This window comes from Mitsuokella jalaludinii (assembly GCF_928722185.1).
GTDB lineage: Bacteria > Bacillota > Negativicutes > Selenomonadales > Selenomonadaceae > Mitsuokella > Mitsuokella jalaludinii.
This window is the reverse complement of the sequence record NZ_CAKMXA010000001.1, coordinates 1,494,016-1,551,686: the sequence shown is the minus strand read 5'-3', so window position 1 is coordinate 1,551,686 and position 57,671 is coordinate 1,494,016. Positions and strand designations below refer to the sequence as shown.

Sequence of the window (57,671 nt, the reverse complement as noted above, 5' to 3'; positions counted from 1 at the left end):
ACGACCGCGTTTCTTCGGAGTCTTATCTGCTGGATTCCTCAAGGCATCACGCCATGCTAAACGACGCACCTCGTCAAGGGCTTCAGTAGCCCACTGTACAACGTGGAACGGGTCAATGCATCGCTTGGCTACCGGACAAAAATCGTTGATGCATGCCTGAATCCATTTGGCACCATCACCAGATACAAGCTGTATATTGGCCAGTTGTTCTTTGCTCAGCAGCTTGAAGAACTTGGTGAAAATGGTCTTGCCATGTCCTTCATGAGCCCAGATAACCTTACCTGTGTCATGATTGATGACCACCGTTATGTACTTGTGTCCCTTCTTGTAGCTGGTTTCGTCAACGCCTATGCGGACAAGTCCCACGAAGTGTGCGGCTGGATTTGCATCAAGTTCAGCCCGCATCCTGCTAATGATAGAGCCGATGGTATTCCAAGAAATCCTGAGCAAAGAGGCAACAGCGGTTTTCGTGCAGGACAAGGAGAGCCAAGTGGCCAGCTCCTCAAATTCCTTTGTAAAACGGGACTTATGCCTTGCCCAAGGAACAGATGCCGTAACGACCCCATGTTTGGGGCACATGACACGATGTATATCTGCTACAATATAGACTTTGTGGGTATTCCAGTCGCAAGCCCGCCAAGAACGGGTGCCACCGCGGCCATTGTCATAGTGGACAGATTTTCTGCCACATATGCCGCAACGGCATTGTTCGTCTTTGGTAGGATGTGCCTTGATGACAATTGTTCCATCTGGCAAAATTTTCATGTCATCTATAGCGGTATGCTTGACATTTAGGATTGATTTGAGTATCTTTTTGGTGAGCATACATTTCCCCCGTACGATGTGTTTTTTAGCCGAAAATATCGTACAGGAAAATGTATGCTTTTTCAATGGTCATAAGGGATGGGAAGAGTTAGTTCCCCACACATTCTGATGGAGTGCCAATTATTTTTGTGCGAGCATCGTATTGGCATCTTGACCGACTTTTGATTCAGCACGGTACTTCTGATAGAAGTAGAAGCCGACATAGAGGAAGCAGAAGAAGTTGACAATGAACGAGAACTGCATGGATCCAGTTATATCAGAGACATATCCCTGGATTGCCGGAACGATGGCACCACCGATGATGGACATGACCAAGACAGCGCCGGCCGTAGCCGTGTACTTTTTGTCGACCGTTTTGAGCGTCTCACCGTAAATGGTAGCCCAGCAGGGACCCATCAGGATGCTGATCGCGACAGCGGCATAGACCGCCGTGAAGCTTGGGATAAAGGAAACATAGAGTACCAGAAGGCAGCCGATGACGGAGTAGGCAACGAGTACTTTATTCGTGGAGAAACGTGCGAGAAGGAAGTTGGCGATGAATTTGCCGACAAAGAAGCAAGCGTAGCTGATGACCATGAAATTGGCGGCCATGCGCTCATTGATGGAGGCATCCATTGTCAGAGCCAGGCGGATGGTGAAGGACCAAACTGCTACTTGCATGCCGACATAAAGGAATTCTGCCGCGATACCTTTCTTGAATTTGTGGTTGCCAACAAGATAACGCAACGTTTCGCCGATGCTGGGATCTTCTGCCTTTGGTGCATCTTTAGGTGCAACTGGTTTGCAAGATGGGTATTTTGTCAAGGCAAAGAGAAGAAGAACAGCTAAGAGCACGATGATTAGGACACGATATGGTTCCAGGGTATTCATCAGCATGTCGAGACGGTAAGCATGAGCTTCTTCTGCCGTCATGCTGGCAATCTGCGCAGCCATGCTCTGTCCATCTTCAAAAATCAGATACTTGCCAAGCAGGATGCCTGCGGCCGCACCGATGGGGTAGAATGTCTGACTGATGTTCAGACGCAAGGTTGAATATTTCTCAGGTCCAAGCATGGTGCTGTAAGTATTCGAAGCAGTTTCTAGGAAGCCAAGGCCGATAGCGATGGCAAATACAGCTGCAAGGAACATCGTGTAAGTGGCCATGTGGGATGCAGGGAAGAAGAGTGAGCAGCCGACGATATAGAAAATCAAGCCGCATAGAATAGCTGTTTTATAGGTAGTCTTCTTGATGACCATCGACGCTGGAATGGAAATCAAGAAATATCCGCCATAGAAGGCACTCTGTACCAATGCACTGGCGAAGTCGCTTAAATCAAAGACACTCTTGAACTGCGTAATCAATACATCGTTCAAGCTTGCTGCTGCTCCCCACAAGGGGAACAGGCAGGAAAGAAGAATGAACTGAAAAATTGGGGTCTTGTTGAGATAGCCATTATCATATTGGATCCATTTTGCCATGTTCTCTTTCCTCCTATTCTGATTTCATGATGGATTCCGGGGATTAGCCCTGCATAATATCGACACCGTGGCTGGTGCCGATACGGTTGGCACCGGCGGCTACCATGGCTTCGGCTTCTTTGCGGTCGCGGACGCCGCCAGATGCCTTGACACCCATATCAGGACCGACGGTCTTGCGCATGAGCTTGACATCTTCAATTGTAGCGCCACCCTTGGAGAAGCCCGTCGAGGTCTTGACAAAGTCAGCGCCTGCCTTCTTGGCGAGTTCACAAGCCTTCACTTTCTCTGCATCCGTCAACAGGCAGGCTTCGATAATAACTTTCGTTGTTTTACCCTGTGCTGCCTCTACAACTGCACGAATGTCATTTTCTACATAATCATATTCTCCATCCTTAAGGAAGCCAATTGGGATGACCATATCAACTTCATCAGCACCGTCAGCGATAGCCTGTTTCGTCTCAAAGGCTTTGACAGAAGTCGGTGTAGCTCCTTCTGGGAAGCCGATGACCGTGACGACGTTGACATCAGAGTCAGCGAGTTCTTTGTGGGCATAGGAAACCCAGATTGGGCTGATGCAGACAGAAGCGAAGTGATACTGTTTTGCCTCAGAGAGAATCTTGTCGATATCTTTCTTTTGAGCATCTGGCTGGAGATATGTGTGATCAATGAATTTAGCGAGTTCCATTTTTATCCTCCTGTAAATCAATTGTTATTGTTCTGACATGATTTATCATACCACTTGTTAGAACAAATGTAAAGATGAAAATGAACAAAATTTACAAAGACATATTTCGCGATAATTTTGTCCGCAAGGTGCGGAGAGAGGTTTTCTTTAGCACAGACAAAAATCCCGGCGCATGAGCAGTACGCCGGGATTTTTGCTGTGTATTATATCTTAGGAGAGCTTTGCGCTTCTTGAAAGAAGCTGCTAACGAAAGCCTATAGATAATATAGCATACATGAGAATGAATATCAATAGTGTTTTAAAAAATTTTACGGGAGGAATGTCCTCGCCTGTCTGGATCGGGCACTGCTCCTGAACAGGCAAAAGGCTGCCGGACTTGCGGCAGCCTTTTGCTGTATATGAGGAAGAAGCAGGATGGGAGTGTGGTAAGCCAGGGAGCGGCGGCGCGTTACTTCTGCGAGTAGAAGCCGGATGGCTGTCCCGAGAGATTGACGAGGATGTTCTTCATCTGCGTGTAGTGCTCAAGGATGACTTTGTGCGTCTCGCGGCCGATGCCGGACTGCTTGTAGCCGCCGAACGGCGAGCCCTCAGGGATCTGGTTGTAGGTGTTGACCCAGACGCGGCCCGTCTCGATGGCGTTGGCGACACGGAATGCGCGGTTTATATCCTGTGTCCAGACCGCGCCGCCAAGGCCGTAATCGCTGTCATTGGCCATCTTGATCACTTCTTCTTCCGTCTTGAATTTGATGACGACGGCGACAGGTCCGAAGATCTCTTCGCGGGCAACGCGCATATCGTTCGTAGCATCGGTGATGAGTGTCGGCTTCATGAAGATGCCGTTCTTGAGCGCACCGTCAGTTGCCCGTTCACCGCCGCAGGCGATGGTCGCACCTTCTTTTTTCGCGAGTTCGACATAGGAGAGGACCTTATCGAGCTGCGCTTTATAGATCGTCGCGCCGAGCTGCGTGTCTTCCTTCCACGGCAGGCCGATCTTGACTTTGTTGAAGCGGTTGACGAGTTCGGCTACGAATTCGTCATAGATATCCTCCTGAACGAAAATGCGAGAACCAGCGCAGCAGACCTGTCCCTGATTGAAGAGGATGCCGAGCTGGGCACCATCATAAGCTTGTTCGAGGTTGCAGTCCGCGAAGAAGATGTTCGCGGATTTGCCGCCGAGCTCGAGCGTGGCCGGGATGAGTTTTTCGGCCGCAGCTTTGGCAACGGAAAGACCGACTTCCGTTGAGCCTGTGAATGCCAGTTTGCAGAAGCCCTTGTGGTCGAGCATGTACTGACCGGCTTTCGAGCCTGCGCCCGTGATGACGTTGAAGACACCTGGCGGCAGGATATCCTTGATGAGATCGGCAAAGTACAGCACGGAAAGAGAGGTTGTCTTTGACGGTTTCAGGACCGTGCAGCAGCCGCTTGCGAGTACCGGTGCGAGTTTCCACGCTGCCATGAGGAACGGGAAGTTCCACGGTACGATCTGGCCGACTACGCCAATCGGCTCACGCAGGATGATGCTCATGGTCGTATTGTCTAGCATCGTGGCGGAGCCTTCCTCGGCGAGAATGCAGCCGGCAAAGTAACGGAAATGAGCGGCGGAAAGCGGCACATCGATATTCTTTGTCTCGCGGATGGGCTTGCCGTTGTCGAGGGTCTCGATGAGCGCGAGTTCGTCTGTATGCGCATCGATGATGTCGGCAATCTTGTTGAGAAGGGTGGCACGCTCCTTGACCGTGGTCTTTTTCCACGTGGCAAAGGCTTTCCAGGCTGCGTCTACGGCAGCATCGACATCCTGCGACGTGGCTTCTGCACAGCTGGCAAGTTTGTCACCAGTCGCAGGGCAAAAAGAATCAAATGTCTTGCCATCGGCTGACGGACGCCAGGCTCCGTCGATGAAAAGGCCATACTGACTGTTCAATTTCGTAACTGGAATCATGCGAATCCCTCCTATATATCTGGATTGAAAAGTAAATCTTCTTTATGTAAAAGCCTTGGGCTTTACATGCACTACGACGCTTGTTTCTCGGCTCCGGCATCTTTTGCTTCCGGAGCATTCTTTATGGATTCAGGCAGGCCTTGCAATTCAGGACGTGTGATCAGGCGGCCAAGGCGTGTCCCGGAAAGATAATTGAAAATCCATTTAAACGTGACGGAGATATTGGCATGGAACCCCGCTTTCGTGAGCAGATGAATCCAGAGCCAGGCCGACCAGGCGAGAAAGCCGCGGCAGCGCAGGGGGCCTGCTTCCATGACGGCTTCACTGTTGCCGATGATGGCCATGACGCCCTTGCTCTTGTAATGGAGATGTTCCATCTCTTCCCCGCGTACATCGTGCAGGATGTTCTTGGCCGCGAGCTCTCCTTCCGCCAGTGCAACAGGCGCAAGGGTCGGCAGAGGACGCTGTTCGCCGGGCGGCGTGTAGCTTGAGCAGTCTCCGATGGCAAAGACATCCTGCATGCCCGGGACGCGGATCGTATCATCGATGAGCAGACGCTTGCCGCGGTCTTTTTCGCAGGCAAAGCTGCTGAGACAGTCCACAGGGCGTACACCTGCCGACCAGACAACTGTTTTCGTCTGGAGCGTGGAGCACGGCGCATCTTTTGGAGCATGCATCGGACGGTAGAAGAGCGTCTCTCCGTCATAGCCCGTCACGAGCATGGAGCACTGTACGTCAATGCGCTTTTTCTGCAGGACTTTGAGCGTCTCGGTACGGAGCTTTTCGGACATCATGCCGAGCACGCATGCGTCGGCGCCAATCAGATGGATGCTGACTTCGTCAAAGTCAATATAATGAAACTCTTTCTGCAGGACATCGTAAACGAGTTCGGATACACCACCGGCACCTTCCACACCAATCGGGCCTGCGCCGACAAAGACAAAGGTCAGCAGAGCCTTGCGCTTTTCCGGGTCTGTCTCAGCAGACGCTTCTTCAAAGACACTTAAAAGATGGCTGCGGATGCGGATTGCATCCTGCAGGGTCTTCAATGGGAATGCGTTGCGTTCTACTTCTTCATTGCCGAAGAAATTTGGCGTCGAGCCAAGAGCGATGATGAGATAGTCGTAGGGAACATCCCCGTGACTCGTCTTGACGATTTTTTCGTTTGGCTGGATGCCGCGGACTTCTGCTAAAAGGAAATCAACATTATTCGCTTTTTTGAAGAAACCGCGAATGGGGTAGACGACCTCATCCGTCGAGAGCATCGATGTCGCTACCTGATAAAGGAGCGGCTGGAAGACCTGGTAGTTGTTGTGATCGATGATCAGCACATCTACCGGCTGGTTGGCCAGTTTCTGCGCCGCTTTGATGCCGCCGATTCCCCCGCCGAGGATGACGACACGTGGCCGTTCTTTCATGTCCGATCCCGCCTTTCCGTTCAAGGATGAAGAGAATACGCTTGTGTAGAGGAAAACCCAAAAACATCTGTGTGACGTTCATCACATTTTGATATTCACTTCATTTCAATATCTATTATCATTTAAGTATATTATACACTTATTTTTCAGAAATATAAAATACTAAAAATTTATGATATATAGCATATTGATATTCTTTATCATGAATCATATTGTGTAGTGTATTTCGAGAAATCGTCACCTGCATCTATCCCTATATACTGTATTCGGTTTTCTATGTTATACTAGCTGCGTTGCTGCCTCTATGCCGGAAACGGAAAGGAGGTCTGCTTCATGAGCATGGACGTTTTCTTGATGTCCGTTCTTGCTGGTGTCGTATCGTGTGCCATTTGGTACGGCATTCAGAAATGGTTAGAGCGGTAGCAGCAATACGTTCTAGCCTCTATGCAGCCAGCTTAGTTTATCTGAGCTGGCTGTTTTATTGCGCAAAAAAAGACCCTAGGGGTGTGCCACCCTAGGGCCTTCGTCTACTTCCATAGACGTTTTCTTGATCATCTTTAGTATATCATACTACGGAATCAGATGCAATGTTCTAGAGAGATGTGTATGTGTCAAGCTTTTCTCGGTGAAAAATTTGCCCTTCAGTAAAGATGTGGTTTTAGCAGGCTTCCAAATCTGTAAATGGCTGATATTTATAGTAAAGGGCAGGGCATCAAGGGTTTTCCAGATTTCCGTCGTGGTAGAGGAAGTCAAGGTAGGGGATGGCGGGGAGATATTCCGTTCTGGCGGGGATCCAGCTGTCGGTGTAGAGGATATCGGCCTCTTCGAGGACTTTGCGCTGTGGGTCGTAGCGGACGGCGAAACTCGGGAAGAGCAGGTTGGCGAGGCCGTCCTCGGTATCGGCCAGCGAGCAGTAGAGCATGCCATCGATGCGCTTCATGTTGAGCTTATCGGTGTAGAGCGGCGGGTCGAGCAGAGGGATTGGGCCCCAGCCCGGCTGCTTGAGATGAGCGTACTCGGGCAGCTGCAGCTGCTTGCAGACCAGGCGGCGATAGTAGTCGTCAGTGGAATAGGTAGCAATCGGCAGCATGGTCGTGCGCGCGTTTTTGAACTTCAACTCGACGGTCTGGAACGGTTTCTCGGTGATCTTTGTGATCTTGTAGATGCGTTCGGTATTATCCGGATAGGAGGGCTCGACGTGGAACGCATAGAGCTGATCATCGTCCACGGCTCTTGTGAACCGGTTGTAGCGGATCAGGCCCGTCGCCTTGTCGTAGTTCACGCTGTCGACATCGTAGCCTACGTCACAGACCTTCTTGAGCAGGGAGCTGTTTTGGGCAAATTTCTGGAAGTAAGCCGTGCCGTATGGCAGCTCGCCTGCCTTGCCCTGGCTGTGCTTGAGGCCTTCGATGACGGCCTTGAGCTCCCTGTTCTCGCCCTCGATGTTGATCTGCTGGATGGCCTGGTTGAGGTCGACCTGGTCGAGCTGGATGTAGGCCGTCAGATGGCAGGTGACGAGCGTGTAGCCGTCGTTTGTCTTGCTCATCGCATACGACTCGTTCTGGACGGCGAGGATGTTGCCAGAGATGGATTGAATCTCATCTTCAGTAAGAACCTGATTGTGTGTCTTGGAATAACTCTGGACAAAGACGCCGGCCTTTTCGGTTGCCAGGCGCAGGGCGTCCTTGTGCGCTTCTTCGCGGGCCTTCTTGAGCCCTGCCTCCGAGATGTCATCCGTCAGATAGCTGCCCGTCACCTCGACAGTCTCGATATGGGCATTGCCGTGCCATTCGGCATAGGCAGGCGCTGCTGCTACGAGCACGGGCACCATGGCCAGTGCTCCAAATTTCTGAAAAACCATACAATCGCCTCATTTCTCATCGCGCAGGTTACGGCATGTGTTGCCGCAGTACACGCATATATTCTACTCCCTATTGTAGCGCAAGTGGGGGCAATGGTAAAAGACTTATTCGAATTTTGCATATCGCTCAGCTCTGGCTCATGGCGACAAAAATCCCGGCGCATAAAAGAGCCCCGGCCTGCTGGACCGGGGCTCGTGTTCTTCTCGTGAAATATCCGTGAAATATCAGTGATGGAACAGGCGGATGTGCGTCATGGCCATGGTCATGTTGTATTTGTCGGCCGTCTCGATGACGTTGTCGTCGCGGATGGAGCCGCCGGTCTGGGCGACGTAGGTCACGCCGCTCTTGTGGGCGCGCTCGATGTTGTCGCCGAACGGGAAGAAGGCGTCGGAGCCGAGGGAGACGCCAGTCTCTTTCTGGAGCCAGGCCTTCTTCTCTTCACGCGTGAAGACGGGCGGTTTCTCGGTGAAGACGCGCTTCCAGTCGTCCGTCTCCAGGAGGTCTTCCCACTCTTCGCCGATGTAGACATCGATGGCGTTGTCGCGGTCTGGGCGGCGGACTTCCGGCTTGAACGGCAGGTTGAGGACCTGCGGGCTCTGGCGCAGGAACCAGTTGTCGGCCTTCGTGCCGGCGAGGCGCGTGCAGTGGACGCGGCTCTGCTGGCCGGCGCCGATGCCGATGGCCTGGCCGTCCTTCGTGTAGCAGACGGAGTTGGACTGCGTGTACTTCAGCGTGATCAGGGCAATCAGTAGGTCGCGCTTTGCACTCTCTGGCAGGTCGTGGTTCTTCGTCACGATGTCCTTGAGGCAGTCTTCCGTGATGGCGACGTTGTTGCGCTTCTGCTCGAAGGTGATGCCGAAGACCTGCTTGCGCTCGAGCTCTTCCGGCTGATAGGAAGGATCCATCTGCAGGATCAGGTACGTGCCCTTGCGCTTCGATTTGAGGATCTCGAGTGCTTCCGGCGAATACGCGGGTGCGATGATGCCGTCGGAGACCTCGCGCTTGAGGAAGGAAGCCGTCTGGGCATCGCACTCATCCGAAAGGGCGACGAAATCGCCGTAGGAGCTCATGCGGTCGGCGCCGCGCGCGCGGATGTAAGCCGTGGCAATCGGGGAGAGCTCTACGCCTTCGACGAAGTAGACTTTCTCGAGGACGGGGGAGAGGGGAACGGCGACGGCAGCACCGGCCGGGCTGACGTGCTTGAAAGAAGCGGCAGCCGGAAGGCCGGTGGCTTCGCGCAGCTCGCGGACGAGCTGCCAGCTGTTCATCGCGTCGAGCAGGTTGATGTAGCCCGGGCGGCCGTTGAGGACGGTGAACGGCAGCTCAGCCTCATTCTCCATGAAGACGCGGGCTGGCTTCTGGTTCGGGTTGCATCCGTATTTGAGTTCCAGTTCTTTCATTTTGCGATTCCTTCCTTTTCACATACAAAAAAGCCGACACAAATCCAGGCTGTGCCCAGACGGTCGGCTCTTCTTCCCTGTGCTCCCTGTGGTCATCCACTTCCGTCAGTTGCACAGCATCTAGTTAAAATCTACCATTATGAGGGCATTTTGTCAAGGTCTGTCCTGGTCCGAAAAAATAACCGTCATCCCTGTTTTCTTCGGACTTTTTATGGTATGATTAAGGATGATAAATGTCATTCTATGATTTTGATTCAGTCAATTATGCTAGCAATTCTCAATTCAAGGGGGACTTCCATTATGTTGAAAAGTATTGCAGTCTTGACGAGCGGCGGCGACAGCCCAGGCATGAACGCAGCAGCTCGCGCTGTCGTCCGCACGGCTCTGTACGAGGGTGTCAAGGTATGGGGCATCCGCGGCGGCTATCACGGTCTGCTGGAAGAGGATATGTTTGAGATGAAGTCCAGGGACGTCAGTGATATCATCCAGCGCGGTGGTACGTTCCTCGGCACGGCACGCTGCAAACGCTGGAAGACGCCGGAAGGCCGCATGATGGGCTACAAGCACCTGACGGACCGCGGCATCGAGGGTCTCTGCGTCATCGGCGGTGACGGCTCCCTGCGCGGCGCTTCGCTGCTCTCGAAGGAGACGGGTATCCCTATCGTCGGCCTGCCGGGCACGATCGATAACGATGTCTGGGGCTCTGACTACACGATTGGCTGCGATACGGCTGCGAATACGATCATCGATGCAATCAACAAGCTGCGCGATACGGCTTCGGCCCATCGCCGCGTCATCGTCCTCGAGGTCATGGGCCGCAACTGCGGCTGGCTCGCTCTCGTCTCGGGCATCTCGGGCGGCGCGGAGTACATCCTCGTGCCGGAAGAGGAGTACAACCTCGATGAGATCTGCGACAACATGACGGAAGCCTACAAGAAGGGCAAGCGCTACATCCTCGTCGTCGTGGCAGAGGGTGCTGGCAGCGGCCAGGAGATTGGCCAGTACATCGCGGAGAAGACGCAGCTCGACACGCGCGTCTCGGTTCTTGGGCACATCCAGCGCGGTGGTTCGCCGTCGGTCATCGACCGCGTCCGCGCCAGCCAGCTCGGCGAGCAGGCTGCTCTCGCACTGATCTCGGGCCTGTCGGACATCGTCTTCGGCTACAGCAAGGGCCGTGTTGTCTCGATCGACCTGCACGATGCAGTCAACAACAAGAAGATCCTCGATCCGGACTACCTGCATCTCGCAAAGGTATTGTTCTGATCCGCATTTTTCCAAAACGGCAAAAGCCCGTTTCCTCATCGACGATGGGGAAACGGGCTTTTTTGATGCAGAGAATATGGCGACGGGTGAGCAGGGCTGCACAACGCTTCGCTGTGGCACGCTGCTGAATCGATTTTTTCCCTTTTAAGGCAGCCTGATGAAAGAGCTAAACGCGCTTCGCTTGGACGACGCTCTTTCGTCAGGATTCTGGTGGGGAAAAAATCGATTCTTGACGCAACCTGCCAACGCTGCGCTTTTGCGCAGCCCTGCTTGCCCGAAGGTGTTGTCTGGCAACCTTGCTCACTCAAGGGGACTACCGTGAACAATGGGGACCTTAGCATGCGAGCTTGGCTTGCCTAGTAGGCGGGGGCAGGTTTTTATCTTCAGGAGCGCAGCGAAGGTGCAGGAAGTAACTTCAGGAGGGGAAAGACATTTCGCCTGCAGGAGCGCAGCGATAGCCCGCAGGGCTGAGCCCTGATAATTTTGAGCATAGAGCTGCAATGTGAGACGCCGCGGCAGGCGGCGAGGTAACATTGAAAGGATATCGTACCATAGGGCTCATTTAGCGGAGCGACGAAGCCGAAATACAGTCCCCCTCCGCCGGTATATATTGCGAGGAACCCGTAATCTTTACTCTACACCAACGATCTGCTTGGCTAATTTCACCGCCTTGACGCCATCGGCTGCATAGGCGTCGGCACCGCAGCTGTCGGCGTAGTCCTGGGTGACGGCGGCGCCGCCGATCATGACTTTGGCGCGGGCGCCGGCCGCTTGGAGCTTGTCGATGACCTTGTCGATCTGCGGCATGGTCGTCGTCATCAGGGCGGCGAGGCCGACGACATCGGCATCCTGCTGGATGGCTGTCTCGACAATGGTGTCGGCCTCGACATCCTTGCCGAGATCGATGACCTTGAAGCCGGAGTTGGCGAGCAGAGCGCCGGTGATGTTCTTGCCGAGGTCGTGGACGTCGCCCTTGACGGTCGCGATGACGAAGGTGCCCTTATCGGCCTCTGCGCTCGCGGGGATGAGTTCCTTGAGCTTGTCGAAGGCTGCGCGCATTGTCTCGGCTGAGAGGAGTACCTGAGGCAGGAACATGCGGCCGGAGCCGAAGTCCTCGCCGATCTCGGTCATGGCGGCTGTCAGGCCCTTCTCGGTGATCTCGTTGCCCGTCTTGCCTTCCTGCAAGGCCTGGACGACGAGGCCGACGATGATGTCCTTCTCGCCCTCGATGACGGCCTGCTTGATGGCATCGAGGATCGGCAGGTCGGTCGTCTTCATGACGGCCGCCTTCTTCGGCACGGCGAGGTTTGACTCGTCCTGGCTGAAGGCGAGGCCGCAGGGGTCGTCGCCTAGAAGCGCGGCGCTGGCCTTGAGGGCTTTCTGCATCGACTCGTCGTACGGGTTCATGATCGGGGCGTCGAGGCCGGCCGCGAGGCACATGGTGAAGAAGGTGCTGTTGATCAGCGGGCGGTTTGGCAGGCCGAACGAGATGTTCGAGAGGCCCATCGTCGAGGGATAGCCGAGGTGCTGGCGGTAGAGCTGCAAGGTCTTGAGTACCTCGCGGCAGGCGTTCTTGTCGGCGGAGACGGTCATGACGAGGGCGTCAAGCAGGAAGTCGCCGTCATCGAGGCCGGCTTTCTTGGCGTTATCGATGATATAGGTAATCGCTTTCAGGCGCTCGGCGGCCGTCTTGGGTACGCCGTCTTCGGTGATCGGCAGGCAGAGGATGGCGGCACCGTACTTCTTGGCGAGCGGCAGGAAGTCGCGGATGCGGTCGTTTTCTGCGGAGACGGAGTTGATGAGGGCGCGGCCCGGATAGGCGCGCAGGCCGGCTTCGAGTGCGGCAGGATCGCTCGTGTCGATGGCGAGCGGGGCGTCGGTGAGCTGGGCAATCTCGGTCACGGCCTGGCTCATGGCCTTAACGGCGTCGATGCCGGCCACGCCCATGTTGACGTCGAGCAGCTCAGCGCCGGCCTTGACCTGATTGACGGCCTCTTTCTTGACGGAGAGCAGGGAGCCTTCGCGTATCTCGGCGGCGAGCTTCTTGCGGCCCGTCGGGTTGATGCGCTCGCCTATGAGGACGGTCGGCAGATCCTTGTCGATGCAGACGGACTTGCTGCGGCTGGCGAGCCAGAGGCGCTTCGGCAGTGGCTCGCGCACAGGCTCAGCCTTTCCTTCGAGCGCTTCGCGCAGCGCGCGGATGTGCGCTGGCGTCGTGCCGCAGCAGCCGCCGAGGTAGGTGGCGCCGGCGGCGAGGAGCTTCGGGCCCCAGCTGCCGAAGTCCTCTGGGCCCATCGGGAAGTGTGTCACGCCGTCGACGAGCTGCGGCATGCCGGCATTCGGCTGGACGCTGATGGGGCAGTCGCAGTTTTCGGCGAGCGTCTTGACGATGGGCACGAGCTGCTCCGGTCCGAGCGAGCAGTTGACGCCGATGATGTCGGCGCCCATGTGGGAGAGGATGATGGCGGCCGACTGCGGATCGGTGCCAGTGACTGTGCGGCCGTCGTCGCTGTAGGTCAGCTGGCAGATGACAGGGATCCCGGGTGCGATATCCTTGGCGGCGAGCAGCGCGGCGCGCATCTCCTGGATGTCGATGCAAGTCTCGATGATGAAGTAGTCGACGCCGGCCTTAGCGAGAGCGGAGGCCTGTTCGAGGAAGCAGGCATAGGCGTCCTCAAAGCCGAGGTCGCCGAGCGGGCTGATGAAGCGTCCCGTCGGGCCCATGGAGCCGGCGACCTTGGCGCGCGTGCCGGCTGCTTCCTTTGCAATCCGGACGGCCGCCATATTGAGCTCTGCCACGCGCTCTTCGAGGCCGTAGTGGTCGAGCTTGAGGCGGCTCGCGCCGAAGGTATTTGTCTCGATGATGGTCGCGCCGGCCTCGATGTATGCTTCGTGGATGTGCCGGACGACTTCTGGATGGTCAATGTTCATGAGTTCGGGGCAGCCGCCCGGTTCCAGGCCGCCGGCCTGCAGCATTGTGCCCATGGCACCGTCAAAGATATGGATCATAGCCAGTTCCTCCAGAGTTGTTTTTGATGATCGTGATGATGGATTGCAGATTCTATTGACATAGTAATGCAATATGAATTCTATGTCAATAATTTTTAACACGGCTCATTTTACTGGACCGCCTTGCGGGAGGGGCAGTCGAGCTTGTCGCAGGCGGCGCAGCCGTTAGGGGAGTGCGCCGCTTCTCCTGAGCCCTTGACTTCCTTATATAGGCCGATGATGGCCGTGACGCTCTTGCGCGGCACGAGCATCTTCGATTCAGACAGCGTGATGCCGATGCTCTCGCATTTCGTCACGCGAATGAGCTCGGGCTGCTGCTCGAGTGGCCAGTCGCCGTAGCCAGGGCTGAAGCGCCAGCGCATGCCGTAGCCCTGCGCGGCCATTTTCGGCTTGATGGCCTTTTCCATGCCGTCGGCCAGCTGCTCGACAGCCGTGGTCGCGGCCGCATCGAGCAGGACGCTGCTTGCATATTCGCCGTCGGCAAAGCGCTTCGTGACCATATCCTCGATGGCATCGCCGACGGTGACGGCGAGCAGGATGACCTTGTCGCAGCCGGCGAGGTGCTTGCCAATCTTCGTACCTTCGATATGGAAGGGCGGGTCGGCCTTCACGATCTGGCCCTCACAGTCGTAGTCGTAGAGCTGCCAGATGCCGCGCGGCTCGGCGAGCAGGCGCGCATCCTGGCAGGCGTCCTCAATGAGCCGCTCGTCGAAGTCCTTGGCGCGCATGAGCCCTGCGTAGCGTCGTGTCTCCTTGGGGTCAATCCGGAGCAGGGGGGCGTTGTAGACGGGCATAGGGATTCCTCCTCGTAAATTTTTTAAATGTTTCACGTGAAACAATAGCATTTTCGCGATTTCTATATTATGATATAGGGTATACAGCGCGGAGGAGCCGTGACGGATTGCAGAGGCTCCTGTCGCACAGATGTTACAATGTAACAATTATACTGATTCTGCGGCGTTTTTACAAGGAAAGTTGTGTACTTGTTTCTTATTGCGGGACAGAATGGTATGGGAAATCAAAGAAAGTGGTGAAATCCGTGGCAAAGGCAAAGATCATTGCAGTGGCCAATCAGAAGGGCGGCGTCGGCAAGACGACGACATCGGTGAATCTCGCAGCGTGTCTGGCGGCAAAGGAGCAGAAGGTCCTGCTCGTCGACTGTGACCCACAGGGCAACGCATCGAGCGGTTATGGCATCGACAAATCGGCGCTTGCGACGACCATCTATCAGGTCATCATCAACAGCACGCCCGTGCAGGAGGCTATCGTCAAGACGGAGTTCGGCGTCGATGTGCTGCCGGCCAATATCGAATTGGCCGGTGCTGAGGTCGAGCTCGTCGCGGCCATCTCGCGCGAGACGCGCCTCAAGCGCGCGCTCGAGCCGGTCGAGCAGGAGTACGACTACATCCTCATCGACTGCCCGCCGTCGCTCGGCCTCTTGACGCTCAACTCGCTGGCCGCGGCGGATTCCGTGCTCATGCCGATCCAGTGCGAGTTCTACGCGCTCGAGGGCGTCTCGCAGCTCATGAACACGATTGAGCTCGTGCGAACGAATCTCAATCCACATCTCGAGGTCGAGGGTGTGCTCATGACGATGTACGATGGGCGCACGCGCCTCGCGGAGCAGGTCGTCGCCGAGGTCCGCGAGAACTTCGGCGAGCTCGTCTACGAGACGATGATCCCGCGCACGGTGCGCCTCAGCGAGGCGCCGTCGTACGGCGAGCCCATCCTCTACTACGACAAGCGCTCCAAGGGCACGGATACCTACATGAAGCTGGCAGAAGAGGTGATGGCACATGGCAAGTAAGGGACACGGCGGTCTCGGCAAGGGCCTCGGCGCGCTCTTGAAGAACCGCGAGATCACGCCGGCCAAGGACCAGGTCCAGGAGATTGCGGCCAGCGAGATCCAGGCCAACCGCTATCAGCCGCGCCAGAGCTTCGATGAAGAGGCGCTCGAGGATCTCAGCGAGTCCATCCGCCAGTACGGCATCCTGCAACCTCTGATCGTCCGGCGCCTGCCTGGGAAGGGCTACGAGCTCATCGCCGGTGAGCGCCGCCTGCGGGCTGCCCGCAAAGCGGGGCTTGAAAAAGTACCGGCACTTGTGAGAGAATATAACGACGCAGAGATCAGCGAGATCGCCCTGATCGAGAACATCCAACGCGAGAACCTCAACATCATCGAAGAGGCAGAGGCATACGCCTTCCTCATGAAGAACTTCCAGCTCACGCAGGAGATGCTCGCCAAGAAGGTCGGCCGCAGCCGCCCGCACATCGCCAATTCCCTGCGCCTCCTGGAACTCGTCGAAGAGATCCAGGACAAGCTCGTCGCCGGTGACCTGCTCATGGGCCAGGCAAGACCGCTCCTCGCGCTCAAGGACAAGGCCCTGCAAGTAAGGGCTGCGGAGCATATCCTCGAAGAGCACCTGTCCTCGCGCCAGGCTGAAGAGCTCGTACGCCGCCTGCTCGATGACCCAGCCTATCTCGACGCACGCGAGAGCGGGGCAGAGGCTGAGCCGGAAGAGGTACAGGAAGCACCGCAGGATGCCTTCTATCAGGATGCCGCCGGCCGCCTCAACGAGTACCTCGGCACGAAAGTCCGCATCCGTCCCGGCAAGAAGAAGAGCCGCATCGAGATCGAGTTCTACTCCGAGGATGACCTCGAGCGCCTGCTCGAACTTCTCTCCTCGGGCCGCGCCGATCGCCATGCCAATCCGCCCGATCACTTCTCTGTTTGACCTTGACGTGACTGTTTCACGTGAAACATCGTCGCGTCTCCACGTATCTTATAAAGGAGTATTCAATAGACAATGGACATTCAGGAAATCACGAAATTTGCCCTAAATAACATCATCCCGATTCTCGCCGGGCTCGGCGTCATCGCCGTCATTCTGCTGGCGCTGCTCATCAACCTCTACATGAAGGTCAGCTACATGAAGAAGCGCTACCGCAAGATGATGACGGGGGCGGATGGCGCGAACCTTGAGCGCATGCTCATCGGCCATCTCAACGAGATCCAGGAGGTGTCGGATGAGAACGCCGCCATCAAGCGCGAGAACGAGCGACTCGACAATCTCTTGCAGCTCGCCATCACGCGCGTCGGCGTCGTGCGCTTCCGCGCCTTCGATGATATGGGCAGTGACCTGAGCTATGCCGTTGCACTCCTCGATTCCTACAACGACGGCGTCATCCTCACGAGCATCTTCGGCCGTGAGGATTCGCGCAGCTACGTCAAGCCGGTCGAGAAGGGCCAGTCGACGTACCAGCTGATGCCGGAAGAGCAGCAGGCTCTCGACGAGGCGATGCGCAAGGGCACAACCGCCTGAACCATGAAATAAGCTTTGAATTGCGGTAAATCCTATGCTATAATAGGCGTAAGATTTACCGCATCATTATTTTCCAGTGAATCATCAGTAAGGCAAGGCAGTTTTAATCCAGGGAGCGTATTATTTCCGTGGATTATTTTTTTGTTTGGAGGTTTCATCTTTGGCGAAGAAAGAAGAACAAGAACAGAACGGCACTCCGGCCCCGAAGGCAGGAGTGACCGACAAGACGATGGTGATGGCTCCTGTGGCTGACCCGTCGGATGCGCCTGACTCAAAGGGCGATGCTCCGGCAGCGAAAGAGGAGAAGCCCAAGACCAAGAAGAAGCAGACGATCTACACGATCAAGCTGATCCCCGATGACAACGGTGACACGAAGAGCATCCGCCTGCCGGCGCGCGTGCTCAAGTTCGGCATCGCTTCGGTGGCGGCCGGCGCGCTGCTCTTCGTCGGTGCCTTCAGCTACTCGGTCTACAGCACGTTTGCCAACCAGAATGGCGCTTCGGAGATCCGCGAACTGCGCGAGGTCAACAACATCCAGCAGGAACAGCTCCTGCAGCTCTCCAAGAAGGCCAATGCCCTGCAGGACGAGATCGACCAGCTCACGCAGCTCGAGTCCGACCTGCGCCGCATGTCGGGTGCAGGCCCAGCACAGGATGACGGCTCGGGCGACGGCAGCGGCCTGACGAATGACGGCACGAGCGGCAAGCACGACGGCCAGGGCGGCCCGTACGTGCAGCAGCCGAGTCTCGACAATGTCAGCGAAGCGCTCGACAATGTCGAGAAGGACATCGAGAAGCGCCGCGCCTCGCTCCTCGAGCTGCAGGAGCAGCTCAAGGCACAGCAGGAGTCACTGGGCACGCCGGGGATGGTTTCGCTGCCGGGCTCGCTCGTCGGCAGCACTGTCTCGGTCACGACGCCGACGGGCTGGCCGGCACGCGGTGAGGTCAGCTCGCCGTATGGCCTGCGCTGGAATGGCTCGGACTTCCACCCGGGCATCGACATCGCCAACGACATGGGCACGCCGATCGTCGCGACGGCTGACGGCACGGTCACGACGGCCGGCTGGAATGCGGGCGGCTACGGCAACATGGTCGACATCGACCACGGCAACGGCATCATGACGCGCTACGGCCACGCGATGCAGGTCGTCGTCAGCGCCGGCCAGCACGTGCGCCGCGGCCAGATCATCGCCTACATGGGCAGCACGGGCTTCTCGACGGGCCCGCACGTCCACTACGAGGTCCGCGTCAATGGCCAGACGGTCAACCCGGTCAGCTACCTCTGACAATAGCATGGCGGTCATGACGGGATGATAGGAGCGCTACAGAGGCGCATATTCCGTTCTTACTGACAGGAAATATGGGATGAATCCGCACAGAACGCATTCTTTCGCGTTCTGTGCGGATTTTTTATTTTTAGGAGTAATTTTCGATGATAATCGAGGTAAATGCTACAATAGATAGGGGTATTCATGTATACATGTTAAGTTATGGTTGACATGTCAAGTATACATTTTTATAATAGAAGTTACGTAACACCATATGCATTGTGCGAATACATTTGTGTATTGATTGTATCAGGATAGAAGGAGAGACCGCTATGTGTCGGATAGGTTCCATAAAGAGTAAAGTACCCATTCAGCCCTCCAAGGCACTGCATCTCATGCTTCCGCAGCAGGAAGGCCATGACAACTCAGGCTTCGCGATGGTCATGCAGGATCTGTACGGGATCTTTTCCAATTATAAAGACAAGCCGCTGTTATCGCTCGCCTGCACGCAGCGCGGTGCCCAGCTCGTCGAGGAGTACATGGATACCCACAACTTCGTGCAGCTGGCCGAGTGGATCCCGGTTCCGGACAAACAGCCGGGCCTCGACATCCAGGCTATGCCGTACTACATCTTCCGCAACTACGATTATCCGGAAGATGCAGAGCACATGACGAAAGAGCAGAAGGAAGACCTGCTGCTCGACACGCGCCTGGCTCTGCGCAAGATCCTTGAGAAGGAGGATGCCGGTTACGTCTACTCGTTCTGGCCGGATGTGCTGACGCTCAAGGAGATCGGCGATCCGCGCGACATCGCGACGTACTTCCACCTCTGGGATGACAACGGTTGCCTCGTCGCGAAGTCCATCGTCGCCCAGTGCCGCCAGAACACGAACTACGACATCGTCCGCTATGCGGCGCACCCGTTCTTCCTGCAGGGCTACACGCTCTGCGCGAACGGCGAGAACACCTTCTACACGAAGAACAAGGAGTTCCAGAAATCGCTGCACCGCGGCTACATCGGCTTTGAGTCCGATTCCCAGTGCTTCCTCAACACGCTTCACTACGTCCATCATGAGCTCAAGTGGCCGCTGACGTATTACAAGCACGTCATCACGCCGCTGCCGTTCGAGGAGATCGCAGAGCGCCCGGACAAGGATGTCCTGATCGCCATCCGCCAGAGCCTCGCCAACCTCGAGATCAACGGCCCGAACACGATCATCGGCGTCCTGCCGGACAAGAAGATGATCACCTGCTGTGATTCCAAGAAGCTGCGCCCGGTCGTCGTCGGACGCACGGATGACATGGTGGCCATCTCGTCCGAGGTTTGTGGTCTCAATGAGATCATGCCGGACCGTGACCAGACGAAGGATATCTACCCGAATGAACGCGAAATCGTTGTGATCGACAACGACCTGGAGGTACAGAGATGGAAGCAGTAAAGACTCAAGACGTGGGCGTCAATGATCTGCCCTGGATAATCGAATATCACCCCGAACGCTGCACGATGTGCGGCAGCTGCGTGGCATCCTGCTCCTTCAAGTCCATCAAGGTGGCAGTGCGCGGCCAGTCCCTGACGGTGTCGGAAAAGCCGGTGCCGGAGCCGAAGAAGATCCATCAGGTGCGCCCCGTCATCAAGCAGGTCGCGAGCCTCACGGATTTCTGCCGCGGTTGCGGCATCTGCGAGAAGGTCTGCCCGAATGATGCCATCCGCCCGGTGCGCAACCCGGACACGAGAAAGACCCTGCTCTCGAAGGATCACGGCCCCATCAAGCGCGGCGGCCGCACGAACCTCAATGCGCAGCGCACGCTCGACTCGATCGTCGTCGGCCGCATCTCGCAGATGACGGACCCGTCGCTCGATGCAGCGCGCCACACGTTCGACATCCGCTCGCCGTTCGGCCGCGTGCTCTCGGCCAAGGAACTGCCGTTTGCCATCAAGGACGGCAAGCTTGTCGAGACGAAGCACACGCCGCCTGTGCACTGGATCTACCCGCTGATCTTCTCCGACATGTCCATCGGCGCGCTGTCGACGCGCGCCTGGGAAGCCGTCGCACTCGCTGTCGGTTACCTCAACGAGAAGTGCGGCCTGCCGGTCCGCATGAGCTCCGGTGAGGGCGGCATGCCCGTGAAGCTCCTCGAATCGGACTACCTCAAGTACTTCATCATCCAGATCGCTTCCGGTCACTTCGGCTGGAACCGCATCATCAAGGCCATGCCGCACATGAAGACGGACCCGGCCGGCATCCTCATCAAGATCGGTCAGGGCGCAAAGCCGGGCGACGGCGGTCTGCTGCCGGAGGCAAAAGTCGCCGAGCACGTCCAGGCCATCCGCGGTGTCCCGAAGGCGACGCTCGCTTCGCCGCCGAACCATCAGGGCCTTTACTCCATCGAGGAATCCGTCCAGAAGATGCACCTCTCGATGAATGCGGCCTTCGGCTTCCGCGTGCCGGTCGCCATCAAGTGCGCGGCTTCGGCAACGTCGGTATCCGTCTACAACAACCTGCTGCGCGACCCGTACAAGATCTGCGGCGGCTTCTTCATCGATGGCATCCAGGGCGGCACGGGCGCAGCCAATGAGGTCTCGCTCGACCACACGGGCCATCCTGTCGTCTCGAAGATCCGCGACTGCTATCTCGCAGCCGTCAAGCAGGGCTTGCAGGGCCAGATCCCGCTCTACGGCGGCGGCGGCATCGGCATGACGGGCAACGCTGCAGCCGATGCCTTCAAGATGATGTGCCTCGGCGCCAACGGCGTCTTCGTCGGCAAGATCCTCATCCAGCTCCTGGGCTGCATCGGCAATGAGCAGGGCCGCTGCAATGCCTGCAACACGGGCAAGTGCCCGATGGGCATCTGCTCGCAGGACCCGCGCCTCGTCAAGCGCCTCGATATAGACCGCGGCGCCCAGAAGATCGTCGACTACGTGCTGGCCTTCGATTCTGAGCTCAAGAAGCTCATGGCACCGATCGGCAACAGCTCGCTGCCGATTGGCCGCAGCGACGCGCTCGTCTCCACGGACAAGGCCGTGGCAGACAAGCTTGGCATCCAGTACGTTTGCTGATAGCAGGAGGAGAGCTTAATGTTTAAGATAGATACCATGAAAGGGCATGAACGCATGTCCACCCAGGACCTGCTCCTGGCCATCGGCGAAGCCGTCAAGCAGGGCGAGACGGACTTTGAGATCAAGGCCTCCGGCCAGCACGACATCGGCGGCCCGCTCTGGCATCCGGAAGGCAAGAAGCTGCACTTCCACGTCTGGAACGCCGGCCAGCGCACGGGCTCGATGTGCCTGCCGGGCACGGAGATCGTCATCGAGGAGTCGACGTCGGCAGATGTCGGCTGGCTCAACGCCGGCGGCATCATCACCGTCAAGGGCGATGCCGGTGACACGGCCGGCCACTGCTCGTCGGGCGGCAAGATCTTCATCGGCGGCCGCGGCGGCACGCGCACGGGCTCGCTGATGAAGCACGACCCGCTCTACGAGGAGCCGGAGCTCTGGATCCTCAAGAATGTCGGCTCGTTCTCGTTCGAGTTCATGGGCGGCGGCAAGGCCGTCGTCTGCGGCTACGACAGCGCCGAGTTTGACTCGGTGCTCGGCGAGCGCGCCTGCGTCGGCATGGTCGGCGGCACGGTCTACGTGCGCGGCCCGATCGGTACGCATCCGGCTGACATCATCTGCTCGGCTCTCGACGAGGACGACATTGCCTTCCTCGCGGGCGGCATGGATGAATTCCTCGCGCACATCGAGCGCCCGGAGCTCAAGGCCGAGCTCACGGACTGGAGCCAGTGGCACAAGCTGCGCCCGCTGACGGCTGCTGAGCGCAAGCCGAAACCGGCGCCGGACCTCCATTCCTTCCGCTTGCACGAGTGGGTCAAGGGCGGCATCTTCTCGGATGTCGCACACGACGACTTCGCCGTCCACACGACGATCTCGCACGGCCTCTACCGCCTGCGTGTGCCGAGCTGGGACAATGCAGCGTACGCCGCACCGTGCGAGTTCAACTGCCCGACGGGCATCCCGACGCAGCTGCGCTACAAGTACATCCGCAACGGCGAGCTCGACAAGGCCATCCAGCTCGAACTCGACTACACGCCGTTCCCGGGCTGCGTCTGCGGCTCCGTCTGCCCGAACCCCTGCATGGATGCCTGCACGCGCGGCACGATCGATGAGCCGATCCAGATCGGCGACCTCGGCTACAGCTCCGCCTTTGCGAAGGTAGAGCCGCCGAAGGAGAAGACGGGCAAGAAGATCGGCATCATCGGCGGCGGCGTCGCCGGCCTCTCGACGGCCTGGCAGCTCGCCCGCAAGGGCCACGATGTCACGGTCTACGACGATGCAGATAGCATCGGCGGCAAGCTCGAGCAGGTCATCCCGCGCGGACGCCTCTCGCACGAGCTGCTCGAATTCGAGCTCAAGCGTATCGAGAGCGTCGGCGTCACGTTCGTCGAGGGCTGCAGGGTCGATCGTGAGAAGTTCGACAAGATCCGCGAAGCGAGCGACGCCGTCGTCGTCGCGACGGGCGGCACGAAGACCCGCTTCTTCCCGTGGGAGGGCGTCGAGCATCTGACGATGGGCCTCGAGTACCTCAAGTCCATCAACCGTGGCGAGCACCCGAAGACGGGCAAGAAGGTCGTCGTCATCGGCGCCGGCAACTCCGGCATGGATACGTGCCGCGGCGCCTACGAGATGGGCGCTGAGTCCGTCATCGCAGTCGATGTCCAGAAGCCGGCTGCCTTCGAGAAGGAAATCGCCTACTTCGAGGGCCTCGGCGGCAAAATCGTCTGGCCGTTCTTCACGAGCAAGATCACGCCGGAGGGCGTCTACGGCAATGACGGCCGTTTCATCGAAGCCGACCAGGTCATCGTTTCCATCGGTGAGGAGCCTGTTCTCGACTTCCTGCCGGAGGACGAGGGCATCGAGTACTTCCGCAAGAGCTGGCTCGTGCCGAAGAAAGACCTCTCCATCGCGGACGGCGTCTTCACGGCCGGCGATACGATCAAGCCGGGCCGTCTGACGGATGCCATCGGCAGCGGCCGCAAGGCTGCCTGGTACGTCGACCAGTACGTCATGGGCAAGGAGTACAAGGCATTCCCCGAGAAGAAGCAGGTCCCGGCAGAGCGCCTCTCGAAGGCATACTTCGAGAAGTGCCACCACTGCGAGCTCGGCGACCCGGTCAGCGACTACAAGCGCTGCGTGAGCTGCGGCACCTGCCGCGACTGCAAGATGTGCCTCGAGTCCTGCCCGGAGAAGGCCATCAACCGCATCGAGCACGAGGATGGCACTATCGAGTACACGAGCGACCCGAAGCGCTGCATCGGCTGCGGCATTTGCGCCGGCGTCTGCCCGTGCGGTGTCTGGACGATCAAGGACAATCCGGAAAAGATCCCGATGTACTCTACGGGCGCCAAAGCCTGAGAGTCTGCACATAAAAAAATCAGCCTTTCCGCTTTTCGGCGGGAAGGCTGATTTTTTGTTTCACGTGAAACAACGAGCTGCGTCAGTCGGCGCGATACGATGTTTCACGTGAAACACGCCCTGGTGTGTGATGGCGGTGATGATAGAGCGCTCTGGCGCTGAAGTCGCGCATCCTGGCGACCAGCAGGAAGAGGCCGAAGATCAGGGCTGTGATGTCGGCGGCCGGCACGGCGAGCCAGACGCCGCGCAGTCCGAAGAGGTGCGGCAGGGTCAGAAGGAAGATGACGATGCCGAGCAGGTTGCGCGCGAATGACATCAGGGCCGAGGTGCGGCCATCGGAGATGGCTGTGAAGAAGCCTGAGATGAAGAGGTTGAAGCCGCAGAGCAGGAACGAGAGTGAGAAGAGCAGGAAGCCCTGGTGCGTGAGCTCGTAGACGTGGCCGCCCTGCGGCAGGAACAGAGAGATTAGGGGTCCTGCGAGCAGGCGGGATAGCCCAAATGACAGCAGCGCCCCGCCCGCGATGGCCATCAGGCTGAGGCGCACGAGGCGGCGCAGCTCTCCGAAATCCCTGGCGCCGAAGCGGTAGGAGAAGACGGGAGCGACACCGTTCGTGAAGCCCATGTAGATGGCCGTCAGTAGCATCTCGGCGTAGAGGATGACGGAGATGGCGGCGACGCCGTCGGCACCGGCGTAGCGGAAGGTCAGGATGTTGAACAGGAAAGTCGTGATGCCGACGGAGAGCTGCGTGACGAGCTCCGAGCTGCCGTTGTACATGGCCTGGCCGAGCGCGCGCCACTCGAGCGGCGCCTTAGTGAAGCGGAGCGTCCGGCTGCTGCGCCAGAAGTAGGCGAGGCCGATGACGGCGGAGAGCAGGTCAGCGATGCCCGTCGCAAGGCCGGCGCCGAAGACGCCGAGACCGAGGTGGGCGAGGAAGAGGTAGTCGAGGCCGGCGTTCGTCAGCCCCGCCAGCACAGAGACGCGGAAGCCCTGCATCGGCCGGCCGTCGGCGATGAAGAATGCGTTGAAGAGGATCATCAGCGCGGCAAACGGGAAGAAGGGCAGCAGGGCGTAGAGATAGCTGCGGCAGTCCGCGAGCAGCTCTGGCGAAGCGCCGAGCAGGAAGAGCAGCCCATCTCCTGCGGCAACGGCGAGAATGGCCAGGGCCGAGGCGAGCGCGATGGCAGTCACGGTGATCAGTGTGAAGCGGCGGCGTGCAGCCGCCGTTTTCCCTTCGCCGAGATTCTTGGCGACGAGGGCCGAGCCGCCCGAGGCCAGCATGATCGCGAGGCCGAGCACGAGGTTGATGACGGGGTAGACGATGTTCGAGGCGGCCAGCGCATCGCTGCCGGCGAAGCGGCCGATGAAGATGCCGTCCGTCACCGTGTAGAGTGAGATGATGATCATCATGCCGATGGACGGCGCGGCGAAGCGCAGCAGGCTCCTGAGGGTGAAATGGCGGGCGAGCGGCGATGCCGGCTCTGCCCGCTTCGTTCGCGCAATCTGTGCAGCTTGTCTGTCTTTTGTCGTAGTCGTTGTCATATCTATCAAGATCCTTTCAGAAAAATGTCCTATACTCATGGTAGAGTATACAGTAACTGTAAAGTCAAGGGGGCATGAAGTATGGAAGGCGGTCTCAACTTCCAGACCGGGGAGTTCGCAAAGCTCTGCGGCGTCAACAAGAGGACGCTGCACTACTACGATGAGCAGGGCATCTTCTCGCCCGACCACGTCGGGGAGAACCACTACCGCTACTATTCGGCGCGCCAGCTCTACCCGTTCATTATGATACGGCTGCTGCGCCAGATGGGGCTGGAGCTCTCCGAGATCCAGGACTATATGCGCCACCGCAGCCCCGAGCGTCTGAGCCGCCTGCTGGCCGAGCAGGAAGACTGGCTCGACGCGGAGATCCAGAAGCTGCAGTACATGAAGGAGATCGTGCACAACCAGCGCCAGATGCTCGTGCTCGCCAAGGACATCTGCTGTGACACCATCCGCATCGAGCCGTGGCCAGAGGCCAATCTGATCTGCTCGGGACCGGTCCGGCAGATGATGTTCAAGGAGGACCACGCCGGTATCGAGCGCGCGCTCATGGCGCACATGCGCTACATCATGGAGCACGGTCTGAATTCCGGCCTCGTCTTCGGCGCCATGGTCAGGCGGGCGGATTTCCTCGAAGGCGATGGCCATCTCCTATCGCGCTTCTTCACCGTGACGACGCGCAGCGTGGCAACTGTGCCGCCGGATGTGCTGTTCGTCCGGCCGGCGGGGCGCTACCTCGTCACGTACTTCCGCGGCGACTACATGAAGACAGGCGCCGCCTACGACAGGCTCCGCGACTACCTGCAATCACATCCGGCCTTGCATGCCGGTGCCTATTCGTATGAGGAGAGCATCTTGGAGGACCTCAGCACGGCCGACCCGCGCGGCTACCTGACGCGCGTGGGCATACGGCTGCAGGACGACAGCAAGAGAGAGGAATGAGAACCATTATGGATTTGAAACAATTGCGTTATTTCATGGCGATCGTGGAGGAGCGGCAGATTACGGCTGCCGCGAGGCGGCTGCACATGGCCCAGCCGCCGCTGAGCAATCAGATGAAGCTGCTCGAGGAAGAACTCGGGCTCACGCTCTTTAGCCGCGGCCCGCATCACATCGAGCTGACGGATGCCGGCAGGCTCTTCGCCGCGCGCGCCGAGGAGCTCCTCGAGATGGCCGCGGCGACGAAGCGAGAGCTGCGGGATTTCAAGCAGGGGCTCAGCGGGACGCTGGCCCTCGGCACCGTCTCGTCCTCCGGCGGCATCTTGCTCCAGGAGGGCATGCGCGCCTTCCGGGAGACGTATCCGCGCGTCCAGTTTGAGATCCACGACGGCAATACGTATCAGCTCATCGAGCTGCTGGAAAAGGGGCTCATCGAGATCGCCATCGTGCGCACGCCGTTCAATGCCGCGCATTTCAACTGCAAATACCGGAAGCCGGAGCCCATGATCGTCGCGATGACGGAGGACCTCGACTGGGCCCCGGAGCGGGAATCGATCCGCGTGGAGGAAATGCCGGGAAGGCCGTTGATCCTCTACCGGCGCTTTGAGCAGCTGCTCATGGATACCTTTGCCGCACACGACGTTACGCCCGATGTCGTCTGCCGCAACGACGATGCGCGCACAACGATCCTCTGGGCCAACGCCGGCCTCGGCGTCGCCATCGCGCCGGCCGCTGCCGTGAACCTCGCGGCCCACAACCATCTGCACGTCAAGCGCATTGATGAACCGTCCCTGGAAACGCGACTGGCCGCCATCTGGCCGCGCAGCCGCTACCTCTCGGCTGTCGCCAAGCACTTCCTGCAATCTTTTTGACTGAGTCAATTAATTTAACGGAAATTCAACTTCTATTTAAAGGGAATACAAGACGGTTTGCCTATAATACAAGCATCAAACGAGATACAGACTCGCTCGCAAGAGAGGAGAGAGATCATCATGATGAAATGGAAAAAAGGCATGGCCGCCCTGATGGCCGGTATCATGAGCTTTGGCGTGCTGAGCACGACGTTGGCCGTCCCCGCAGAAGCAGCCTCGCATCACTACGAGGACTCGAATTGGCATTCGCGCCATGACCGCCAGGTCGAGAAGCAGCGCCATGAAGCACATGAGCGCTGGGAGCGCGAGCACCGCCGCACAGAGAAGTCCTCGAAGGGCCACTCGACAGGTGAAGTCACGACGGCCGCCATCCTCGGTGCCGTCGTCGGCGCTGTCATCGCCAAGAATACCTGATGCTTGTGTACCAGGAAATAAATTCGCTCCCGAGGCGTCCAGGAGAAGGAAAACGCCCCTGCTCTGGCGAAATCATTACGTTGAAATACGAGAATTAAAGACCGCTGTTCTGCAAAGAAAAGCGGTTTTCTTTTTGTCATGATAATCATGAAAGGATGGGGATATCTATGAACTTGAAGCAATACGTCTTGACAGCTCTGGCTGTCAGTGCCCTGACCATGCCTTGGACTCTGGGTGTGACGCAGGCTGCTGCTGCCGATGCTGCGGCACAGCCGGAAGCTGAGCCTGCTCCGCAGGCAGTGAGCAGCGCGGCGGCCACCACGGCCAAGACCGTCAAGGCAGACGCGCCAATCAAGGTAAAGCAGGCGAAGTACAGCCTGAAGTTCAATGCGAAGAACTACACGAAGGAGACGCTGAAGCTCGAGGGACAGGCGGTGGCATTCCGCGCCTACCGCGATGTCGTCTATACCGCAAAGCCGGCTTCCGTCGCCTCCGAGTCCATGAGCATCTTCATCCCCGAGGCGTATTTCCAGAAGGGCGGCACAGTCAATGGCTACACGGCGAAGACCGCGCCGATCTTCCTGCCCAATGGCGTCGGCGGCTACATGCCGGGCGAGAGCAAGGAGCCGAGCGCCAGTGACCGCATGAGCGGCGGGGCCAATGCCTCGCTCGTCGCTCTCTCGAAGGGCTACGTCGTGGCGGCCCCTGCTATTCGCGGCCGCACGACGGTCGGCGATGACGGCAAGACGTATGTCGGCAAGGCGCCGGCCTTCCTCGTCGACTACAAGGCGGCCGTGCGCTACCTGCGCTACAACCGCCATCGCCTGCCGGCCGGCAACACCGACAGGATCATCTCGGACGGCACGAGCGCGGGCGGCGCGCTCTCGGCTCTGCTCGGCGCCACGGGCAACAGCAAGGAGTACGATGCTGAGCTCCGGGCCGTCGGCGCGGCAAATGAGCGCGACGACATCTTCGCCGCGATGGCCTACTGCCCGATCACGAACCTCGACCATGCCGACATGGCCTACGAGTGGATGTTCAACGGCGTTAATACAGCATATCAGAGCAGCGTGCCGATGAGCCCGCTGCTGCCGCTGAAGGCAGGTTTCATGCCGGGAAGCCTCCAGGTGGGCGGCAAGACGGTGCCGCTCGGCCCGGGACCTGTCGTCCAGGGCGACAGCAGCGCTGTGACGGACCGCCCCGACAATGCGCCGACGGAGAGCAGCACCGCGACAGAGATGACGCAGGAGGAGCGCGTGGCCTCCGCACAGCTCAAGGCGCTGTTCCCCGCCTATGTCAACAGCCTGGGCCTCAAGGACCGTCAGGGGCGCGCGCTGACGCTCGACGAGGACGGCACGGGCAGCTTCGCCGACTACATCAAGTCGGTCTACGCCGCTTCGGCGCAGTCGGCGCTCGATGCGGGCGAAGACCTCTCAGCGCTCGACTGGCTAACCATCGAGAACGGCATGGTCAAAGATGTGGATCTTGCCAAGTATGCCGCCTGGGCGACGCGCCTCAAGGCAGCGCCGGCCTTCGACAAGTTCGACCGCAGCTCTGCCGAGAACGATGAATTCGGCACGACCGACAACACGCCACGCCACTTCACAGGCTTCTCGCTGACGCGCGATAAGGAAGCCGGTGCGACCATGGCGACGTGGGATGATGTCCGCCGCATGAACCCCATGTACTTCATCGGCCAGCAGGATGTCACCGTCGCACCGCACTGGCGCATCCGCCACGGGGCCAAGGACCGCGATACGAGCCTGGCCGTCCCCGCGCTGCTGGCCCTGAAGCTGCAGGACAGCGGCTATGACGTTGACTTCGCCTCGCCGTGGGGCAAGGGCCATGCCGGCGACTACGACCTCGCAGAGCTCTTCGACTGGGCCGACGGCCTATGCAAGGCAGCGGACACGCGCAAGAAATAACAGCATATGCCTCATGATTCGTGAACTCAATCAAGAGCATCTCGCTGACTGCGGGATGCTCTTTTTTTATTAGAAAATAAGCAGTAAACAAAAAATAAATGGTGTCCTTTCTTACAGCGAGCATTCATAGCTTCATGCTATAATAGAGTGTGACAGAATCGCAATGAAAAGAAAGAGAAGTGCATGGGTTGAGCGCGGCGCGCTTCTCGCTTATCAGGAAAGGTGAATCGTATCATGATGACATTGACGCAGATGCGTTATTTTTATGAGGTCTGCCAGTGGCAGAATATCACGAAGGCCGCCGAGCATCTCCACGTCTCGCAGCCGACGATCAGCGTGGCGATGCAGACGCTCGAGGCAGAGACGGGGCTGAACCTGTTTCACCGCGAAGGCCGGAAGCTCGTCGTGACGCCGGAGGGCAGTAAGTTACTTGTTAAGGTCAACCACATTTTAAGCCAGATGGACCAGCTCGAACTGGAGATCCAGGACATGGCGCACAACCGCAATCACATCCGCATGGCGTTGCCGCTGCAGATCGGCACGCGTTTCCTGCCGCGCATCCTCGGCGAGTTCCGTCGCACGCATCCGCAGATCAAGCTCGAGATCATCGAGTCGGGCGGCATCAGCGCTCTGCAGATGGTTGAGGACGAGAAACTCGACATCGCCCTGACGAACTACACGACAGGCTTCAGCCAGAAGCTCCATTACCAGAAACTCTACGACTGCGAATGCTGTTTCGTCACGTACCCGTCCCATCCGCTGGCCAAGCGCAAGGCCGTCTCGTTCGCCGATCTTGCCGATGAAGAGCTCGTTATGCTCGACAGCCACTACTTCATCTATCGCATCGTCCACGACCTCTATGCCCAGCACAGCTGCAAGCCGCACATCATCCACTTCTCGCCGTACCTCCACACGATCAAGAACCTCGTCGAGCGCGGTATCTGCTCGACGTTCCTCGCCCGCCAGGCAGTGCTCCCCGACGAGAACCTCGTCGCCGTCTCTCTCGAGAAGCCCTTCTACATCAATTCCGGCATCGTCACCAAGAAGGGCCGCCAGGTCTACGAGGACGAGCAGCAGCTCATTGATTATTTGAGAGAAATTACAAAAGATATGTAAATATACAATGCGAAGATAGAAAAAAGAAAATAAAAATTAATATTACCAAAAACTTGATTCAAGAGTTACCTTGCGATATAGTGTAGATAGATTCCATGCAACATTAATCCATACCTAGCCATACTGTTATATATACGGAACGCGAGTTTGTATTTGGTTGCATATCATTGGGAAAATGTTGCATTTATATAAGGAATACAGGAGAAGATTGGGATATCCTGTCGCTTATCGCATCGAACGCTTGATAGCAGGATGTGGAGATCCTTCAAGCGCGCTGAGCAGGCAGATATCACGTCCGTGTTTCTATGCCAGTATGTATAGGATGAATGAATATACATACACCCGGGGGTTATTTGGCTGCGTGTACAGAAGTACAAGGAAGGAACTCTATGAATCGTATTTATCAAGTTGTCTGGAGCCAGGTCAAGAATTGCTACGTCGTCGTCTCAGAGAGCGCAAGCTCCCACAGCAAGAAGAAGTCGGCTCACCTGGCACCGTCGACCACCAAGCGCACCATGCTGGCCATGAGCCTGGGCGCAGCCGTGCTGTTCGGATCGGCAGCTTCAGCATCTGCCGCAGCAGGCAAGGTCATTGGCGGCGGTGGTACAGAAAGTGGTGATACTTCATCTGCACAGGGTGAAGATGCTACAATCAGCGGCGGCTTTGTCAACCATGCAGAGGGGAATTATTCCAGTGTCAGCGGCGGCTCGAAAAACCATGCCAAAGGGACAAATTCCAGCGTCAGCGGTGGTACGGATAACCAGGCCTTTGGAGAAGACTCCAGCGTCAGCGGCGGTGGGCAGAACAAGGCTACTGGCAAGGGAGCCAGCGTTGCCGGCGGTGCACAGAATCAGGCTGGCGGTGATTTTGCCACAGTCAGCGGCGGTACCGGCAATAAAGCATTCGGCTATGGTTCGATCGTCATTGGCGGTACCGGCAATGTGGCGGGCAAGGTGGCCGTCGATGATAAGGGAAATTACCTGACCGATGCAAATGGCAACCAGTATCCGGCCGATCAGGGCAAAGATCCCTTTTTCCGCATCGGTCAGGATTCCGTCGCCATTGGCGGCGTCTCGTCTTCGGTGCAGGGCAACTATTCCGTCGGCATTGCCGGCGGCAGTACCAGTGCAAAGGCTGCCAGCGGTTTGGCCGCCGGCAAACAGGCTACGGTCACGATGGCCAATGGCGTGGCCATCGGCTATGAGTCCACGGCCTCTGTGATCGACGCATCTCGCACAGCGGATACAGAAGGGCGTATTGTATCGTTTGGTCATCAGGCAGGGGATGTTTACTATACCGTAGATTATCAGAACCATACGGTTACAGAAAACAAATATGACTCTGCTGCCTACAACCGTCTCGTCAATGTAGCTGATGGCATCGATGACCACGATGTCGTCGTCATGGAACAGCTCAAGAACGCCAAGGCAGAGGCAGTGGCAACGGCCAAGAACCAGATCAAGGTTAAGGGCGATGAAGTCAACGTTCATGCAGAAGAAACCACGGACAAGGCCGGCGTACAGACTACGACCATCAGCCTGAAGCCAAAGGTCACGCTGAAGGAGAGTACGGACACCACCGGCGCGAAACAGGTGGTGCTCGACGGCACGGCAGGCACCATTTCCGTCGGCCTCAGCACGGATGCAAAGAACTACATCTCGCTGAATGGGACGACGGGCGTGGCCAAGGTGGGCGCTGTCGAGATCGGCAATCAGAACTTCACCTATACGTATGACAAGCCTGACGGAATGAATGATAACGGTACGGTGAAACTCACGTCCACCCGGGCTACTGTAGAAGGATCCTTTGTGACGGGTCTCTCCAACAAGACCTGGACGCCGGGCAACTATGTGACCGGCCGGGCAGCTACGGAAGATCAGCTGGAACAGGCAGGCCGCCACTTCCTGAGCATCAAGACGGCCAATAAAGATGATGATGGCAATCCGATAACGCCGGTGAAAGAACGAGCACTGGCCAATTACTACAATGATGGTGCCACGGGCTCGGCTTCCATGGCCTTTGGCGTGGGCACCACGGCACAGGGGAATCTATCCCTGGCCATGGGCGTCAACAGCTCCGCTTCAGGCCTGAATTCTCTGGCCATCGGCTATGGCAATGAAGCAGCCGGCACGCAGTCGGTAGCTGTGGGCAACGGCACCAATGCCAGCGGCAATTACTCCGTTGCCATGGGCCTTGGCGCTGAGGCCGGTACGAAGAATACAGATGTAGAGTCTACCGACCATGGCGGTGCTGTAGCCGTTGGTTATGGTGCTGGCGCAGCAGAAACCGGTTCGGCCGCCTACGGCTATTCGGCTACGGCAAGTGCAGTAGAATCCTCGGCTTTTGGTACCAGTGCGCAGGCCAATAAAGAAGGCAGCATAGCCTTGGGTGCTCACTCTGTAGCCAACCGGGAAAAGGGATCTACCGGTTATTTAGCGCCGGATATGACAGATCCCGCCAATGCAGCCAAGGCAGCGACCTGGGTGTCCACTTCCGGTGCTGTTTCCCTGGGCGGAACTGACGCAGCTGAAGCCGGAGCGAACAAGACCATCAGCCGCCAGATCACGAATCTGGCCGCCGGTTCCGAGGACTCTGATGCTGTCAATGTGGCTCAGCTCAAAGCTTTGGCAAGCCAGGGTATGAACTTCCAGGGCAATGATACGACGACCTCTGTCCACCTGAACCAGGGCGGCACGCTCCTGCTCCAGGGCAGCGGTACCAAGAAGGATGAAGAATACTCCACGCAGAATGTGAAGGTCTTGACCGATGCAGCTAATCAGCGACTGTCCATTGCCCTGGACAAGAATCCGGACTTCGATTCGGTGACGGCAGGCACAGCGCTGACCGACGCAGATAACGGCAAAGCCGGTTCCATCAAGATCGTTGGAGCAGACAGCAAAAATAAAAATAAGGCCACGACCATCACGGCGGGCTATGCCGCTTCGCCGGAACTCGCCGGCGCCAATGGCACGGGCCGCATCAGCTATACCGACGGGGATGGCACAGCTCATACCGTGGCTACCCTCGGCGATGGCCTCAAGCTGGCCGGAGACGCGGGAAAGGGCAGCGTTGCTCTTGACAACACCCTCACCGTTTCCGGAGGCGCCACGAATCTGGCAGATGGCAGTAATATCGGCGTCACGGCCAACGGCTCCACCCTTTCCCTGAAACTGGCCAAGAACATCACCGGCCTCGATACGGTGACGGCCGGCGGCGTCAAGATGGGCACGCAGACGGATGGCAATGATACCACCAAGAGCGGGAACTACGTCACCGGTCTTGACAACAAGACATGGACCGTAGGGCAGACCCAGCCGGTCACGGGCCGTGCTGCTACAGAGAATCAGCTGAAGAGCGTCGCTGATGTAGTAAATAGCAACAAGACCCAGATTACGACCAATACGAATAATATCGCCAAAGGGCTGAATTTCTCTGCCAGCAACAAGGTGGATGGCGCCTATAAGACGGTCAACCGCGCTTTGGGCAGCACAGTGGCAGTCCGCGCCAATGATGCCCAGGACGGTCATACCTACAAGACGGACAACCTGACCACGGAGATCGACGACAACGGCATCATCACCGTGAAGATGGACACCAAGCTCACGGCGGATAAGGTGACCGTTGGCACAGGTGACAATGCCATCACCCTTGACGGAAGCAATGGCAATGTGACCACCGGATCGTCCACCCTGGGCGGCACGGGCCTGACCATCACAAATGGCCCCAGCGTCACCACCAGCGGCATCAGCGGTGGTAGCAAGCAGATCACTGAGGTCAAGAGCGGTGCATCCAGGTATGATGATTCCAATAATCCGATATATGGAACAGACACCAATGCCGCCAATATCGGCGATGTCAAGAATATTGCCGCAAAGACGGTCACCGTCAGCGGAGACGGTACAAATACGACAGTCGCTAAGACTACCAATGCAGACGACGGAACGGTGGACTACAAGGTTTCCCTGAATGACAGCGTGACACTGGGCAGCGATGCTGGAACACAGGTTTCCTTGAATGGCAAGACCGGTGTCATCAAGGCTGGCAATCAGGCGACTATCGACGGCAGTGCAGGAACGGCTTCCATTGGCAATCTCTCCTTGGGGACTGTTGCAGCGAATACCCTGACCTTAAACGGTAAAGATGGCAAAGACACCACCCAGAAGGCAGATGCAGGAACGTATGCAACGGGCTTGACCAATACGACTTGGGACGTCGCCAACCCGTCTTATGTCAGCGGTAGAGCTGCGACGGAAGACGAACTCCTGACTGTATCCAATACCGTTAACTCCGGCTGGAAGGCCCAAATTAACGGCAAGGATGTCAAGACTGTCACACCGACCGATAACACCTTGAACTTTGTGGCAGGGGATAATATTTCCCTTTCCAGCGGCAAGGATATCAAGATTGCCACTACACCGGATGTCAATTTCACAACGGTCAGCGTCGGTGGTACCAATACTAGCGGCACTTATACAGGCGGCATTTTCCTGGGAAATCAGGCTGGCGGTGGTGCTAATGGCAGTGCTGATTCCCCGATTATGAGTATTACAGGACTTAAAAATACAGCCTGGGTGAAGGACAACTTTATGTCCGGCCGTGCGGCTACAGAAGATCAGCTGAACGCAGTAGCCCAGCAGATTAAAGGCGAAGTCAACGCTGCTGATATTTATGGGTCAGTTGTAAAATGAACTTGAACAGTTAATCAAAAAATAAAAATCCATAGTGAAGCTTCATGTTAAAATGGTTTTGGAGAAATCATCAACAAAGGAGCAATCACTATGGATCACATCCATTCTAACACAATTGAGGACGTACGTACACCCGGTCGCCATCTTTCTTTAGAAGAACGTGGCATGATTCAGGCTCTGCATCGTCAGGGGCATTCCCTTCGCGACATCGCTGCCGCGGTAGGATGTGCTCATACGACTGTTTTCTATGAGCTTCGGCGTGGAACGCCGGAGCGAAAAAGCAAGCACGGTCGCGCCCCTCAGTATATGGCAAAACGCGGTCAGCAGTCTTACGCAAAGAATCGCAAAAACTCCAGGAAACCTTGTAAAATCGACCATGACGACTGCGAGCCATTCATCCAATGGATGGTAGAACGAGTCCGTCTGGAACGCTGGTCACTGGATGCTTGTGTTGGCTATGCCAGGCTGAATAAGCTGTTTACGCCGGAACAGATTCCCTGTACCAAGACGCTCTACAACATGCTTTGGTCTAACAAGCTTCCACTGTCGCTCTTCGAAGTGCCGCGGGCCTTGAGACACAAGCGCCACCGCAAATGGGTACGTAAAAACAAGCGTATGAAGGGGCGCTCCATTGAGGAACGTCCTGCCATCGTCAATGATGGCACGGAGATTGGCCACTGGGAAGTGGATACAGTCGTTGGTCAGCGCGCAGGCCGTGAGGCAGTAGTGTTTACCGCTGTTGAAAAGGTTACACGCAACTACATCGCCATCCGCATTCCTGGACGTACCTGTGCCGGCGTTGAAGCCGCTCTTGCACAGTTGCAGGAGCTGTATGGCACAGAACGCTTCAGCCAGATTTTTAAGACGATGACGGCCGATAACGGTCCTGAGTTTGAGACTCTGTCGCAGTTCGAGCATCTTGGCACCAAGGTGTACTTTACGCATCCGTACAGTTCGTGGGAACGGGCTCAGAATGAACGCCACAATGGCCTACTGAGGGATTTCATCCCAAAAGGCATGTCCATGGAGCGGTTCTCTGATGAGGATGTCCTGAACACGGCAGATACACTGAACCAGCGCCCACGTCGTGTTTTGGGCTACCATACACCGTCAGAACTATTTGATGCATTCCTCGATGAAGTTTATGCTATTGAGTGTGTTTCTTGATTATGAGTGTTCAAATTCAACTTGCAATTTACCACCCATTTGCGGTGGCGCTTGTGTCTCAAGGCCCGCGGCACTTCGAAGAGCGACAGTGGAAGCTTGTTAGACCAAAGCATGTTGTAGAGCGTCTTGGTACAGGGAATCTGTTCCGGCGTAAACAGCTTATTCAGCCTGGCATAGCCAACACAAGCATCCAGTGACCAGCGTTCCAGACGGACTCGTTCTACCATCCATTGGATGAATGGCTCGCAGTCGTCATGGTCGATTTTACAAGGTTTCCTGGAGTTTTTGCGATTCTTTGCGTAAGACTGCTGACCGCGTTTTGCCATATACTGAGGGGCGCGACCGTGCTTGCTTTTTCGCTCCGGCGTTCCACGCCGAAGCTCATAGAAAACAGTCGTATGAGCACATCCTACCGCGGCAGCGATGTCGCGAAGGGAATGCCCCTGACGATGCAGAGCCTGAATCATGCCACGTTCTTCTAAAGAAAGATGGCGACCGGGTGTACGTACGTCCTCAATTGTGTTAGAATGGATGTGATCCATAGTGATTGCTCCTTTGTTGATGATTTCTCCAAAACCATTTTAACATGAAGCTTCACTATGGATTTTTATTTTTTGATTAACTGTTCAAGTTCATTTTACAACTGACCACCGCAAATGGGTACGTAAAAACAAGCGTATGAAGGGGCGCTCCATTGAGGAACGTCCTGCCATCGTCAATGATGGCACGGAGATTGGCCACTGGGAAGTGGATACAGTCGTTGGTCAGCGCGCAGGCCGTGAGGCAGTAGTGTTTACCGCTGTTGAAAAGGTTACACGCAACTACATCGCCATCCGCATTCCTGGACGTACCTGTGCCGGCGTTGAAGCCGCTCTTGCACAGTTGCAGGAGCTGTATGGCACAGAACGCTTCAGCCAGATTTTTAAGACGATGACGGCCGATAACGGTCCTGAGTTTGAGACTCTGTCGCAGTTCGAGCATCTTGGCACCAAGGTGTACTTTACGCATCCGTACAGTTCGTGGGAACGGGCTCAGAATGAACGCCACAATGGCCTACTGAGGGATTTCATCCCAAAAGGCATGTCCATGGAGCGGTTCTCTGATGAGGATGTCCTGAACACGGCAGATACACTGAACCAGCGCCCACGTCGTGTTTTGGGCTACCATACACCGTCAGAACTATTTGATGCATTCCTCGATGAAGTTTATGCTATTGAGTGTGTTTCTTGATTATGAGTGTTCAAATTCAACTTGCAATTTACCGCTGATATTTATGTAGAGAGCGGATCTGTTTCTTATGATACAAAGGGCGATGGAACTGGTACATTGCAGCGTTCTAATAAGACTACAGGCAATCTGACTGGTCTCCACGATTACTATGTCACCGGCGGCAGTGTCAGTGCCGATGGTAAAACGCTGACACTAACGAAAAACGGCGGCGATGCCATTCCGGGGATTGACCTGACCAACGTCCTGGATCAGGACAGCCATCTGGTGGTTGCTGACGGTGGTGCATACACCGTAGACAGTGACGGCAAGGTAACACTCAAGGTAAAAAATAACGTAGCGGGAAGTACTCCTACGGATGTAGTGATTTCCGGCATCGCTAGCAATGCGGCTCTGCAGCAAGGCCTGAATTTCAGGGCCAATGCTGCTGAAAAAACGGATGGCAGTGCTACCTACAATGCCCAGTTGGGAGGAACTGTCAGCGTGTTGGGCGGTGCAGCACAAGAGAAGCACACCTATAACACGGATAACATCACCACTACCATGGACAACGGCACCATTACGGTGAAACTGGACGATAACCTGACTGCCACTAGCCTGACGGCAGGATCGAATACCGTTGATGGCAGTGTAAAAGTTACTGGTGCCAAGGGTGCCTATGTGGAGATGGACGGCAGTGACGGTTCCATTCATCTGGGTAACAACGGCGGCCGCTATTCGGCACTGTATCAGGACTATGGCGGCAAGGGCTTCCTGTCTTCTGAAACCTCACCCCGTCTGGAATATGCGGTGGACAATGACCCGAATACGCGCCATACCATTGCCACCCTCGACGATGGCATGAAATTTGCCGGTGATGATGCTAAGACCGATGCAACAAATGTGGTCAGCAGGGCGCTCAACAGCAAGTTGAATATTACGGGCGGGGCTGATACCAACGGCCTGACCAATGGTAACATCGGCGTGGTGAAGAACGATGCTGGTGACGGGCTGACCATCAAGCTGAACAAAGACCTGACGGATATGAGTACCATCAGCTTTGCGCCGACTGCAGGCACCACCGGCAGTGGCATCAAGATTGGCTCCCAGACCATTGCCAACAACGGTACCAGCCCCAACTCTGCGACTGGCGACTACATCACGGGCCTGACCAACACGCAGTGGTCGAAGGACGGCATCGTCAGCGGCCGGGCGGCTACGGAAGACCAGCTCCAGCAGGTGGCCAAGTCCATTGTCAATGGCTCGGCTACGGGCGGCGGCTTTGGCCTCAGCGCAGATAAGGCAGACAGCACGAATGCAACGGAGGTCAAGCAGGATCTCGGCAGTTCCATCAAGATTACTACTGGCGGTGACACCAACCTGTCCACGCAAGCAGATTCTGCCAACAAGGCCATTGTCGTTTCTCTGAATAAAGAATTGAACCTGACGAAGACGACCCTTACGGATGGGACAACTGGAGCCACTACGGTGGTAGATGGCAATGGTGTTGTCATTACGCCGAAGCAGGGGTCTGATGCGGACAAGGTAAAACTGACCACCGATGGCCTGTCCAACGGCGGCAAGCAGATTACCAATGTACAGAGCGGCCTGAATGGTACGACCATTGAAAATGCTGCTGGAGATGTGTTGAACCATGGGGCCACCATTGGCGACTTGCAGACTGTCAGCAATGGCGTGAAGACAGACCTGACAGCTACGGGTTTGAACTTTAAAGGCAATAATGAGGATACTACGGTTCATCGAAATCTGGGCGACACTTTGATCATTCAGGGAACCGGTGCGGATGGCCGCACCTATGATGGCGGCGCCAATGTGCAGGTCCTGGCTAATAAAGATACGGGTACCCTGACCGTTCAGTTGGATCGTGACCTCAATGCCCATACACTGACGTTGGGAAAAGCCAGCACCGGTACGGATAAAGCCGGAGAGGCAGGTACCCTGATTATCAACGGAACGAGCAACAATGGTTCAATCCAGCCTGTTTCCATCAGCACAGGCTATCAGGATACCAAGGATGATACGAAGACTGCCCTGAAGACCAACATGTCCCGCATCACGTATTCCGGCGATAGCCAGCATACCCATACCGTCGCTACGCTGGAAGATGGTTTGCAGCTCTCTGGTGATAATGGTGAAACAGCCAACACCACGCTCAATAAGAAAGTGACCATCAAAGGCGGTGTCACGAGGGATAAACTGGTGGATAATTCCACAGATCCCACGAAGAACAACAACATCGGCGTCATTGCCAGCCAGGATACGGATGGCAATACCACCCTTTCCCTGCAGCTGGCCAAGGATATCACCGGTCTCAATACGGTGACGGCCGGCACGGTGGTCATGGGCAAACAGACGGTCATCAGCGCGGGGAAGGTACAAAGCACCGGAAACTATGTCACCGGCCTTGAAAATACGACCTGGGACGGTACAGATTATGTTTCCGGCCGGGCGGCTACGGAAGACCAGCTGAAGAAAGTCAGCGATTCCATCCAGACTTCTGTAAACAGTGCCCAGTTTGGGATTACCGCCGGCGGCCTGGCTGATGGGGGAGATGTGACGGTCAAGAAGAATCTCGGTGAATCCATCCGCATCTATGGCGATGCTCCGGTAACTAATGAGAAAAACGATGGCTCCGGGGATTTCTGGGACCGCAGCAAGGCCAATATCCTGACCAAGGTGAAGAAGGATCATGATGGCAATGACTACGTCTCCGTAGAACTCCAGGATCACCTGGAAGTGGGTACCCACGTAGGGAAGAATACAGATGGCACGGCTGTTGCCGGTGTGGATGGCAGCATGCAGTTCAAGGGCGCTTCTGCCAAAGAGGTGAACATCACCGGCGATACTGGCATTGCCCTGAGCGACGGCGATGGCAACGCTAGGACAGTGACGGCTGCGCTCCATCAGAACGATGGCGTAGGCTATCTGGATCTTGTCGGTTCTGGGGGAGCGTTCACCAGCCTGTTTGCCCAGAATGGGGCACAGAATCTGTCTCAGGATAATACTTCTAAGACTCGTCTGACCTATAAGGACCAGAACGATAAGTCTCATGATGTGGCTACCATGGACGATGGTCTTGTCGTCGCTGGCGACAACGGACATGTGACGCGCCTGCTGAACAGCACGCTGAAGATGTCCGGTGGAGCTGATACCACGAAGCTCACCGACAAAAACATCGGCGTAGTAGCCAATAGCTCTGGTGATGGTCTTGATATCAAGTTGGCTAAGGATCTGACGGATATCGACAGCATCACTATGACGGGCGGCCTCAAGCTCAATAGCTCCAATGGCTCGTCGACCATCACGGGCCTGACGAATAAGAGTGTCGATTTGCCTGACTTCGGCAAAGCTGGCCGAGCTGCTACAGAAGAACAGCTGCAGCAGGTGAAGGGCAGTATCACTGACGTTAAACAGGGCGGCGGCTTCGGCCTGGCAGATGACAAGGGGACGGCTGTCAAGGCAGACCTCGGCAGTATCATTGGCATCCATGGGGATGGCAATATCACCACGGCTGTTTCCGACGATGGCAAGTCGCTTAACATCGGCCTGAAGAAAGATGTCGACCTCGGCAGCGATGGCTCCATCAAGGCTGGCGGTGTCACGATCGACAGCAAGGGTATTGACGCTGGTGGCAAGAACATCACCAATGTCAAGAGCGGTATTGTCAAGGGCGATGACAGCGACAACAAGAACGCTGCCAATATCGGCGATGTGAAGAACATTGTCGATGGCAAGATCGGTGATGTCAACGGCAAGATTGACAACATCACGAAGGATGTCTCAAACATCAAGACGGATGTGTCGAATATCAAGCAGACGAAGCGCACGTATCAGGGCGATGATGGCAAGACCGTCGATGTCGACTTTGGCGGCGCGCTGAGCCTGACGGGCGGCGCTACGGAAGTTGCTGAGGACAAGAACATCGGTGTCGTCAAGAATGGCGCGAATGGCCTGTCCCTGCGCCTGGCGAAGAACCTCGGCGGCCTTGACAGTGTCACGACGGGCAAGACCACGATGAATGACAGCGGCCTGACCATTGCGGGCAGTGATGGCAAAGCCGGTACGACCATCACCAATAGCGGCATTAAGATTGCCGCTAACGGCGACAATACCCATGCCGTGGAAGTCACGAACAGCAATGTCTCCATGGGCGGCCAGCAGATCCACGATGTGGCTCCTGGCACGGCTGACGGCGATGCGGTCAATGTCTCGCAGCTCAAGAAGAGCGTCGGGGCGCTCGGCGGGGCCATCGACAAGGTGGACCGCCGCGTCGACCGCGTCGGCGCCGGTGCGGCTGCTCTCGCGGCCCTGCATCCGCAGGATTTCGACCCGGATGACAAGTGGGACTTCGCGGTGGGCTACGGCAATTACCGTGGCGCGAATGCGGCGGCTGTCGGTGCGTTCTACCGTCCGAATGAGGACACGACGTTCTCGGTTGGCGGCACGGTCGGCGGCGGCGAGAACATGGTCAATGCCGGTGTCAGCTTCAAGTTCGGCCAGGGCAACCATGTCTCGAACAGCCGCGTGGCCATGGCCAAGGAGATCAAGGACCTGCGCAAAGAGGTCGAGAGCCTGCGCAGTGCCCTCGTCGATGTGGCGGCTGGCAAGCAGCTCGATCCGGCGAAGACGAAGCTCTTCCCGGACATGCCGAAGAATCACTGGGCCTACAAGGAGATCTCGGAGCTGGCTGGCAACGGCCTGCTCGACGGGTATCCGGATGGGGAGTTCAAGGGGGATCGCATGATGACCCGCTACGAATTCGCCCAGATTGTCTACAACCAGATGATGGCGGGCAGGGAGCTCAGCGACCGCCTCGTGCAGGAGTTCGAGCCAGAGCTCGAGCACATCCGCATCGATGTCATCGCGCGCCACAAGGATGGCACGCCGTCCATCGAGCGCGTCCGCGTCAACAAGCCTGCTGACAAGAACAGCAAGTAACGCGCAAATCACGACAAAAAAGCCGGAAGGTTTCTCGGATGAGAGACCTTCCGGCTTTTGCTGTATGCGATTATTTGGCGTTCTTCTTGGCGAGGAAGTCCTTGAGGATCTGGCGCTTGGCAATCTTGCCGGTCGAGGTGCGCGGCAGGGACGGGAGCTCGTGGAATTCGCGCGGAATCTTGTAGAGCGCGAGGTTGGCCTGCAGGAACTTCTTGAGCTCGCGGATGTTGATGGAGGCGCCGTCGTGCAGGCTGTAGAAGCAGGCACCGGCCTGGCCGCGCAGCTTGTCGTCGATGCCGACGACGGCGGCTTCGCTGATGCCCGGGAACTGGTAGATGAGCTCTTCGACTTCGCGCGGGTAGATGTTCTCGCCCATGCTGATGATCATGTCCTTGATGCGGTCGACGATGTAGATGTAGCCCTCTTCGTCGGCGCGGGCGACGTCGCCCGTGTGGAGCCAGCCGCCGCGCAGCGCGTTCTTCGTCGCGTCGGGCAGGTTCCAGTAGCCGAGCATGATGTTGTCGCCCTTGACGATGAGCTCGCCGGCCTCGCCCTTCGGCACTTCGTTGCCGTCGGAGTCGATGAGCTTCCAGGCGACGCCCGGCACGACGGGGCCGCAGGAGCCGACTTTCGGCTTTTCGGGCGGGTTCATCGTGACGACCGGCGACGTCTCGGAGAGGCCGTAGCCCTCGCAGATGTCGACGCCGAACTTGTTCATGAAGTCCTGCTCAATCTGCAGAGGCAGCGTCGTGCCGCCCGAGACGACGAGGCGCAGCGAGGCCATGTCTTCCTTGCTCGCGAGCTTCGTCAGCAGGCTGCAGATCGACGGCACGATGTAGAGGTCGTTGATCTTCTCCTCGCGGATGACGCTGATCGTCTCTTTCGGCGTGAAGGAGTCGAGGATGACGATCTCGGCGCCACAGTAGAGCGGGTAGAGCACGGAACAGGTCCAGCCGAAGCAGTGGTACATCGGCAGCACGCAGAGCACGTGGTGCTCGGCCTTGCAGTGCATGATGCTCATCTGACTGGCGTTGGTGACGAGATTGCGATGCGAGAGGACGGCGCCCTTCGGCGAGCCCGTCGTGCCGGACGTGTAGATGATGACGCAGGGGTTCTGCTCATCGAAGGTCGGCGGCAGGGACGGCGCAGCCGGGATGCTCGCGTCAATCTTGCCCATCTGGCGGATGTCGTGCTGTGTCACGCGCATGTCGCAGCGCAGGGCGGAGAGCGCGTCGACGAGGTTCAGCGGCTGGTACGTCAGGATGTGGCGCGAGCCGGAATCCTTGATGATGTAGGCAATCTCGCGGTTGCTGAGCTGGAAATTGATCGGCACGGCGATGGCGCCGAGCGAGGCGATCGCCATGTAGGCGTAGATGTAGTCCGCACTGTTGCGGGAGAAGATGCTGACGCGGTCGCCGACGCGGACTCCGGCAGCGTAGAGGCGGTTGCGGCAGGCTGCGACGTGCTCCTGCAGTTCGCGGTAGGTGATGCGGCGCTCGTGATCGACGATGGCGAGGGAATCAGGCTCCCCCTGGCAGATCAGTTCATGTACAAACATTCTATTCCCTATTCCTTCCTCAGGAGCAGAGATGCTCCTGTAGCACAGGACAATTCTTCTTCGTTACAGCCTTAATTTTATACCAGGTCATAATTTTTGTCAAAGCATAATGTACCGGCGGCGTGATTTTCGCCGCACTCATTCCTCGTCGTCGTGCGGATGCGCGAGGGCGCTGTGCTGGTAGCTGTAGCCGAAGTAGACGAGGCAGCCGAAGGTGCACCAGACGATGAAGCGAACCCAGGTCTCCCAGGGCAGGTGGTACATGAGGTAGCCGCAGGTCAGGACGGCGAGCGGCGCGATGAGCCAGACGAGCGGGCAGCGGAAGGTGCGCGGCACGTCCGGCTTCGTGATGCGCAGGACGAGGACGCCGATGGCCGCGACCAGGAACGCGGAGAGCGTGCCGATGTTGGCCATCTCGGCGATGACGCCGATGGGGACGAAGCCCGCGATGATCGAGACGAAGATGCCGCCCATGACGGTGACGATGTACGGCGTGTGGTAGCGCTTGTGGATCTTGCAGACGCGCGCCGGGACCATGCCGTCGCGGCTCATGGCGAAGAAGATGCGGGCCTGGCCGTAGAGCAGGACGAGCAGGACGGTCGTGATGCCGGCAATGGCACCGACACCGACGACGGCGGAGCCGAGGTTGTAGCCGATGTAGCGCAGGGCGAAGGCAACTGGCTCCGGGTTGTTGAGCTCGGTGTAGGGCACGATGCCCGTCAGCACGCCGGCGACGACGACGTAAAGGGCGGTGCAGATGACGAGCGAGCCGATGATGCCGATCGGCAGGTCGTGCGACGGGTTCTTGCATTCCTCGGCGCTCGTCGCGACGGCGTCGAAGCCGATGTAGGCGAAGAAGACGATGGCCGCACCGCCGAAGATGCCCGAAACGCCGAACGGCATGAAGGGCTCCCAGTTCATCGTGTCGACGTGTGGGATGGCGAGCAGCAGGAAGATGGCGATGGCCGTGAGCTTGACCCCGACGAGGATGCGGTTGAGCTTCGTGCTCTCCTGCGTGCCGCGGATTAGCAGGACGGAGAGCAGCAGCGTGATGAAGATGGCGGGGATGTTGATGATGCCGCCGTCTGCCGGCACGTGTGTCAGCGCGTGGCCGGGGTCGATGCCCGCCGAGAGCAGGAGACCCGTGACGTAGCCTGACCAGCCCGAGGCGACGGCGCTCGCGGTGACGGTATACTCGAGGATGAGGTTCCAGCCGACGATGAAGGCGATGAACTCGCCGAGCGATGCATACGTGTAGGTGTAGGCGCTGCCCGAAGCCGGCACGATGGAGGAGAATTCTGCGTAGGCGAGGCCGGCGAGCGCACAGGCGAGTCCGGAGATCATGAAGGAGATCGTGACGGCCGGGCCCGCGTACTTGGCGGCGGCGACGCCCGTCAGGACGAAGATGCCTGTGCCGATGACACAGCCGATGCCGAGCAGGATGAGGTCAAAGGCGCCGAGCGTCTTGGCCATGCCCGAATGAGCAGCCGTCTCGCGCATCTGCTCAATACTTTTGGTACGGAACAAGTTCATTTTTTACCATTCCCTTTTCTGTCTACAATGCATTAGCGCAGCATGATAAATAAGATTTACAACGTTACTATTATAAGTAAGGAAAAAGCCTCCGTCAATATGACAGAGGCTCTGTAAGGCAAAATACAGGGCAGAGGCGTCAGGCGCGGATCCACTCCTTGAATTTCTCCGGCGAGCTGTTGATGACGAGTTCTTCCGGGAAATCGGCCTCGCGGATGACTTCTTCCGAGAGCGCATGATTGCCGACATCGAGGTCGATGTGCGCATCGCTGCCCATGATGACGTGTGTGCCGTACTTCTTGCAGGCCTGCAGCATCTTCTTGGCGAGGTCCCGCGAGCCGGAGCGGCTGCCGCCCGGGCGGTAGGAGCTGTTGTTGCATTCGAGCAGGACGTGGCGCTCCTTGGCAGCCTTGGCAATCTTGTCGAAGTCGACCGGGAAGCGCGGATTGTCCGGATGGCCGATGATCTTGACCTGAGGCACCCACATGGCGCTCATGATGGCCGTCGTGTTGTCGAGTTCCGTACCCGGATTGATGCAGGGGTCGTGCAGGCTCGCGATGGCGTAGTCGACGGAGTGCAGTGCCTTCTCCTCAAGGTCGACCTTGCCCGTCGTGTTCAGGATGTTGAGCTCCACGCCCATGAGGAGTTCCACGCCGGCTTCCTTGCCGTAGACCTCGCGGTCAAAGATGCGCAGGTTCTCGAAGTAGAAGCGGTGCGTCGAGCCCGGCATGGCCGGTGCGTGGTCGGCGATGCCGACGAGTGCGAGCCCCTTCTTGCTGCCAGCTGCAATCATCTCGCGGATCGTGTTGTAGGCATGGCCGCTGGCCAGCGTGTGCATGTGGACGTCGAGTAAGTCTTTCATAAAATCAATCCCCCAAACAATTGATAGTATCCTGCCCCTCATTATACCACGATACTGTGTTTGGAGGGGGTCAGATGGGGGCAAATCGAGGTGCCAAAAATTTTTTCAAGAAATTTGGATTTACCTGTTGACATTTCGAGGGGACTCCTTTATAATAAATCTTGTCGTTAAGACATGGGGTTATAGCTCAGTTGGTTAGAGTGTCTCGTTGACATCGAGGAGGTCACAGATTCGAATTCTGTTAACCCCACCATTTATGAAAGATGAGGTTTCGTCGAACGGCGAAACCTTTTTTGTTCGCTCGCTTAGCTCAGTTGGCTAGAGCATCTCCGTCACATGGAGGGGGTCGGGGGTTCGAATCCCTCAGCGAGCACCATATTGACATCCAGGCCGTGCGCATTGCGCACGGCTTTTATTTTTGTCTCTACTTGTTTTTGGGGAATGATGCGCCTGTGCGGATCGGCTCTGCTTCCTATATTGTAGGAAACGGGCGGGTACATTGACACTGGGGCCTGCAAGATGATATGATAGATAAGGGAATATTGGTAACTTCTCCAAACTCAAAACGAGACTTTCCGGAGGCAAGACAGTCGGGAAGTCAATTTGAGTTTTTTCGTCGTGTTTTCACTTCCGCGGTGCAGAGACGCCGCCAGGAAATTGAGGAGGAAATCACTAAATGATCGAGCGTTATACTAAGCCGGAAATGGGCCATCTCTGGTCTATCGAGAACGAGTGGCAGCAGATCCTGAATGTCGAGATGGCTGCCTGCGATGCCATGGCCGAACTCGGAGAGATCCCGAAAGAGGCTGCCAAGAACATTCGCGCGAAAGCAAAATTCGATGTCAACCGCATCCATGAGATCGAGTCGGTCACGCACCACGACATCATCGCGTTCCTGACGAACGTCGCCGAGAATGTTGGTGATGACTCCAAGTACATCCACAAGGGCCTGACGTCCTCGGATGTCAAGGACACGGCATACTGCATGATGATGCGCGATGCCTGCACGATCATCCTCGATGACCTCAAGAAGTTCCGCGAGGTCCTGCGCCGCCGCGCGAAGGAATTCAAGCATACGCCGTGCATCGGCCGCACGCATGGCATCCATGCAGAGCCGATGACGTTCGGCCTCAAGCTCCTGCTCTGGAGCGCTGAGATCGAGCGCGACATTGAGCGCATGGAGCATGCCAAGAAGATCGTCTCGGTCTGCAAGCTCTCGGGCGCTGTCGGCACGTACTCGAACATCGACCCGAAGATCGAGCAGATGGTCGGCAAGAAGCTTGGCCTGACGCCGGTGCGCCTCGCCACGCAGGTCATCCAGCGCGACCGCCACGCTGAGTTCGTCACGTCGATCGCCATTTGCTCCTCGACGCTCGAGAAGATCGCGACGGAAGTCCGCAACCTGCAGCGCACGGATATCCGCGAGGCTGAGGAGTACTTCTCCCCAGGCCAGAAGGGTTCTTCCGCTATGCCGCACAAGCGCAACCCGATCAACTGCGAGCGCATCTCCGGCATGGCCCGCCTGAACCGCGGCAATGCCGTCGCAGCTCTCGAGGACATCACGCTCTGGCATGAGCGCGATATCTCCCACTCGTCCGTCGAGCGCGTCATCCTGCCGGATTCGTCGATCAACCTCGACTACTGCACGCAGAAGCTCACGGACATCATCGACAAGCTGCTCGTCTACCCGGACAAGATGCTCCATGACATGAACCGCACGGGCGGCCTGATCTACAGCCAGCGCATCCTGCTGTCGGTTGTCGACAAGGGTGTGCTGCGCGAGGATGCCTACAAGTGGGTACAGCGCAATGCCATGAAGCGCTGGATGGAAGGCCAGGACTTCCGCACGAGCGTCGAGCAGGACCCGGATATCACGAAGTACCTGACGAAGGAAGAGATCGATGACTGCTTCGACTACAAGTACTTCCTGCGCCATGTCGATATGATCTTCGAGCGCTTCGGCCTCTGAGCATACAACTAGTGAATGAAAGCCTCTTCTCCCTTCGGGGAGAAGGCTTTTCTATGTCTGTGGACATCGCACCGGATGATCCATCATAAAGGAGAGACTCATTATGTCAACAGTAGTAGTAACGGGCACCCAGTGGGGCGACGAGGGCAAGGGCAAGATCGTCGACTATCTCGCGCAGCAGGCTGAAACGGTCGTCCGCTTCCAGGGCGGCAGCAATGCCGGCCATACCGTCGTCGTCGATGGTGTAGACTATAAGCTGCGCCTGATGCCGTCGGGTATCCTCTTCAAGGGTTCGCACTGCGTCGTCGGCAATGGTGTCGCATTCAACCCGAAGGTCATGCTGCAGGAGATGGACAGCCTCGCAGAGCGCGGCATCGATCTCTCTGGCATCCGCATCAGCAACCGTGCGCAGCTCGTCCTGCCGTATCACTGCCTGATGGATCAGCTCGCCGATGATGCGCGCGGCAAGGGCAAGGTCGGCACGACGCACAACGGCATCGGCCCGTGCTATGTCGACCGCGACAACCGCATCGGCATCCGCGTCTGCGACTTCATCGACAAGGAGGAGTTCGCAAAGCGCCTCAAAGAGAACCTCGCGATCAAGAACCGCGAGCTCAAGCTGCTCTACGACCATGAGCCGCTCGACTATGATGAGATCCTCGCCGAGTACAACGGCTATGCAGACCGCCTGCGCCCGTACGTCTGCGACACGATTGCCCTGCTCGACGAGGAGATCAAGGCCGGCCGCAAAATCCTCTTTGAGGGTGCACAGGCCACGATGCTCGACATCGACTACGGCACGTATCCGTACGTCACGGCTTCGCACCCGATCTCGGGCGGCGTCGCCATCGGTGCCGGTGTAGCTCCGCAGAAGATCGACAAGGTCGTCGGCATCGTCAAGGCTTACTGCACGCGTGTAGGCGAGGGTCCGTTCCCGACGGAACAGCTCAACGCGACGGGCGAGAAGCTGCGTGAAGTCGGCCACGAGTACGGCGTCGTCACGGGCCGTCCGCGCCGCACGGGCTGGCTCGACGCCTGCGTCGTCCGCTATGCCGGCATCCTCTCGGGCATCGACTACATGGCCGTCACGCGCCTCGACATCCTCGACAGCTTCGACGAGATCAAGATGTGCGTCGCCTACAAGTACAAGGGCGAGATCCTCAACGAGATCCCGGCAAGCCTCAAGGTCCTCGCCGAAGTCGAGCCGGTCTACGAGACGTTCCCGGGCTGGAAGTGCGATATCACCAAGGTCCGCAAGTACGAAGACCTGCCAGAGAATGCCAAGAAGTACCTCACGCGCATGGCAGAGGTGACGGGCATCGGCCTCGGTATCGTCTCCGTCGGCCCGAACCGCGACGAGACGATCGTCATCGCCAACGACATCTTCTGATTGGCAATACTGTAGGATATAGAGCAAGGTGCAGCTGCGATTGGGCAGCTGCACCTTTTTTTTACAAAAGAGTCAGAAAACAACCTATAATCATTTAAGTCAACAAGAAATTAAAAACAATAAAAATAGATTGACAAACAGAGCGGCCGGTGCTATATTTAAATCATGAAATGTGCTCGAACACAAATGAGCCTAACCAATGAATTTTAAACAAAGGAGAGACAAGAAATGGTAACAAGCACAGGAAATGCACCGGAGAAGAAGATCTCCAGCGCATTCATTTATTTCTTTGGATCTTTCGGCGGCATTCTCTTCGGTTATGACATCGGCGTCATGACCGGCGCGCTGCCGTTCCTGCAGAATGACTGGAGCTTGCAGGGCAATGCCAGCATCATCGGTTGGATTACATCGGCAGTTATGTTTGGTGCAATTTTTGGCGGTGCAATGGCGGGACAGCTTTCGGACCGTCTCGGCCGCCGTAAGATGATCCTTATCTCGGCTATCATCTTCGTCATCGGCTCTATCCTCTCTGGTATTGCGCCGCATAATGGTGAGTATTACCTCATCGGCGTGCGCATCCTCCTGGGCCTCGCCGTCGGCGCGGCTTCCGCTCTCGTCCCGGCTTACATGTCGGAGATGGCACCGGCTCATCTGCGCGGCCGCCTTTCGGGCATCAACCAGACGATGATCGTCTCGGGCATGCTGCTCTCTTACGTCGTCGACTTCCTGCTCAAGGACCTGCCTGAGACGATGGCATGGCGCCTGATGCTCGGCCTTGCTGCTGTACCGGCCATCATCCTCTTCCTCGGCGTCCTGCGCCTGCCGGAATCCCCGCGTTTCCTCGTGAAGCATGGTCTCGTCGATGAGGCTCGCCGTGTGCTCGGGTACATTCGTAATACGAAAGATGAAGTTGAGGCAGAACTTGCTGATATCAAAAATATGACGGCTACGGAAGCCAATCTCAAAGAGCCGTCGCTTGCCACGCTGTTCTCAGATAAATACCGCTATCTCGTAACTGCCGGTGTCGGCGTTGCTGCATTCCAGCAGTTCCAGGGTGCTAATGCGATTTTCTACTATATCCCGTTGATTGTCGAGAAGGCAACGGGCCAGGCTGCAAGCTCCCAGCTCATGTGGCCGATCATCCAGGGTGTCTTGCTCGTCCTCGGTTCGCTGATTTTCCTCGTCATTGCTGATAAGTTCAACCGCCGCACGCTGCTGACGGTTGGCGGCACGATTATGGGCCTTTCATTCATCCTGCCGGCTGTTATCAACAGCATCATCCCAAATGCTGATCCGATGATGATTGTCTTCTTCCTCTGCATCTATGTTGCGTTTTACTCCTTTACGTGGGCTCCGCTCACCTGGGTTATCGTCGGCGAAATCTTCCCGCTGGCCATCCGTGGCCGTGCTGCAGGCCTTGCTTCGTCGTTCAACTGGATTGGCTCGTTCCTTGTCGGCCTGCTGTTCCCAATCATGACCGCGTCGCTCTCACAGGCAACGGTCTTTGCAATCTTCGGTGTTATCTGCATGCTTGGTGTATGCTTCATTCGCAATTGCGTTCCGGAGACGCGTGGCCATACGCTCGAAGAAATCGAAGCTGCTGGCACGAAGAAATCTGCAAATGCATCGGTGCACAATGCCTGATGGCAATCCAGTAATTGGATAGGGATATTGCAAAGGGAAGGTTTACCATGGATTTAAAGAAAAATGCCGAAGCAATTGAGGCGGGCCGCACAGCCCTGGGCCTCGAGCTCGGTTCGACGAACATAAAGATGGTTCTGGTCAATGAAGCGTGCGAGACGCTGGCTTCGACGAGCTACGGCTGGGAGAATCAGCTGGAGAACGGCATCTGGACGTACGACCTTGCAAAGGTCTGGCTCGGCATCGAGGACGCGTTTCACAGCCTGACGGCTGATGTGCAGAGCCGCTACCACGTGGAGATCAAGACAATCGGCTCGATTGGCGTCAGTGCCATGATGCACGGCTACCTGCCGTTCGACAAGACGGGCAAACAGCTCGCTCCGTTCCGGACCTGGCGCAATAACATCACGGGTGAGTCCGCTGCCAAGCTCACGGAGCTCTTCGGCTTTAACATCCCGCAGCGCTGGAGCATCGCGCATCTCTATCAGGCCATCCTCAATGGGGAAGAGCATGTCAAGGATATCGCGTTCCTGACGACGCTGGCCGGCTATGTGCACTGGCAGCTCAGCGGTGAGAAGGTGCTCGGCATCGGCGATGCCTCGGGCATGTTCCCGATTGACGAACAGACGGGCACGTACGACGCTGCGATGATGGAAGCGTTTGGCGGCCTCGACGAGGTCAAGCGCTATCCGTGGAAGCTCGCCGACATCCTGCCGAAGCCGCTGCGCGCCGGCAAGTCTGCCGGCCAGCTGACGAAGGAAGGCGCATGGCTGCTCGACCCGACGGGCAAGCTGCAGCCGGGCGCGCTGATGGCACCGCCTGAGGGCGATGCCGGCACTGGCATGGTCGCGACAAACGCCGTGCGCAAGCGCACGGGCAACATCTCGGTCGGCACGTCGGCCTTCTCGATGAATGTCCTCGATGCGCCGCTCAAGGCTGTGCACCGCGACATCGACATCGTGACGACGCCGGACGGCGCTCCCGTCGCGATGGTCCACACCAATAACTGCTCGAGCGATCTCAACGCCTGGGTCCAGCTCTTCGGCGAGTTCGCCGAGCTCATCGGCCATGGCCAGACGCCAGCGAAGCTCTACCGGACGCTGTTTGAAGTCTCGCAACGCGCAGACCGCGATGCCGGCGGCCTCCTCAACTACAGCTGCCTGTCCGGCGAGAACATCACGGATGTGGAGACGGGGCGCCCGCTCTTCGTGCGCGCGCCGCACAGTCACATGAATCTCGCGAACTTCATGCTCGCCCAGCTCTACGGCTGCTTCGCCCCGCTCAAGATCGGCATGGACATCCTCGTCAAGGAGGAGGGCGTGCAGACGGACGTCATGATTGCACAGGGCGGCCTGTTCAAGACGCCGGTCATCGGTCAGCAGGTCCTTGCGGACTGCCTTGGCCTGCCGATCACCGTCATGGAGACGGCAGGAGAGGGCGGCCCCTGGGGCATGGCCGTGCTCGCCGTCTTTGCCAAGTGGCACGGCGAGAAGGCGCTGGCGGATTTCCTCGACGACGAGGTCTTCCACACCCCCGAGAGCTCGACACTCTTGCCGACGGAAGAAGGCCGCCTCGGCTGCCAGAAGTTCATCGCAGCTTACCGCGCAGGTCTCACCGTCGAGCGCGAGGCGGGCAAGGCCGTCGCCGACCCGGCAGATGCGTGACCTATCGTGATATCGTGAAAGGATAATCCAGATATGTTAGAAGAACTCAAGCAGGAAGTCTATGAAGCCAACATGATGCTGCCGAAGCTCGGCATCGTCACGTTCACCTGGGGCAATGTCTCGGGCATCGACCGCGAGAAGAACCTCTTTGTCATCAAGCCTTCGGGTGTGCCGTACGAGGAACTCAAACCATCGGACATGGTCGTTGTCGACCTCGAGGGTCATGTCGTCGAGGGCGAGATGAACCCGTCGAGCGACACGATGACACACCTCGTGCTCTACAAGGCATTCCCGAACATCAAGGCCGTCGTCCACACGCATTCCAAGTGGGCCGTCTCGTTCGCTGAGGCTGGTGTGCCGATCGAAGCACTCGGCACGACGCATGCCGACACGTTCTACGGCGATGTCCCCGTGACAGATGCACTGACGAAGCAGGAGATCGAGGAAGCCTATGAGGAGAACACGGGCAAGGTCATCGTCCGCACGTTCGAGGAGTACGGCATCGACCCGGATGCTGTGCCGGCCGTCCTCGTCAAGCAGCACGGCCCGTTCACCTGGGGGCCAAGCCCCAAGAAGGCCGTTGAGAACGCTAAGATTCTCGAGGTTGTCGCCGAGATGAACTACCACGCACTGCAGCTCACGCGCGCTGATATCCGCGTGCCGCAGTTCCTGCTCGACAAGCATTACTACCGCAAGCACGGCGCGAACGCCTATTACGGCCAGAATAACGCCAAATCCAAGAGCGGTGCCACGCACAAGTAAGCAATCCCTCCTGCAGTACGCTGCAGGAGGTAACATACAAGTAGAAGGGAAGTAACATCATGTTGAAACTCACGCACGATTATAAATTCTGGTTTGTCGCAGGTTCTCAGTTCCTCTATGGCGAGGAGCAGCTCAAGAACGTCGCCCGCGATGCGGAAGATATCGTCAAGAAGCTCAATGCGAGCGGCAAGCTGCCGTACCCCATTGAGTTCAAGGGCGTCATGACGACGGCTGACGGCATCACGCAGTTCATGAAGGACGTCAACTACAACGACGATGTCGCAGGCGTCATCACCTGGATGCACACGTTCTCCCCGGCGAAGAACTGGATCCGCGGCACGAAGCTCCTGCAGAAGCCTCTGCTGCACCTCGCCACGCAGTACCTCAACAAGATCCCGTACGACACGATCGACTTCGATTACATGAACCTCAACCAGAGTGCGCATGGCGACCGTGAGTACGGCTACCTCAACGCCCGCCTCGGCCTCAACAACAAGATTGTCTACGGCTGGTGGGGCGATGAAGAAGTCCAGGATGAGGTCGCTTCGTGGGAAGACGTCGCCGTCGCCTACAACGAGAGCTTCCGCATCAAGGTCTGCCGCTTCGGCGATACGATGCGCAATGTAGCTGTCACGGAGGGCGATAAGGTCCAGGCGCAGATCCAGCTCGGCTGGACGGTCGACTACTGGCCGGTCGGCGATCTCGTCGAAGTCGTCGATGGTGTCAGCGAAGCCGACATCGACGCAGAGTACAAGAAACTGCAGGAACAGTACACGTTCAATCCGCAGGAGAACAGCCCGGAGAAGTTTGAGAGCTCGGTCCGCTATCAGCTGCGCGAGTACCTCGGCATCAAGAAGTTCCTCGATGACAAGGGCTACACGGCCTTCACGACGAACTTCGAGGACCTCAAGGGCCTCAAGCAGTTGCCGGGCCTCGCTGCTCAGCTCCTGATGCGCGATGGCTACGGATTCGGCGCAGAGGGCGACTGGAAGACGGCAGCCCTGACGCGCCTCCTCAAGATCATGGCCCACAATGACCGCACGGTCTTCATGGAAGACTACACGCTCGACCTGCGCAAGGGCCATGAGGCCATCCTTGGCGCACACATGCTCGAGGTCGACCCGACGATTGCCAGCGACAAACCGCGCGTCGAAGTCCATCCGCTCGACATCGGCGGCAAGGACGATCCGGCCCGCCTCGTCTTCACGGGCGCTGACGGCGACGGCATCGACTGCACGGTCGCGGACTTCCGCGATGGCTTCCGCCTCATCAGCTATCCGGTCGACTGCCGCAAGGCTGAGGCCGAGACGCCGCATCTGCCGGTTGCAAAGCAGCTCTGGACGCCGAAAGTCGGCCTCAAGAAGGGTGCGACGGAGTGGATCCATGCTGGCGGCGGCCACCACACGGTCCTCTCGTTCCGCATCACGGAAGAGCAGATCCATGACCTTGGCACGATGCTGGGCATGAACCTCGTCGAGATCTGCTGACACTCTGATTCCCCTTGTATCCATACACCTATATATAAAAGGCGCATCCCATTCCTTCTGGAACGGGATGCGCCTTTTGTTGTACGATTAACGATTATCTGTTCGGTCAGCCTTCGGCATTCTGCAGGATGCGGATCTCGTTGCGCATGATGTACTTGTCGCGCTCCGGCTCGATGCCGTTGACGAGGTAGTCGAAGACGATCAGCATGGCTCGCTGGCCCTGCTGATGCGGGTGCTGGTAGATGGCGGCCTGGATGACGCCCTTCTTCATCATCTCGATTGTCGTCGGGATGGTGTCGAAGACGATCATCGTGATGTCCTCGCGCCTCGAGGCGAGGACGGCGCGGGCGGCGCCGTAGGCACCGGCCGAGATGACAAAGAATGAGTTGAGTTCGGGATGGTCGAGCAGGAGCTGGCGCACCTTCTCGTAGGCGATCATGTCGTCGTCCTCGGTCTCCTCAACGCCGCAGAAGTGGAAATCGGGATGGCCCTGCATGGTTTCGAGAAAGCCGTCGAGGCGCTGGCGGTGGCCGAGCATCTGCAGCGAGCCGAGCAGGACGCCCGTATGGAGTGCCTGCGGGTGGATCATGCGCAGCAGGGCCGCGGCTGTCCGGCCTCCGTTGGGGTAGTCTGGTCCGACGTAGCAGTGGCGCTTGGACGTCTCGACGTCGTTGTTGAGCGTGACGACGAAGATATTGGCATCCACGCACTCGTCGATCTTCTCGACGATGCGCGGATGGTTGAGCGGGTCGATGATCAGCGCGTTGATTCCCTGTTCGCGGAGTTCATCGATCATGGCACACTGTTTGTCGATATCGAAGCCGCGCATGCTGCGCCAGATGACCTTGAGGCCGTAGGAGCCGTACTTGTCTGCGAGCCGGTGCATGGAGTGCAGGACGTCATCGAAGAAGTGGACGCCTTCAGAGAGCAGCAGGACGCCGACGACGGGGTGCTTCTTGCGAGCGGCGAGCGCCTTGCCCGCCGGGTTGGGATGGTAGTTGAGTTTGGCGGCCATTTCGAGGACGAGCCGCTCCTTTTCCGGCTTGACCTTGCCGCGGCCGTTGAGCACGCGGTCGACCGTGCCGCGCGAGACGCCGCAGAGTTCGGCAATCTGTTTGATGGTTACCATAGATATCGACTTCCTTGCTGTGATTTTGCTGTGATTGCGATAGTGATTTAAGATGATAATTCGATATGCGATGAACTTTTTCCTGCCAGTTTCCTGTCAGAGGCTTCTGTGGATTGATGCGCGGGGCGATTTCTGCTATACTATTCGCGATTGCAGAAATGGCAGAGTACAGTGACACGGTGACACAGTGAAAGGATGGACACGCGCGATGTACAAGATGATTGCCCTCGACCTCGATGGCACGCTGAATAACGACGAGAAGAAGATCACGGAGAAGACGAGAGAGGCACTACTCGCCGTCCAGCAGCACGGCGTGATGGTCGTGCTGGCCTCGGGCCGCCAGGCGCCGGGCCTCTCGCGCGAGGCAGACGCTCTCGACCTCAAGGACTACCACGGACTGCTGCTCTCGTACAACGGCGGACGCATCCAGGATGCGACGACGGGGGAGATCCTCTTCGACCAGGCCATCGAGCGCGCGACGGCGCTGCGCTTCCTGCGCCACCTCGAAGCCTATCCAGAGCTCTCGCCAATCGTCGACGACGGGGAATCGATCTTCACGACGGATGCAAACCGCCACAAGGTGCAGGATGAGAGCCGCAACAACAACCTCAAGATCGAGATCGTCGAGAACATCGCCGATGCCGTCGAGGCGCGCGGCTTCTCGCCCGTCAAGATCCTGACAGCGGCGCCGAACGAGATCCTCGTGCCGCGCCTCGCTGATATTCGCCGCGGCTTTGAGGATGAATTATCCTTCGTCCAGTCGGCACCGTGGTTCTACGAGGCGACGGTCAAGGGCGTCAGCAAGTCGAGTTCGCTCGCGCGCGTCTGTGAGCGCCTCGGCATTGAGCGCAGCGAGGTCATGGCCTTCGGCGACGCGCAGAACGACATGAGCATGCTCGATTTCGCGGGCCGCGGCGTCGCGATGGGCAATGCCTGCCCCGAGCTCAAGGAGATGGCCGATGAGATCACGCTGTCGAACAACGAGGAT

General features: G+C 57.5%; 38 protein-coding genes, 2 tRNA genes, 1 pseudogene and 1 riboswitch (2 of these 42 only partly in view). Of the genes and pseudogenes, 26 read left to right on the top strand and 15 right to left on the bottom strand.

All coding sequences use genetic code 11. The annotated features are described in order from the left end of the window. The 7 genes from QDI87_RS07245 to QDI87_RS07215 all read right to left on the bottom strand — a co-directional run. Nucleotides 1-825, bottom strand: partial view of an ISL3 family transposase gene (locus QDI87_RS07245; protein WP_072003553.1) — the 5' portion only. 468 nt of this gene lie to the left of the window's left edge; 825 of the gene's 1,293 nt are visible here — the first part of the coding sequence; the start codon lies at nt 823-825; its stop codon lies beyond the left edge, outside the window. A gap of 120 nt (nt 826-945) precedes the next feature. Further along, complete coding sequence (gene fucP, locus QDI87_RS07240) at nt 946-2,283, bottom strand: L-fucose:H+ symporter permease (protein WP_270842542.1); 1,338 nt, start codon at nt 2,281-2,283, stop codon at nt 946-948. 43 nt (nt 2,284-2,326) lie between these two features. After that, entirely contained in the window at nt 2,327-2,968 is a 642-nt protein-coding gene (gene deoC / locus QDI87_RS07235; RefSeq protein ID WP_278742731.1) for a deoxyribose-phosphate aldolase, read from the bottom strand. Nucleotides 2,969-3,416: 448 nt separating this feature from the next. Next, nucleotides 3,417-4,907, bottom strand: a complete 1,491-nt coding sequence (locus QDI87_RS07230) for an aldehyde dehydrogenase family protein (protein WP_036378491.1) — start codon at nt 4,905-4,907, stop codon at nt 3,417-3,419. A gap of 71 nt (nt 4,908-4,978) precedes the next feature. Then, nucleotides 4,979-6,325, bottom strand: coding sequence for an NAD(P)/FAD-dependent oxidoreductase (locus QDI87_RS07225; RefSeq protein WP_036378492.1), 1,347 nt, complete (start codon nt 6,323-6,325; stop codon nt 4,979-4,981). Nucleotides 6,326-7,037: 712 nt separating this feature from the next. Beyond that, nucleotides 7,038-8,186 (bottom strand): hypothetical protein, encoded by a 1,149-nt coding sequence (locus QDI87_RS07220; protein ID WP_278742729.1) that lies wholly within the window; start codon nt 8,184-8,186, stop codon nt 7,038-7,040. 225 nt (nt 8,187-8,411) lie between these two features. Continuing rightward, nucleotides 8,412-9,587: a phosphoribosylaminoimidazolecarboxamide formyltransferase gene (locus QDI87_RS07215; RefSeq protein WP_055160458.1), complete on the bottom strand. Its 1,176-nt coding sequence runs from the start codon at nt 9,585-9,587 to the stop codon at nt 8,412-8,414. Between the two features lie 46 nt (nt 9,588-9,633). Further along, nucleotides 9,634-9,710, bottom strand: a riboswitch (ZMP/ZTP riboswitch). Nucleotides 9,711-9,887: 177 nt separating this feature from the next. On the opposite strand from QDI87_RS07215, the gene pfkA reads away from it, so the two are divergent. After that, a complete protein-coding gene (gene pfkA, locus QDI87_RS07210) occupies nt 9,888-10,850 on the top strand; it encodes a 6-phosphofructokinase (RefSeq protein WP_036378495.1) in 963 nt (320 codons plus the stop codon). Nucleotides 10,851-11,480: 630 nt separating this feature from the next. Here pfkA and QDI87_RS07205 read toward each other — a convergent pair. Both QDI87_RS07205 and QDI87_RS07200 read right to left on the bottom strand, forming a co-directional pair. Further along, nucleotides 11,481-13,859 (bottom strand): homocysteine S-methyltransferase family protein, encoded by a 2,379-nt coding sequence (locus tag QDI87_RS07205; RefSeq protein ID WP_278742727.1) that lies wholly within the window; start codon nt 13,857-13,859, stop codon nt 11,481-11,483. Nucleotides 13,860-13,969: 110 nt separating this feature from the next. After that, nucleotides 13,970-14,653: a vitamin B12 dependent-methionine synthase activation domain-containing protein gene (locus QDI87_RS07200; RefSeq protein WP_036378497.1), complete on the bottom strand. Its 684-nt coding sequence runs from the start codon at nt 14,651-14,653 to the stop codon at nt 13,970-13,972. Between the two features lie 245 nt (nt 14,654-14,898). Here QDI87_RS07200 and QDI87_RS07195 point away from each other — a divergent pair, with 245 nt between their 5' ends. From QDI87_RS07195 to QDI87_RS07165, 7 genes are all read left to right on the top strand, one after another. Then, nucleotides 14,899-15,666, top strand: coding sequence for a ParA family protein (locus QDI87_RS07195; protein WP_172674663.1), 768 nt, complete (start codon nt 14,899-14,901; stop codon nt 15,664-15,666). Next, nucleotides 15,656-16,594 (top strand): ParB/RepB/Spo0J family partition protein, encoded by a 939-nt coding sequence (locus QDI87_RS07190; RefSeq protein ID WP_278742724.1) that lies wholly within the window; start codon nt 15,656-15,658, stop codon nt 16,592-16,594. Before QDI87_RS07195 ends, QDI87_RS07190 begins: the two co-directional genes overlap by 11 nt. Before the next feature lie 72 nt (nt 16,595-16,666). Beyond that, a complete protein-coding gene (locus tag QDI87_RS07185) occupies nt 16,667-17,182 on the top strand; it encodes a DUF4446 family protein (RefSeq protein WP_055160445.1) in 516 nt (171 codons plus the stop codon). 160 nt (nt 17,183-17,342) lie between these two features. Beyond that, a complete protein-coding gene (locus tag QDI87_RS07180; protein ID WP_278742722.1) occupies nt 17,343-18,467 on the top strand; it encodes a M23 family metallopeptidase in 1,125 nt (374 codons plus the stop codon). Between the two features lie 314 nt (nt 18,468-18,781). Beyond that, nucleotides 18,782-19,888, top strand: coding sequence for a glutamate synthase (locus QDI87_RS07175; protein WP_278742719.1), 1,107 nt, complete (start codon nt 18,782-18,784; stop codon nt 19,886-19,888). Then, on the top strand, nt 19,876-21,507 hold the full coding sequence (locus QDI87_RS07170; RefSeq protein WP_278742717.1) for a glutamate synthase-related protein: 1,632 nt from the start codon (nt 19,876-19,878) through the stop codon (nt 21,505-21,507). The genes QDI87_RS07175 and QDI87_RS07170 overlap by 13 nt, the downstream gene beginning before the upstream one ends. 18 nt (nt 21,508-21,525) lie before the next feature. Continuing rightward, nucleotides 21,526-23,862: an FAD-dependent oxidoreductase gene (locus QDI87_RS07165; RefSeq protein ID WP_278742715.1), complete on the top strand. Its 2,337-nt coding sequence runs from the start codon at nt 21,526-21,528 to the stop codon at nt 23,860-23,862. 82 nt (nt 23,863-23,944) lie between these two features. On the opposite strand, the gene QDI87_RS07160 is transcribed toward QDI87_RS07165, so the two are convergent. Then, complete coding sequence (locus QDI87_RS07160) at nt 23,945-25,402, bottom strand: MATE family efflux transporter (protein WP_278742712.1); 1,458 nt, start codon at nt 25,400-25,402, stop codon at nt 23,945-23,947. 81 nt (nt 25,403-25,483) lie between these two features. Here QDI87_RS07160 and QDI87_RS07155 point away from each other — a divergent pair, with 81 nt between their 5' ends. The 7 genes from QDI87_RS07155 (at nt 25,484) to QDI87_RS07125 (ending at nt 36,523) form a co-directional block, all read left to right on the top strand. Then, the gene (locus tag QDI87_RS07155; protein WP_278742710.1) at nt 25,484-26,344 is read left to right on the top strand and encodes a MerR family transcriptional regulator; all 861 of its coding nucleotides are present in this window, start codon (nt 25,484-25,486) and stop codon (nt 26,342-26,344) included. A gap of 8 nt (nt 26,345-26,352) precedes the next feature. Next, nucleotides 26,353-27,213 carry a LysR family transcriptional regulator gene (locus QDI87_RS07150; RefSeq protein WP_055160436.1) on the top strand — a complete coding sequence of 287 codons (861 nt, stop codon included), beginning with the start codon at nt 26,353-26,355 and terminating at the stop codon, nt 27,211-27,213. Between the two features lie 120 nt (nt 27,214-27,333). Beyond that, on the top strand, nt 27,334-27,627 hold the full coding sequence (locus QDI87_RS07145; protein ID WP_055160434.1) for a CbtA family protein: 294 nt from the start codon (nt 27,334-27,336) through the stop codon (nt 27,625-27,627). A 167-nt stretch (nt 27,628-27,794) separates the two neighbouring features. After that, nucleotides 27,795-29,552: a subtype B tannase gene (locus QDI87_RS07140; RefSeq protein WP_278742706.1), complete on the top strand. Its 1,758-nt coding sequence runs from the start codon at nt 27,795-27,797 to the stop codon at nt 29,550-29,552. Between the two features lie 237 nt (nt 29,553-29,789). Further along, nucleotides 29,790-30,668, top strand: coding sequence for a LysR family transcriptional regulator (locus tag QDI87_RS07135; RefSeq protein ID WP_278743376.1), 879 nt, complete (start codon nt 29,790-29,792; stop codon nt 30,666-30,668). A 389-nt stretch (nt 30,669-31,057) separates the two neighbouring features. Then, entirely contained in the window at nt 31,058-35,356 is a 4,299-nt protein-coding gene (locus QDI87_RS07130; RefSeq protein ID WP_278742704.1) for an ESPR-type extended signal peptide-containing protein, read from the top strand. Between the two features lie 90 nt (nt 35,357-35,446). Continuing rightward, complete coding sequence (locus tag QDI87_RS07125) at nt 35,447-36,523, top strand: IS30 family transposase (RefSeq protein WP_255241125.1); 1,077 nt, start codon at nt 35,447-35,449, stop codon at nt 36,521-36,523. Here the strand turns inward: QDI87_RS07125 and QDI87_RS07120 are convergent. Further along, nucleotides 36,499-37,065 (bottom strand): helix-turn-helix domain-containing protein, encoded by a 567-nt coding sequence (locus QDI87_RS07120; protein ID WP_278742702.1) that lies wholly within the window; start codon nt 37,063-37,065, stop codon nt 36,499-36,501. The genes QDI87_RS07125 and QDI87_RS07120 overlap by 25 nt on opposite strands. 109 nt (nt 37,066-37,174) lie before the next feature. On the opposite strand from QDI87_RS07120, the pseudogene QDI87_RS07115 reads away from it, so the two are divergent. Further along, nucleotides 37,175-37,753: pseudogene (locus QDI87_RS07115) on the top strand (IS30 family transposase); the annotation flags it as partial. Nucleotides 37,754-37,849: 96 nt separating this feature from the next. Continuing rightward, nucleotides 37,850-42,688 (top strand): YadA-like family protein, encoded by a 4,839-nt coding sequence (locus QDI87_RS07110; RefSeq protein ID WP_278742701.1) that lies wholly within the window; start codon nt 37,850-37,852, stop codon nt 42,686-42,688. 70 nt (nt 42,689-42,758) lie between these two features. On the opposite strand, the gene QDI87_RS07105 is transcribed toward QDI87_RS07110, so the two are convergent. From QDI87_RS07105 to QDI87_RS07095, 3 genes are all read right to left on the bottom strand, one after another. Continuing rightward, the gene (locus QDI87_RS07105; RefSeq protein ID WP_055160431.1) at nt 42,759-44,246 is read right to left on the bottom strand and encodes a class I adenylate-forming enzyme family protein; all 1,488 of its coding nucleotides are present in this window, start codon (nt 44,244-44,246) and stop codon (nt 42,759-42,761) included. A 138-nt stretch (nt 44,247-44,384) separates the two neighbouring features. Beyond that, on the bottom strand, nt 44,385-45,779 hold the full coding sequence (locus QDI87_RS07100; protein WP_036378462.1) for an amino acid permease: 1,395 nt from the start codon (nt 45,777-45,779) through the stop codon (nt 44,385-44,387). Nucleotides 45,780-45,918: 139 nt separating this feature from the next. Beyond that, the gene (locus tag QDI87_RS07095; RefSeq protein WP_278742698.1) at nt 45,919-46,641 is read right to left on the bottom strand and encodes a phosphatase; all 723 of its coding nucleotides are present in this window, start codon (nt 46,639-46,641) and stop codon (nt 45,919-45,921) included. 176 nt (nt 46,642-46,817) lie between these two features. On the opposite strand from QDI87_RS07095, the gene QDI87_RS07090 reads away from it, so the two are divergent. The 8 genes from QDI87_RS07090 to araA all read left to right on the top strand — a co-directional run bounded on the left by QDI87_RS07090 (nt 46,818) and on the right by araA (nt 55,554). After that, nucleotides 46,818-46,894, top strand: a tRNA-Val gene (locus tag QDI87_RS07090). Nucleotides 46,895-46,940: 46 nt separating this feature from the next. Then, a tRNA-Val gene (locus QDI87_RS07085) sits at nt 46,941-47,017 on the top strand. Nucleotides 47,018-47,317: 300 nt separating this feature from the next. Then, nucleotides 47,318-48,610: an adenylosuccinate lyase gene (purB, locus tag QDI87_RS07080; RefSeq protein WP_036378460.1), complete on the top strand. Its 1,293-nt coding sequence runs from the start codon at nt 47,318-47,320 to the stop codon at nt 48,608-48,610. 103 nt (nt 48,611-48,713) lie between these two features. Continuing rightward, nucleotides 48,714-50,000, top strand: coding sequence for an adenylosuccinate synthase (locus QDI87_RS07075; RefSeq protein ID WP_278742695.1), 1,287 nt, complete (start codon nt 48,714-48,716; stop codon nt 49,998-50,000). 228 nt (nt 50,001-50,228) lie between these two features. After that, nucleotides 50,229-51,644 carry a sugar porter family MFS transporter gene (locus QDI87_RS07070; protein WP_055160422.1) on the top strand — a complete coding sequence of 472 codons (1,416 nt, stop codon included), beginning with the start codon at nt 50,229-50,231 and terminating at the stop codon, nt 51,642-51,644. Between the two features lie 47 nt (nt 51,645-51,691). Beyond that, nucleotides 51,692-53,305 (top strand): xylulokinase, encoded by a 1,614-nt coding sequence (locus QDI87_RS07065; protein ID WP_278742694.1) that lies wholly within the window; start codon nt 51,692-51,694, stop codon nt 53,303-53,305. Between the two features lie 33 nt (nt 53,306-53,338). Beyond that, complete coding sequence (locus QDI87_RS07060) at nt 53,339-54,067, top strand: L-ribulose-5-phosphate 4-epimerase (RefSeq protein WP_036378456.1); 729 nt, start codon at nt 53,339-53,341, stop codon at nt 54,065-54,067. Between the two features lie 59 nt (nt 54,068-54,126). Beyond that, nucleotides 54,127-55,554, top strand: coding sequence for an L-arabinose isomerase (gene araA / locus QDI87_RS07055; RefSeq protein ID WP_278742683.1), 1,428 nt, complete (start codon nt 54,127-54,129; stop codon nt 55,552-55,554). A gap of 106 nt (nt 55,555-55,660) precedes the next feature. Here araA and QDI87_RS07050 read toward each other — a convergent pair whose 3' ends face one another. Continuing rightward, nucleotides 55,661-56,683 (bottom strand): LacI family DNA-binding transcriptional regulator, encoded by a 1,023-nt coding sequence (locus tag QDI87_RS07050; RefSeq protein ID WP_278742680.1) that lies wholly within the window; start codon nt 56,681-56,683, stop codon nt 55,661-55,663. A gap of 208 nt (nt 56,684-56,891) precedes the next feature. On the opposite strand from QDI87_RS07050, the gene QDI87_RS07045 reads away from it, so the two are divergent. After that, a protein-coding gene (locus tag QDI87_RS07045; RefSeq protein WP_055160412.1) for a Cof-type HAD-IIB family hydrolase crosses the window boundary here: on the top strand, nt 56,892-57,671 show its 5' portion. The gene runs 45 nt beyond the window's last position; 780 of the gene's 825 nt are visible here — the first part of the coding sequence; it begins with the start codon at nt 56,892-56,894; its stop codon lies beyond the right edge, outside the window.

Bases quoted from the DNA above. Each gene is read 5' to 3' on its own strand.
- QDI87_RS07160 (WP_278742712.1), bottom strand. From the start codon at position 25,402: ATGACAACGACTACGACAAAAGACAGACAAGCTGCACAGATTGCGCGA.
- QDI87_RS07205 (WP_278742727.1), bottom strand. From the start codon at position 13,859: ATGATCCATATCTTTGACGGTGCCATGGGCACAATGCTGCAGGCCGGC.
- QDI87_RS07220 (WP_278742729.1), bottom strand. From the start codon at position 8,186: ATGGTTTTTCAGAAATTTGGAGCACTGGCCATGGTGCCCGTGCTCGTA.
- QDI87_RS07075 (WP_278742695.1), top strand. From the start codon at position 48,714: ATGTCAACAGTAGTAGTAACGGGCACCCAGTGGGGCGACGAGGGCAAG.
- QDI87_RS07140 (WP_278742706.1), top strand. From the start codon at position 27,795: ATGAACTTGAAGCAATACGTCTTGACAGCTCTGGCTGTCAGTGCCCTG.
- QDI87_RS07170 (WP_278742717.1), top strand. From the start codon at position 19,876: ATGGAAGCAGTAAAGACTCAAGACGTGGGCGTCAATGATCTGCCCTGG.
- QDI87_RS07165 (WP_278742715.1), top strand. From the start codon at position 21,526: ATGTTTAAGATAGATACCATGAAAGGGCATGAACGCATGTCCACCCAG.
- QDI87_RS07185 (WP_055160445.1), top strand. From the start codon at position 16,667: ATGGACATTCAGGAAATCACGAAATTTGCCCTAAATAACATCATCCCG.
- QDI87_RS07225 (WP_036378492.1), bottom strand. From the start codon at position 6,325: ATGAAAGAACGGCCACGTGTCGTCATCCTCGGCGGGGGAATCGGCGGC.
- araA (WP_278742683.1), top strand. From the start codon at position 54,127: ATGTTGAAACTCACGCACGATTATAAATTCTGGTTTGTCGCAGGTTCT.
- fucP (WP_270842542.1), bottom strand. From the start codon at position 2,283: ATGGCAAAATGGATCCAATATGATAATGGCTATCTCAACAAGACCCCA.
- QDI87_RS07130 (WP_278742704.1), top strand. From the start codon at position 31,058: ATGAATCGTATTTATCAAGTTGTCTGGAGCCAGGTCAAGAATTGCTAC.
- QDI87_RS07065 (WP_278742694.1), top strand. From the start codon at position 51,692: ATGGATTTAAAGAAAAATGCCGAAGCAATTGAGGCGGGCCGCACAGCC.
- QDI87_RS07175 (WP_278742719.1), top strand. From the start codon at position 18,782: ATGTGTCGGATAGGTTCCATAAAGAGTAAAGTACCCATTCAGCCCTCC.
- QDI87_RS07150 (WP_055160436.1), top strand. From the start codon at position 26,353: ATGGATTTGAAACAATTGCGTTATTTCATGGCGATCGTGGAGGAGCGG.
- QDI87_RS07145 (WP_055160434.1), top strand. From the start codon at position 27,334: ATGATGAAATGGAAAAAAGGCATGGCCGCCCTGATGGCCGGTATCATG.
- QDI87_RS07215 (WP_055160458.1), bottom strand. From the start codon at position 9,587: ATGAAAGAACTGGAACTCAAATACGGATGCAACCCGAACCAGAAGCCA.
- deoC (WP_278742731.1), bottom strand. From the start codon at position 2,968: ATGGAACTCGCTAAATTCATTGATCACACATATCTCCAGCCAGATGCT.
- QDI87_RS07060 (WP_036378456.1), top strand. From the start codon at position 53,339: ATGTTAGAAGAACTCAAGCAGGAAGTCTATGAAGCCAACATGATGCTG.
- QDI87_RS07105 (WP_055160431.1), bottom strand. From the start codon at position 44,246: ATGTTTGTACATGAACTGATCTGCCAGGGGGAGCCTGATTCCCTCGCC.
- QDI87_RS07190 (WP_278742724.1), top strand. From the start codon at position 15,656: ATGGCAAGTAAGGGACACGGCGGTCTCGGCAAGGGCCTCGGCGCGCTC.
- pfkA (WP_036378495.1), top strand. From the start codon at position 9,888: ATGTTGAAAAGTATTGCAGTCTTGACGAGCGGCGGCGACAGCCCAGGC.
- purB (WP_036378460.1), top strand. From the start codon at position 47,318: ATGATCGAGCGTTATACTAAGCCGGAAATGGGCCATCTCTGGTCTATC.
- QDI87_RS07100 (WP_036378462.1), bottom strand. From the start codon at position 45,779: ATGAACTTGTTCCGTACCAAAAGTATTGAGCAGATGCGCGAGACGGCT.
- QDI87_RS07200 (WP_036378497.1), bottom strand. From the start codon at position 14,653: ATGCCCGTCTACAACGCCCCCCTGCTCCGGATTGACCCCAAGGAGACA.
- QDI87_RS07155 (WP_278742710.1), top strand. From the start codon at position 25,484: ATGGAAGGCGGTCTCAACTTCCAGACCGGGGAGTTCGCAAAGCTCTGC.
- QDI87_RS07135 (WP_278743376.1), top strand. From the start codon at position 29,790: ATGACATTGACGCAGATGCGTTATTTTTATGAGGTCTGCCAGTGGCAG.
- QDI87_RS07050 (WP_278742680.1), bottom strand. From the start codon at position 56,683: ATGGTAACCATCAAACAGATTGCCGAACTCTGCGGCGTCTCGCGCGGC.
- QDI87_RS07120 (WP_278742702.1), bottom strand. From the start codon at position 37,065: ATGGATCACATCCATTCTAACACAATTGAGGACGTACGTACACCCGGT.
- QDI87_RS07095 (WP_278742698.1), bottom strand. From the start codon at position 46,641: ATGAAAGACTTACTCGACGTCCACATGCACACGCTGGCCAGCGGCCAT.
- QDI87_RS07070 (WP_055160422.1), top strand. From the start codon at position 50,229: ATGGTAACAAGCACAGGAAATGCACCGGAGAAGAAGATCTCCAGCGCA.
- QDI87_RS07230 (WP_036378491.1), bottom strand. From the start codon at position 4,907: ATGATTCCAGTTACGAAATTGAACAGTCAGTATGGCCTTTTCATCGAC.
- QDI87_RS07125 (WP_255241125.1), top strand. From the start codon at position 35,447: ATGGATCACATCCATTCTAACACAATTGAGGACGTACGTACACCCGGT.